Origin of the sequence: Aquitalea sp. FJL05, assembly GCF_003852595.1 — a bacterium.
Lineage (GTDB): Bacteria > Pseudomonadota > Gammaproteobacteria > Burkholderiales > Chromobacteriaceae > Aquitalea > Aquitalea aquatilis.
In genome coordinates this window covers 1-57,671 of record NZ_QAJS01000005.1, presented here as the reverse complement: position 1 = coordinate 57,671, position 57,671 = coordinate 1, and the positions used below count along the sequence as shown (strand labels likewise).

Annotated in this window: 47 protein-coding genes and 2 tRNA genes (1 of these 49 running past the window's edge); 19 read left to right on the top strand and 30 right to left on the bottom strand. The window is 61.2% G+C overall.

Features of this window, described 5'->3' with window-relative positions; all coding sequences use genetic code 11:
- The 6 genes from DBR44_RS03745 to DBR44_RS03720 form a co-directional block, all read right to left on the bottom strand.
- Window positions 1-495 carry the 5' portion of a 50S ribosomal protein L25/general stress protein Ctc gene (locus DBR44_RS03745; RefSeq protein ID WP_124642209.1) on the bottom strand. It extends 66 nt beyond the left edge of the window, so only the first 495 of its 561 coding nucleotides appear in the window; its start codon is at window positions 493-495; the stop codon falls past the left edge of the window.
- A gap of 60 nt (window positions 496-555) precedes the next feature.
- A complete protein-coding gene (locus DBR44_RS03740) occupies window positions 556-1,539 on the bottom strand; it encodes a ribose-phosphate pyrophosphokinase (protein ID WP_124642207.1) in 984 nt (327 codons plus the stop codon).
- 88 nt (window positions 1,540-1,627) lie between these two features.
- Window positions 1,628-1,702, bottom strand: a tRNA-Gln gene (locus DBR44_RS03735).
- Window positions 1,703-1,710: 8 nt separating this feature from the next.
- Window positions 1,711-2,562, bottom strand: coding sequence for a 4-(cytidine 5'-diphospho)-2-C-methyl-D-erythritol kinase (gene ispE / locus DBR44_RS03730; RefSeq protein WP_124642205.1), 852 nt, complete (start codon window positions 2,560-2,562; stop codon window positions 1,711-1,713).
- Window positions 2,563-2,605: 43 nt separating this feature from the next.
- Window positions 2,606-3,157 carry a lipoprotein insertase outer membrane protein LolB gene (lolB, locus tag DBR44_RS03725; RefSeq protein ID WP_124642203.1) on the bottom strand — a complete coding sequence of 184 codons (552 nt, stop codon included), beginning with the start codon at window positions 3,155-3,157 and terminating at the stop codon, window positions 2,606-2,608.
- Complete coding sequence (locus DBR44_RS03720; RefSeq protein WP_233578348.1) at window positions 3,154-4,908, bottom strand: lipopolysaccharide assembly protein LapB; 1,755 nt, start codon at window positions 4,906-4,908, stop codon at window positions 3,154-3,156. Before DBR44_RS03720 ends, lolB begins: the two co-directional genes overlap by 4 nt.
- Window positions 4,909-4,995: 87 nt before the next feature.
- Between DBR44_RS03720 and mutM the strand changes: the two genes are divergently transcribed.
- Both mutM and DBR44_RS03710 read left to right on the top strand, forming a co-directional pair.
- On the top strand, window positions 4,996-5,811 hold the full coding sequence (gene mutM, locus DBR44_RS03715) for a bifunctional DNA-formamidopyrimidine glycosylase/DNA-(apurinic or apyrimidinic site) lyase (protein WP_124642200.1): 816 nt from the start codon (window positions 4,996-4,998) through the stop codon (window positions 5,809-5,811).
- Window positions 5,812-5,853: 42 nt separating this feature from the next.
- Window positions 5,854-6,684 (top strand): 1-acyl-sn-glycerol-3-phosphate acyltransferase, encoded by an 831-nt coding sequence (locus DBR44_RS03710; RefSeq protein ID WP_124642198.1) that lies wholly within the window; start codon window positions 5,854-5,856, stop codon window positions 6,682-6,684.
- Here DBR44_RS03710 and DBR44_RS03705 read toward each other — a convergent pair.
- Window positions 6,611-7,432: a symmetrical bis(5'-nucleosyl)-tetraphosphatase gene (locus tag DBR44_RS03705; protein ID WP_124642196.1), complete on the bottom strand. Its 822-nt coding sequence runs from the start codon at window positions 7,430-7,432 to the stop codon at window positions 6,611-6,613. The genes DBR44_RS03710 and DBR44_RS03705 overlap by 74 nt on opposite strands.
- 157 nt (window positions 7,433-7,589) lie before the next feature.
- Between DBR44_RS03705 and DBR44_RS03700 the strand changes: the two genes are divergently transcribed.
- Window positions 7,590-9,605, top strand: coding sequence for a UvrD-helicase domain-containing protein (locus tag DBR44_RS03700; protein ID WP_124642195.1), 2,016 nt, complete (start codon window positions 7,590-7,592; stop codon window positions 9,603-9,605).
- A 68-nt stretch (window positions 9,606-9,673) separates the two neighbouring features.
- Here the strand turns inward: DBR44_RS03700 and DBR44_RS03695 are convergent, their stop codons facing one another.
- On the bottom strand, window positions 9,674-10,390 hold the full coding sequence (locus DBR44_RS03695; protein WP_233578346.1) for a cytochrome c5 family protein: 717 nt from the start codon (window positions 10,388-10,390) through the stop codon (window positions 9,674-9,676).
- 157 nt (window positions 10,391-10,547) lie between these two features.
- Between DBR44_RS03695 and DBR44_RS03690 the strand changes: the two genes are divergently transcribed.
- Window positions 10,548-10,624, top strand: a tRNA-Arg gene (locus DBR44_RS03690).
- A gap of 646 nt (window positions 10,625-11,270) precedes the next feature.
- Here DBR44_RS03690 and bfr (DBR44_RS03685) read toward each other — a convergent pair.
- The 10 genes from bfr (DBR44_RS03685) to recC form a co-directional block, all read right to left on the bottom strand.
- Window positions 11,271-11,744, bottom strand: coding sequence for a bacterioferritin (bfr, locus tag DBR44_RS03685; protein ID WP_124642191.1), 474 nt, complete (start codon window positions 11,742-11,744; stop codon window positions 11,271-11,273).
- Between the two features lie 9 nt (window positions 11,745-11,753).
- Window positions 11,754-12,224 carry a bacterioferritin gene (bfr, locus tag DBR44_RS03680; RefSeq protein WP_124642188.1) on the bottom strand — a complete coding sequence of 157 codons (471 nt, stop codon included), beginning with the start codon at window positions 12,222-12,224 and terminating at the stop codon, window positions 11,754-11,756.
- Window positions 12,225-12,428: 204 nt separating this feature from the next.
- Window positions 12,429-16,067: a transporter substrate-binding domain-containing protein gene (locus DBR44_RS03675; protein ID WP_158613553.1), complete on the bottom strand. Its 3,639-nt coding sequence runs from the start codon at window positions 16,065-16,067 to the stop codon at window positions 12,429-12,431.
- A 349-nt stretch (window positions 16,068-16,416) separates the two neighbouring features.
- A complete protein-coding gene (locus DBR44_RS03670) occupies window positions 16,417-16,608 on the bottom strand; it encodes a hypothetical protein (RefSeq protein ID WP_124642184.1) in 192 nt (63 codons plus the stop codon).
- Window positions 16,609-16,719: 111 nt separating this feature from the next.
- Entirely contained in the window at window positions 16,720-17,601 is an 882-nt protein-coding gene (locus DBR44_RS03665) for a DUF4743 domain-containing protein (RefSeq protein WP_124642183.1), read from the bottom strand.
- 125 nt (window positions 17,602-17,726) lie between these two features.
- Complete coding sequence (recD, locus tag DBR44_RS03660) at window positions 17,727-19,451, bottom strand: exodeoxyribonuclease V subunit alpha (protein WP_124642181.1); 1,725 nt, start codon at window positions 19,449-19,451, stop codon at window positions 17,727-17,729.
- A complete protein-coding gene (locus tag DBR44_RS03655; RefSeq protein ID WP_158613552.1) occupies window positions 19,448-20,179 on the bottom strand; it encodes an ABC transporter substrate-binding protein in 732 nt (243 codons plus the stop codon). Before DBR44_RS03655 ends, recD begins: the two co-directional genes overlap by 4 nt.
- Window positions 20,172-21,656 (bottom strand): polyphosphate:AMP phosphotransferase, encoded by a 1,485-nt coding sequence (gene pap / locus DBR44_RS03650; protein WP_124642177.1) that lies wholly within the window; start codon window positions 21,654-21,656, stop codon window positions 20,172-20,174. Before pap ends, DBR44_RS03655 begins: the two co-directional genes overlap by 8 nt.
- Window positions 21,657-21,879: 223 nt before the next feature.
- The gene (gene recB, locus DBR44_RS03645) at window positions 21,880-25,449 is read right to left on the bottom strand and encodes an exodeoxyribonuclease V subunit beta (protein ID WP_124642174.1); all 3,570 of its coding nucleotides are present in this window, start codon (window positions 25,447-25,449) and stop codon (window positions 21,880-21,882) included.
- Window positions 25,446-28,640, bottom strand: coding sequence for an exodeoxyribonuclease V subunit gamma (recC, locus tag DBR44_RS03640; protein WP_124642172.1), 3,195 nt, complete (start codon window positions 28,638-28,640; stop codon window positions 25,446-25,448). The genes recB and recC overlap by 4 nt, the downstream gene beginning before the upstream one ends.
- A gap of 93 nt (window positions 28,641-28,733) precedes the next feature.
- On the opposite strand from recC, the gene DBR44_RS03635 reads away from it, so the two are divergent.
- From DBR44_RS03635 to DBR44_RS03620, 4 genes are all read left to right on the top strand, one after another.
- On the top strand, window positions 28,734-29,117 hold the full coding sequence (locus DBR44_RS03635) for a SirB2 family protein (protein WP_124642170.1): 384 nt from the start codon (window positions 28,734-28,736) through the stop codon (window positions 29,115-29,117).
- A gap of 262 nt (window positions 29,118-29,379) precedes the next feature.
- Window positions 29,380-30,396 carry a peptidase U32 family protein gene (locus DBR44_RS03630; protein ID WP_124642168.1) on the top strand — a complete coding sequence of 339 codons (1,017 nt, stop codon included), beginning with the start codon at window positions 29,380-29,382 and terminating at the stop codon, window positions 30,394-30,396.
- Between the two features lie 55 nt (window positions 30,397-30,451).
- A complete protein-coding gene (locus DBR44_RS03625) occupies window positions 30,452-31,378 on the top strand; it encodes a U32 family peptidase (RefSeq protein ID WP_124642166.1) in 927 nt (308 codons plus the stop codon).
- The gene (locus DBR44_RS03620) at window positions 31,365-31,799 is read left to right on the top strand and encodes an SCP2 domain-containing protein (RefSeq protein WP_124642164.1); all 435 of its coding nucleotides are present in this window, start codon (window positions 31,365-31,367) and stop codon (window positions 31,797-31,799) included. The genes DBR44_RS03625 and DBR44_RS03620 overlap by 14 nt, the downstream gene beginning before the upstream one ends.
- Window positions 31,800-31,866: 67 nt before the next feature.
- Here DBR44_RS03620 and DBR44_RS03615 read toward each other — a convergent pair whose 3' ends face one another.
- Window positions 31,867-32,832 carry a LysR family transcriptional regulator gene (locus DBR44_RS03615; protein WP_124642162.1) on the bottom strand — a complete coding sequence of 322 codons (966 nt, stop codon included), beginning with the start codon at window positions 32,830-32,832 and terminating at the stop codon, window positions 31,867-31,869.
- A gap of 902 nt (window positions 32,833-33,734) precedes the next feature.
- Between DBR44_RS03615 and DBR44_RS03610 the strand changes: the two genes are divergently transcribed.
- The 7 genes from DBR44_RS03610 to DBR44_RS03580 all read left to right on the top strand — a co-directional run bounded on the left by DBR44_RS03610 (window position 33,735) and on the right by DBR44_RS03580 (window position 40,653).
- Entirely contained in the window at window positions 33,735-34,526 is a 792-nt protein-coding gene (locus DBR44_RS03610; protein ID WP_124642160.1) for a LuxR family transcriptional regulator, read from the top strand.
- A 339-nt stretch (window positions 34,527-34,865) separates the two neighbouring features.
- Window positions 34,866-36,221 (top strand): aldehyde dehydrogenase family protein, encoded by a 1,356-nt coding sequence (locus DBR44_RS03605; RefSeq protein WP_124642158.1) that lies wholly within the window; start codon window positions 34,866-34,868, stop codon window positions 36,219-36,221.
- Between the two features lie 75 nt (window positions 36,222-36,296).
- Window positions 36,297-36,512, top strand: coding sequence for a DUF485 domain-containing protein (locus DBR44_RS03600; protein WP_124642156.1), 216 nt, complete (start codon window positions 36,297-36,299; stop codon window positions 36,510-36,512).
- Entirely contained in the window at window positions 36,509-38,101 is a 1,593-nt protein-coding gene (locus tag DBR44_RS03595; protein WP_124642154.1) for a cation/acetate symporter ActP, read from the top strand. The genes DBR44_RS03600 and DBR44_RS03595 overlap by 4 nt, the downstream gene beginning before the upstream one ends.
- Window positions 38,098-38,721, top strand: coding sequence for a glutathione S-transferase family protein (locus DBR44_RS03590; RefSeq protein ID WP_124642152.1), 624 nt, complete (start codon window positions 38,098-38,100; stop codon window positions 38,719-38,721). The genes DBR44_RS03595 and DBR44_RS03590 overlap by 4 nt, the downstream gene beginning before the upstream one ends.
- Before the next feature lie 20 nt (window positions 38,722-38,741).
- Window positions 38,742-39,254 carry a cupin domain-containing protein gene (locus DBR44_RS03585; RefSeq protein ID WP_124642150.1) on the top strand — a complete coding sequence of 171 codons (513 nt, stop codon included), beginning with the start codon at window positions 38,742-38,744 and terminating at the stop codon, window positions 39,252-39,254.
- A complete protein-coding gene (locus DBR44_RS03580) occupies window positions 39,247-40,653 on the top strand; it encodes an FAD-binding oxidoreductase (protein WP_233578343.1) in 1,407 nt (468 codons plus the stop codon). The genes DBR44_RS03585 and DBR44_RS03580 overlap by 8 nt, the downstream gene beginning before the upstream one ends.
- Window positions 40,654-40,758: 105 nt before the next feature.
- On the opposite strand, the gene DBR44_RS03575 is transcribed toward DBR44_RS03580, so the two are convergent.
- The 5 genes from DBR44_RS03575 to DBR44_RS03555 form a co-directional block, all read right to left on the bottom strand.
- Window positions 40,759-42,405 (bottom strand): tetratricopeptide repeat protein, encoded by a 1,647-nt coding sequence (locus DBR44_RS03575; RefSeq protein WP_124642148.1) that lies wholly within the window; start codon window positions 42,403-42,405, stop codon window positions 40,759-40,761.
- Between the two features lie 74 nt (window positions 42,406-42,479).
- Window positions 42,480-44,354, bottom strand: coding sequence for a methyl-accepting chemotaxis protein (locus DBR44_RS03570; protein WP_124642146.1), 1,875 nt, complete (start codon window positions 44,352-44,354; stop codon window positions 42,480-42,482).
- 562 nt (window positions 44,355-44,916) lie between these two features.
- On the bottom strand, window positions 44,917-46,539 hold the full coding sequence (locus DBR44_RS03565; RefSeq protein ID WP_124642144.1) for a 3-(methylthio)propionyl-CoA ligase: 1,623 nt from the start codon (window positions 46,537-46,539) through the stop codon (window positions 44,917-44,919).
- A 319-nt stretch (window positions 46,540-46,858) separates the two neighbouring features.
- A complete protein-coding gene (locus DBR44_RS03560; RefSeq protein ID WP_124642142.1) occupies window positions 46,859-47,386 on the bottom strand; it encodes a response regulator transcription factor in 528 nt (175 codons plus the stop codon).
- Window position 47,387: 1 nt separating this feature from the next.
- Window positions 47,388-48,692, bottom strand: coding sequence for a HAMP domain-containing sensor histidine kinase (locus DBR44_RS03555; protein ID WP_233578342.1), 1,305 nt, complete (start codon window positions 48,690-48,692; stop codon window positions 47,388-47,390).
- A 151-nt stretch (window positions 48,693-48,843) separates the two neighbouring features.
- Between DBR44_RS03555 and DBR44_RS03550 the strand changes: the two genes are divergently transcribed.
- Entirely contained in the window at window positions 48,844-49,227 is a 384-nt protein-coding gene (locus DBR44_RS03550) for a hypothetical protein (protein WP_124642140.1), read from the top strand.
- Between the two features lie 167 nt (window positions 49,228-49,394).
- On the opposite strand, the gene DBR44_RS03545 is transcribed toward DBR44_RS03550, so the two are convergent.
- From DBR44_RS03545 to DBR44_RS03530, 4 genes are all read right to left on the bottom strand, one after another.
- A complete protein-coding gene (locus tag DBR44_RS03545) occupies window positions 49,395-50,759 on the bottom strand; it encodes an ATP-binding protein (protein WP_124642138.1) in 1,365 nt (454 codons plus the stop codon).
- Complete coding sequence (locus DBR44_RS03540; protein ID WP_124642136.1) at window positions 50,756-51,418, bottom strand: response regulator; 663 nt, start codon at window positions 51,416-51,418, stop codon at window positions 50,756-50,758. Before DBR44_RS03540 ends, DBR44_RS03545 begins: the two co-directional genes overlap by 4 nt.
- Window positions 51,419-51,420: 2 nt before the next feature.
- The gene (locus tag DBR44_RS03535) at window positions 51,421-51,996 is read right to left on the bottom strand and encodes a cytochrome b/b6 domain-containing protein (RefSeq protein WP_124642134.1); all 576 of its coding nucleotides are present in this window, start codon (window positions 51,994-51,996) and stop codon (window positions 51,421-51,423) included.
- 89 nt (window positions 51,997-52,085) lie between these two features.
- On the bottom strand, window positions 52,086-52,355 hold the full coding sequence (locus tag DBR44_RS03530; protein ID WP_124642133.1) for a PepSY domain-containing protein: 270 nt from the start codon (window positions 52,353-52,355) through the stop codon (window positions 52,086-52,088).
- Window positions 52,356-52,530: 175 nt separating this feature from the next.
- Between DBR44_RS03530 and DBR44_RS03525 the strand changes: the two genes are divergently transcribed.
- A complete protein-coding gene (locus DBR44_RS03525) occupies window positions 52,531-53,478 on the top strand; it encodes a UDP-2,3-diacylglucosamine diphosphatase (protein ID WP_124642131.1) in 948 nt (315 codons plus the stop codon).
- Window positions 53,466-54,503, top strand: a complete 1,038-nt coding sequence (locus DBR44_RS03520) for a glycosyltransferase family 1 protein (RefSeq protein WP_124642129.1) — start codon at window positions 53,466-53,468, stop codon at window positions 54,501-54,503. Before DBR44_RS03525 ends, DBR44_RS03520 begins: the two co-directional genes overlap by 13 nt.
- Before the next feature lie 461 nt (window positions 54,504-54,964).
- Here DBR44_RS03520 and DBR44_RS19460 read toward each other — a convergent pair whose 3' ends face one another.
- A complete protein-coding gene (locus DBR44_RS19460; RefSeq protein WP_158613551.1) occupies window positions 54,965-55,117 on the bottom strand; it encodes a hypothetical protein in 153 nt (50 codons plus the stop codon).
- Window positions 55,118-55,167: 50 nt separating this feature from the next.
- Window positions 55,168-56,178: an isocitrate/isopropylmalate dehydrogenase family protein gene (locus DBR44_RS03515; protein ID WP_124642127.1), complete on the bottom strand. Its 1,011-nt coding sequence runs from the start codon at window positions 56,176-56,178 to the stop codon at window positions 55,168-55,170.
- Between the two features lie 464 nt (window positions 56,179-56,642).
- On the opposite strand from DBR44_RS03515, the gene DBR44_RS03510 reads away from it, so the two are divergent.
- The gene (locus DBR44_RS03510; RefSeq protein WP_124642125.1) at window positions 56,643-57,425 is read left to right on the top strand and encodes a ferredoxin--NADP reductase; all 783 of its coding nucleotides are present in this window, start codon (window positions 56,643-56,645) and stop codon (window positions 57,423-57,425) included.
- Window positions 57,426-57,671 lie beyond the last annotated feature (246 nt).

Below are 57,671 nucleotides of genomic sequence, written 5' to 3'. Positions count from 1 at the left end.
CGGCAGTTTCAGGTCGGACAGGTGTACAGCTTCGCCTACCTTGATGGCAGACAGGTCAACGTCAATGAACTTCGGCAGGTCGCCCGGCAGTGCGCGAACTTCCACTTCATTGATGATGTGGCTGATCTTGGCGCCTTGCAGCTTAACGGCGTCCGACTGGTCGGCGTTAATGAAGTGCAGTTGAATCTTTACGTGTACTTTTTGGCTCAGGTCAACACGTTGGAAATCAATGTGCATCACTTGCTGTTTGTACGGGTGGTTCTGGAAGTCACGCAGGATGACAGCTTGCTTCTGGCCGTCGATAACCAGATCCAGAATCGCAGAGTGGAAAGCTTCTTCCTTCAGTGCGTAGAATACGGTGTTGTGGTCCAGAACGATGGACTCAGCAGCACCATTGCCGTATACCACGGCCGGCAGTTTGCCAGCGTGACGCAGGCGGCGGCTCGCACCAGTACCCATCTCTTCGCGCTTGGCGGCGATCAATTCATAAGCCATGTAAAGCTCCAGTATTTCAAGTTAAAGGCACCAGCCCCGCCGCGACCAGCGGGCCTGATGTTACGGCAGGCAGGCGCCCGACGAAACCAGTTCCTCATTGAAGAGGTAGGACACCGATTCCTCGTTGTTGATGCGGCGCAGCGTCTCGGCCAGCAGGCCGGCGATGCTGGCAACCCGGATGTTCGGGCAGGCCAGGGCCTGTGCAGTCAACGGAATGGTGTCAGTGACAACGACCATGTCGATGTCGGAATTCTTGATGCGATCCACGGCCTGGCCGGAGAAAATCGCATGGGTCGCATAAGCCAGTACACGCTGGGCACCGCGCTCTTTCAGAGCGGAAGCGGCCTTGCACAGGGTATTGGCGGTGTCGATCATGTCATCCACGATCAGACAGGTACGGCCGGATACATCACCGATGATGTTCATCACCTCGGCCACATTGGCCTTGGGACGACGCTTGTCGATGATGGCGAGGTCAGTATTCAGTGCCTTGGCCATGGCACGGGCACGTACCACACCACCCACGTCCGGGCTGACCACGATCAGATCGTCAATGCGCTGGGCACGGATGTCTTTCAGCAGCACCGGGGTAGCGTAGACGTTGTCCACCGGGATGTCGAAGAAACCCTGGATCTGGTCCGCGTGCAGATCGACGGTGAGTACACGGTCGATACCGGCGCTGGTCAGCATGTTGGCGACCAGCTTGGCGGAGATCGGTACGCGCGCCGAGCGCGGACGACGGTCCTGACGGGCGTAGCCAAAATAAGGAATGGCTGCGGTAATCCGGCCGGCAGAAGCACGCTTCAGCGCGTCAGCCATGGTCAGGATTTCCATCAGATTGTCATTGGTGGGGGCACAGGTGGACTGCAGGATGAACACGTCGCGACCACGGACATTCTCCAGCAGTTCAACGGCGACTTCGCCATCGCTGAACTTGCCGACATCGGCGCGGCCGAGGGAGATATCCAGATGCTTGACCACGTTTTGAGCGAGTTCCGGGTTAGCGGTCCCGGTAAATACCATCAAACTGTCGTATGACGCCATGATTCCATTTGCCTTAGCAGGATAAAGAAAAAGCGTGTAAGGGATTCTTACACGCTTTTTTCATGCTCTCTCTATTGAGAGAAAGTCTTGGCTGGGGAGGTAGGGATCGAACCTACGAATGCCGGAATCAAAATCCGGTGCCTTACCACTTGGCGACTCCCCAATAAACTTTCATTCAATGTCCAGCAAGGGGTGGCTATTCAGCCCTTTTGCAACAAATCCCTTATATTTTACGGACATTGCCTGATAAACTTTATCGGCTTCTTCCTCTGACTGGCACTCCAGAAACACACATGCTCCTGAACCAGTCATCAGCGGCGAACCATATTTTTTCAACTCGCTCAGTACTTCATTCACCGCCGGGTACATCTCTGAAACAACTTGCTGCAGCGCGTTTCGTCGTTGCTGCGTTGTTTCGAGGATTCGCATTATGCTGATGGTGCCTTCCTCTGTCAACACCCTTCCGGCAAAATTCTGAAAGATTTTTGCTGTCGGCACATGAACACCGGGGTGAATGACCACGTACCATGCGGGTTTCAGATTGATTTCATTCAGTTTTTCGCCAATCCCGGTCGCCAGCGCATTTTTGCCAAAAATGAACACAGGAACGTCCGCGCCCAGCGACAAACCCAGCTCCATTAATTTTTCACGTGAAAAATTTGTTTGCCACAGCCGGTTCAACGCCAATAAAACCGTAGCGGCATCGGAACTGCCACCGCCCAAACCGCCGCCCATGGGGATGCGCTTGGTCAAACGGATGGCAGCGCCAAGGCTGCAGCCGCTTGCTTGCTGCAACAAACGGGCCGCTCGTACCGTCAGGTCCTGCGCCGGTGCCACGCCATCAATCGGGTTGAGCAAGACAATCTGGCCATCGTCGCGCACGGCTAGTTCCACCGTGTCGCTGTAGTCGATGAAGCGGAATACCGTTTCCAGCAAATGATAACCATCAGCGCGTTTGCCGACGATGTGCAGCAGCAGGTTGAGTTTGGCCGGCGCGGGATAACTGTGAAATTGTGGGGACATGCGGGAATTCATCCGGAAATAAAACGGAAAAGACGATTAACAGCTAGCGCCAGTTTTGCGGCAACAAACGCAAGGTAAGTTTGTCGCGCTGCATTTCTACCCGTTTGGGATAGAGGCCGGGGGCATCGGCATCACTGACGAAGCGTATGGTCCAGCCCTGCTGGTCGAGGCTGCCATCGCGGGCAAACTGATAGGGCGCATCCGGTGCCGGCAGACCGCGTATCCACCACACCAGATTGCCCAGCGGCAGGGTCCAGCCCAGCACATCGTGGGTCAGGTCCTCGACATTGGCGGCCTGCCAGCTTTTGCCATCGGCCAGCAAGGTGACACCGGTGCCATCACGCCGCAATTGCGCCACCGTGCTGCCCAGCGGGCTGTTTACCGATAACTGGTCGGCTTCCGGCTGGTGCGCCCAGTCAAACTGGCCGACCGAACCCTTGCCATCCATATTGATGGAAATGCGGCCGCTTACCGTAAAGGGGCGGTCCTGCGTGGCGGCACTGGCCGTGCCAGCCGGGCGGAATACCGTTTCCGTGGCACAGCCCGCCAACAGCAGGCTGCCGGCCAGCAGGGCCAGAGCGAGCCGACTCTTCATGGCAGGCGGAAACGCTTGAGCGCATCCTGCAGCGCCTCATTGCCCGGATCGCGCACCAGGGCACGGTTCCACACTTTCAGGGCTTCCTGCTTGCGCCCCAGCTTCCACATCACCTCGCCCATATGGGCGGCGACTTCGCTGTCCTGCATCGCCGCGTAGGAGCGTTCCAGGTATTTCAGTGCGGCTTCGCTGCGGCCCAGCTTGAACAGTACCCAGCCCATGCTGTCCAGGATCATTGGATTGTCCGGGTCGGCCTTGAGTGCTTTCTCGATATAGCCGAGTGCCTCTTGATGGCGGCTGCTGCGATTGGCCAGGGTATAGCCCAGGGCATTGAGTGCCTGTGGATCGTCCGGCTTTTCCTTGAGCAGGGCCTTGAGGTCGCGCTCGGCATCGCCCAGATTGCCCAACTGGTCGGCAACCAGTGCCCGGTCGTATAGCAGCTCGGGTGAGCGCGGCCAGCTTTCCAGCGCCTGAGTCAGAATGCGGTAGGACAGATCGTAACGCTTGGCATTGCGTGCCATTTCGGCCTGCTGCATGGCCACCTGCACTTTTTCCTGCTCGCCCTCGCCCAGCGGTGCCAGCCGCTGCAGCGCCTGGTCCAGCTTGCCATCGGCAGCATCCAGTGCGGCCAGCCGGCCTTGTGCGGGCAGGTATTGCTGCCCCTTGCCCACGCTTTCATACCAGCGATATGCAGCGCTCTTGTCCTGGCGGTCTTCGGCAACCTGACCCAGGGTGAAGCGGATAAAATCGGTTTCCGGGTGTTTCTGCTGCAGGGCGGCAGTCAAGCGCTGGTCGGCAGCATCAAGGTCGCGCAATTGATAAGCCAGCAGACCGGTGGCGTAGAGCAGCTCCGGATTGTCAGGGTTTTGCTTGAGCAGGGCTTCGAAAGCGCTGCGTGCTTCGGCAAAGCGCTTGGCCCCCACCAGCAGGCGCGGATACGCCGTGCGCAGCTCCAGCCCGGCATCGGGGCGGCGCTGCAGCTCGTGCTGCAGGAAGTCGATGGCCTGGTCCAGCCTGATGCGGCGCAGCCGGTCGGTCTGCCAGGCTACGGGCAGGTCCCATTTGGGGGCGATCTGCGCCAGCCGGTCGAACTCGCGCTGGATGGTGGCATCATCATTGATCTCGGCCGCCACGGCGATGACGGCGAAACGGGCTTCCGGCAGGTCGGGATAGCGACTGGCCAGACGATTGACCATCGCTGATGCCGCCTGCTTGTCAGACTGGCGGGCCGTCAGCCGCGCCAGTTGCACGAAGATGTCCGGTGCCCGCTGCGGCTCACGCTTGAGCAGATCTTCGACCAGCGGCTCGCTTTCCGCCAGCTTGCCGGAACGCAACATGGTGATGAACAGCTGCTCGCGCGGGACTTGCGAACTGGGGTCCAGTTCCATCCACAAGGCTAGCGAATCGGATGCTTCTTTCAATTGACCGGCGAACAGGGAGAACTCGGCAGCGCGCTGAGCCAGCCGTGGGTCTTTGGTCTGGCGGGCCAGATCGAGATAGGTCACCGCAGACGAGCCGGCCGCGCCGCGCTGGGCGGCAATTTCGCTGGCCAGTACGCCATAGACGATTTGCGGGGTCAGTTCCTGCTTGGGCAGCTTGGCATTGTCATCGGCGCTGGCTGCCGGTTCGTCGTCAGCCGCTTCTGCATTGCTTTGGGCCGGCGCACTGGAGTGCAAGGGGGATTTCAAGGTGGTGCAGGCTGACAACAGCAGCACCAGCAACAAGGAAATAGGTCGATTCAGCGGTTTCATTCGCATGGAGTCTGTGCCGGTTGAACGCGTAGAATAGCACGCTCGGTTATTTGATCTAGTCAATCTTGTCCTGAAAGCAAAAGCAGCATGCCTGAATTGCCTGAAGTCGAAACGACCCGCCGTGGTGTGGCACCCTATCTTGACGGTGCCACGCTGCAAGGTGCCATCGTACGTGACGGTCGCCTGCGCTGGCCGGTGCCGCCACAACTGGATGCCATTCTTTCCGGTTTGACAGTACGCGCAGTCACGCGTCGTGCCAAGTACCTGATCATCCATTTCGATAGTGGTTCCCTGCTGATCCATCTGGGCATGTCCGGCAGCCTGCGCTATGTTCCGGCCACCACCCCGGTACAGAAGCATGATCATATCGACCTGAAGCTGGGCAGCCATGTGCTGCGCTACCGCGACCCGCGCCGCTTCGGCGCCATGCTGTGGCATGTGGGACCGCTGGAGTTTCATCCCCTGTTACAGGCACTGGGACCGGAGCCGCTGACAGACGACTTCAACGGTGATGTGCTGCACGCCGCCATCAGCAAGCGCAGCGCGGCCATCAAGCTGGTCATCATGGATAATCACGTGGTGGTTGGCGTGGGCAATATCTACGCCAACGAATCGCTGTTTCATGCCGGCATCCATCCCACCCGGGCCGCATGCGAGCTGAGCCGGGCCGACTGCCAGGCCCTGGCAACGGAAATCAAGCGGGTACTGGCGCTGGCGATCGAGGCCGGCGGCAGCACGCTGCGCGACTTCGTCAACACCGAGGGCAAGTCTGGCTACTTTCAGCAGGACTACTATGTTTACGACCGGCAGGAGCAAGCTTGTCGCATCTGCAGCAGCCCGATTCGGCAGATACGGCAAGGTCAAAGGAGTTCCTACTATTGCCCGCTGTGTCAGCCATGCTAGAGTGGCTGGTCATTCAACCCCGCACATGAAGCGCCGCGCACCTTGAAGTCTACCGCCACTACGTCTTACCTCACCCGTGCCAGCCGTTTGCTGCGCCTGGTCTGTCACATTGCCTTGGGCATTTTCATCGTTGCCACCCGCTATCCGCGCCTGGCCCAGGCAGAGCGCGCCGTCGTCACGCGCCGCTGGTCGGGTCATCTGCTGAAAATACTCGGTATCAGTGTGCGCGTTGAAGGTGTGAATCCGGGCTTTTACCCACCCAATACCCTGCTGGTGGCCAACCATGTGTCCTGGCTGGATATCTTCGTGCTGAGCAGTTGCACCGTGTCGCGCTTTGTCGCCAAGCGTGAAATCCGCTCCTGGCCATTGATAGGCTGGGTGGTGAATGCTGGCGGTACGCTGTTTATCGACCGCAGCAATCGCCGCGATGCCAGCCGCGTCAACCAGTTGCTGGCCGATGCGCTGGGCAAGGGTAGTTGCATGGCGGTGTTTCCGGAGGCCACCACCTCGGAAGGCACCGGCATCCTGCCGTTCAAGGCCTCGCTGTTCGAAGCCGCCCTGCCCTCGCGCAGTACCGTGCAGCCGGTGTCGATGCGCTACCAGCTGCCAGATGGCAGCCTGACCACCGCCCCGGCTTACGCCGGTGATACCACCTTCTGGCAAAGCATCAAGCGGATACTGGCGCAGCCGGCCATGGAAGTTGCGCTGACTTACGGCCAGCCGCTGAAGGCGGGCGAAGGCGAGCTGACCACCCGCTTCGCCCTGTCGGAGCACGCTTTCCGTGAAGTCAGCCTGGGCCTCAGGCTGCCACTTCCCGATATGCCGGACACGGCAGCGAAAAAGTCTGTCGATCCTCAAGCCGAAGTGCAGTAAGGCTACCGCCCCACAAGCAGCCACTGTCGATGGACAGGATGTCTTCGGTCACATGCAGGCCCAGTGCCGACCAGTGGCCGCAAATGATGGGCGTGTGGCTGCTGCGCCGGCCCTTGGCCTCGAACCAAGGAATCAGGTTGGCCGGCGCACCGTCCCGCTCGCCCTTGTAGGCCAGGTCGATTTCCCCTTCCCGGGTGATGAAACGCATGCGCGTCATGGCATTGACGATGACGCGCAGCCGCTCGGCGCCTTTCAGGTCGTCAGCCCAGCGGGTGGGCTTGTTGCCATACAGCCGTGACAGGAAGTCGCGGTAGTAAGGGCCGGACAAGCCGTCCTCCACTTCTTCAGCCAAGCGCAATGCCTTGTCTATGCTCCACTCTGGCAACAGGCCGGCATGCACCATGGCATAGCCTTGCTCGGCAATCATCAGTGGCTGACAGCGCAGCCAGTCCAGCAATACCTTGCCGTCAGCCGCATTCAGGATGTCATCCACCGTATCACTGCGGTGCAGCTTGCCAAAGCCTTCGGACACCGCCAGCAGATGCAGGTCGTGATTACCCAGCACGATCTGCACCCGGTCTTGCTGCTGGAATACCCAGCGCAGCACCTGCAAGGATTCCGGACCACGGTTGACCAGATCACCGGTCAGCCACAGCGTATCCTTGCCGGGGTTGAATTCGATTTGTCGCAGCAGTTGCTGAAAGGGGCCGAAACAGCCCTGGATATCGCCAATTGCGTATGTCGCCATCTTCACCTCTGACAATGCGGCAGCTCGTGCCGGCCCGACCGCGGATAGTCTCATGATACCCCATGCTACAATGCACGGCCTTGGTTACCACGATGCTACGCCGCCCGGAAGCCGCTCTGGCTTTCTCGCGTCCAGCCTCACCGCCGGAACTCCGTCCATGTCCGCACCTCAGCTCAATCCGCCGCAGCGCGAAGCCATTCATCACCTTGACGGCCCCTTGCTGGTGCTGGCGGGGGCCGGTTCGGGCAAGACGCGCGTGATTACCTACAAGATCACCCACCTGATCCGTCACGGCAACATTCCTGCCCGCCATATCGCCGCCATCACCTTTACCAACAAGGCGGCACGCGAAATGCTGGAACGGGTGGGCAAGCTGCTCTCCACACAGGAAATCCGTGGCATTACCGTGTCCACCTTCCATTCGCTGGGCATGCAGATCCTGCGCCAGGAAGCGCCGCATCTCGGCTACAAACCGCAGTTTTCCATTCTGGATGCCTTCGATTCCGGCAAGATCATCGCCGACATCCTGAAAACCACGCACAAGGACGAAGTGCGCAAGGTGCAAAGCCAGATTTCACTATGGAAGAACGACCTGAAAGGCCCGGACCAGATGCTGGTAGAAGCACAGGGCGAATGGGAAAGCATCTGCGCCCGCACTTATCTGGCCTATCAGGACACGCTGACTGCCTACCAGGCGGTGGATTTTGACGACCTCATCCGCCTGCCGGTGCAGCTGTTCAAGACCCACCCTGATGTCCTGCTCAAATGGCAGGGCAAGCTGCGCTATCTGCTGATCGACGAATATCAGGACACCAACACCTGCCAGTACCTGATGGTGAAGCTGCTGGCCGGGGTGCGCGGCCAATTCACTGCCGTGGGTGACGACGACCAGTCCATCTACGCCTGGCGCGGAGCCAATATGGAAAACCTGCGTCTGCTGCAGCAGGATTTCCCGCAGCTGAAAATCATCAAGCTGGAACAGAATTACCGCTCCACAGCCCGGATTCTACGTGCCGCCAATTCAGTCATTTCCAACAATCCCAAGCTGTTTGAAAAACAGCTGTGGAGCGAATTGGGCCTGGGCGAGCCGATTCATGTGGTGCAATGCAAGGACGAAGAGCACGAAGCAGAAATCGTGGTACAGCGCCTGCTGGCCCACAAATTCGAATACCGCACCGAATTCAAGGACTACGCCATCCTGTACCGGGGTAACTATCAGGCGCGCATTTTTGAACAGGCCTTGCGTAACCAGCGCATCCCCTACCAGATGGCGGGTGGTCAGAGCTTTTTCGACAAGCCGGAAATCAAGGATGTGTTGTCCTATCTGCGCCTGATCACCAATCCGGACGACGACCCGGCCTTTATCCGCGCGGTGACCACCCCCAAGCGCGGCGTAGGCACCGGCACCCTGGAGAAGCTGGGCGGCTGGGCTGGTCAGTGCAGCAAGAGCCTGTTTGCCAGCGCCTTCGAACCCGGCTTTCGCGTACAGGTACAAACCGCGCAGCTGGAACCGCTCAGCCAGTTCTGCGACTTCATCAACCGCCTGCAATACCGCGCCACCCGCGAGCCCGCCGGCGAGCTGGCCATGGAGCTGGTCAAGGCCATCAACTACGAAGCCTGGCTGTACGACAGCGAAGACAGCCCGCGCATTGCCGAAACCAAGTGGAAGAACGTGCTGGAACTGGTTGCCTGGCTGGCACGCAAGGGGGAGGCCGACGGCAAGAACCTGATCGAACTGTCGCAGACCATTGCCCTCATCACCATGCTGGAAGGCCGCGACGAAGGCGAGGTCGACGCCATCAAGATGTCTACCCTGCATGCCTCCAAGGGCCTGGAATACCCCTATGTTTTCCTGGTAGGAACCGAAGAAGGCATTCTGCCGCACAGCGAATCAGTGGATAACGGCATGGTGGAAGAGGAAAGGCGGCTGATGTACGTGGGCATTACCCGTGCCCAGCGCATGCTCACCCTCACCTATTGCGTAAAGCGCCGCCGTGCCGGCGAGTGGCAATTTGTCGAGCCATCGCGCTTTATTGCCGAGATCGATGGCGGCGATCTGCGCCACTTTGGCCGGCCAGGCGCCGAACCCATCGTCAGCAAAAGCGAAGGCAAGTCCAAGCTGGCCAGCCTCTCCGCCATGCTGGCCGAAAAAACCAAGCCAGCCGATAGCTGATTCCCCGGAGAAAGGCATAAAAAAAACGCGCTGCAAGCAGCGCGTTTTTCATTGGCAGAGATTTCTGCTTACTTGGCGTTATTCACCATGTATTCGACAGCAGCGCGGAATTCCGCATCGCTGCCACCAAAACCACCCTTGGGCGGCATGGCGTTCAGGCCCTTGGTGGCAATCTTCACCACTTCGTCCATACCTACTTTGGTACGCTCAGCCCAGGCAGCCTTGTCGCCAAACTTCGGCGCACCGGCCACGCCAGCAGCGTGACAGTTGGTGCAGACGGTTTCATAGATTTTCTTGCCCACCACAGCCGGATCAGCCGGTGCACCCGCGCCACCAACCGGCGGTTCGGTGAACTTGGCACCCCCCGCATTGCCCATATAGGCCACGGCACGCTTCACTTCGTCGTCGGTCAGGTCAGCAGCGCCACCCTTGGCCGGCATGGCATTGAAGCCTTGCAGTGCATGTTGCGTCAGCGTATCCCAGCCCTTGGCGATGCGCGCACCCCAGGCACCAGCATCACCAAACTTGGGCGAACCAGCCAGGCCCTGGCCGTGACAGGAAATGCAAATCGCCTTGAATACCTGCTCGCCATTACGCATGCCCGGAGGGGCGTCGCTGGCTTTCGATTCGCCAACCGGCTTCAGGCGAGCGGCAACAGCCTCCTTGGTCATGACCTCGGCATCAACGTTGTAACCACCAGTCGCCAGCTTGGCCAGCAACCAGATCGCCACTACCAAACCCACAACGACGCCAATCAGGACCTTGATGATCTGACCGGGAGCCATTCCGTTCTCATTACTCATTCGAGCCTCGCCTGAAAAAAATGACAATTAAGATGGGAGGGATTATACGGTAAGCCGTGAAGCAAGGCAAAAACCATACACTGGACTCGGACATGCCCTTTGCGCTATGATCCGCCCTGCTTTATAGCAATATCACAGCGCACCCGTAGCTCAGTTGGATAGAGTGTCAGTTTCCGAAGCTGAAGGTCACAGGTTCGATCCCTGTCGGGTGCGCCAACAAATTCAATCACTTAGAGTGATCAAACTCTAAGTCATCGCACTAAAAATACCTCAGGGAGACTTCCTGGGGGACGCCCAGCATTTCCCGACCAGCCGTCCATACCTCATCCCCCCAAAGTGCCCCTGCTCCTTCATTGACATCGGCACGCCCAAATTCTTCCCATTTTCTTTCGAAGAATGTGTTGTGGCGATAACAACCTGATGCGACATCTGCACCGCTCTCAACGCACAGCTCACTTTCCGCAAAAGCGTGAATATCAGGTGCTGACAACGATTTCAGAGTAGATACTTTCTGAAAATCTCCCACTCACTCTTTCTCGGGACGACTTCGGGACGGCTTTTCAACACACTGTGCTGCGACCTTGGGCAGTCATGTCCCTACTGATTTAAATCAGTCTCTGTTTTTTTCAGCTAGCCTGACTTGAATCGCCCCCTGCGCCCTAGACACCTCATGGGCCTCGCACAGCGTACTCCCAAGCCGCTTAGCAGACAGAACGATTAGATTAAGAGGTTAAGGTAAAAATCATGTCCATATGCATTGGACAGCGCGGGATCGTAGAGCTGCATCAGCAACTTCAGTACCGCAGGATAATAAAGGGCGATTGGCTCCTGACACCTCAAGAGCCAAATCGGGTCAATCAGATTACTCGCCGATCTGGCTTTGCAGATAGTTGGCCAGGCTGACATCGCGGATCAGGCTGAGCTGGGTTTCCAGCCAGTCTATGGTTTCTTCGCAGTGTTCCAGCAGCTCTTGCAGCAGTTCACGGCTGACATAATCCTGCCTCTCTTCACAATGGGCGATGCCGGCTAGCAGTTGCGGGCGCTGTACGTCGGTTTCATAGCGCAGGTCGCTACGCAGACATTCCTCGACGGTTTCACCGATGTGCAGTTTGCCCAGATCCTGCAGATTGGGCAGGCCTTCCAGAAACAGGATGCGCTCGATCAGCTCGTCAGCCTCTTTCATCACCCGAATCGATTGCTTGTACTGGTAGTCGTTGAGGCGTTGCAGCCCCCAGTTGCGGAACATGCGTGCGTGCAGGAAATACTGGTTGATGGCGGTCAGTTCGTTGCGCAGCAGCTGGTTGAGCAGTTTGATAACGGTTTTGTCGGCTTTCATGATGCGTCCTTATGCCATCTGGCTTTGCAGGTAGTTGGCCAGGCCGGTCAGCTCGATCAGGCGCAGCTGCTTTTCCAGGAAGTAGGCGTGGTCCATTTCCGTGTCGTCCAGCTGCACCACCAGCATTTCGCGACTGACATAGTCAGCTTCCTGTTCGCACAGGGCAATCGCCTTTTTCAGCTCACGCGTGACCTTGTATTCCACGGCCAGATCGGACTTGAGCATTTCCGGCACCGTGCTGCCGATTTGCAGTGCTTCGCGCTTGCTGAGGTCGGGCTTGCCTTCCAGAAACAGGATGCGCTGGATGATGGCCTGGGCGTGTTCGCGCTCATGGGCCGATTCGTGCAGGGCCTTTTCTGCCAGCTTTTGCAAGCCCATGTCGGCATACATTTCGCCATGCAGCAGGTATTGGTCGACAGCGGTGAGTTCTCCCGCCAGCAGTGTGTTGAGCAGATCGATGATGTTTTGTTTGCCTTGCATGGGGAAGGTCCTTCCAGCAGTTGAACGGGCAGGCCACTCGGGCCATGAGCAGTGCCGGCAGCAGCGTAGCCATCAGCATGGATGCCGGCAGCGGGAGAAACGGCGTGTGCTTGCAGTTTAAATGACAATATTTATCAATACTACCAATAACAGCCGGGGACGCTGCCACCGGCTGTGGTCATGGAGTGACTGATGCCAGGCAACTCAGGCCAGCTGCCCCCGCTCTTGGCTCAACACGGCCAGCAAATCGGGGATGGCAGCATACAGTGCCTGCACTTCTTCTTGCTGCTCGCCAATCTCCTCATGCTGGCGGCAATACTCTTCCAGGGCCTGGCAGCAAGCGATAACCTGGCTGGCATTGATGATGCGGGCGGCACCCTTGATCTGGTGGGCAATGCGCCCGACGCCAGCGGCATTGCCCAGCAAGACCAGGGAACACAGCGAGTCCATGTCGTCTTGCAGGCCCTGTTGCAGATGCCCCAGCAATTGCTGCAATTGTTCGGCCTCCATGAAGGAGAGTTCGTCCAGGCTGTAGCCCGCGTCCTGCCCGGCATCGGCCTCACTGATGCGGCCATGCATGTGCTGCTGCAGACAGCTGCGCAGGCCGGCCAGGCTGATGGGTTTGAACAGGCAGTCATCCATGCCGGCGGCACGGCAGCGTTCGCGTTCGTCCGGCAGCGCATTGGCGGTAAAGCCCAGCAGCAGCACGGGGGAGAGTTGCTCTTGCTCCTCTTGCTGGCGAATGGCCTGGGCCAGCTGGTAGCCATTCATTTCCGGCATATTGCAGTCGGTAAAGACCACGTTGAATCGTCCCTGCTGCCACATGATCAGGCCTTCGCGCCCGTGGGCGGCGACATCGGTCTGATGGCCGAGATAACGCAGCTGCTGTGAGAGCAGCAGCCGGTTTGCCACATTGTCGTCCACCACCAGAATACGCAGCCTGAGCTTGTCAGCTTGCCCGGCCTGCAGGCTGGCGGCCGGTGTCGCATCCACTTCGACGTAGGCTTGTTCGGACAAGGGCAAGCGCAATTCGATATCCAGCCGGGTGCCATCATACGGGCGGCTGCTGAGGGTGAGCGAGCCTTGCATCATTTCGCACAGAGTGCGGCTGATGACCAGCCCCAGCCCGGTGCCGCTCTGGACATTACGCTGCGAAGCAACAGCCTGCCCGAACGGCAGGAACAGCCGCTGCTGGTCTTCGGCGGAGATGCCGATGCCGGTATCGGTGACCCGTATCTGGACCAGCAATTGCTGATCCGGCAGCACGCTCTGGCGTACGCGCACGGTGACACTGCCCTGCTGGGTGAATTTGATGGCATTGCTGAGCAGATTGGACAGGATCTGCTTGAAACGCAGCGGATCGAGCATGACCTGCCATTGTACCGGCGTGGCCGGATCGACATCCAGAAACAGCCCCAGCTGCTTCTCTCTGGCCAGTCCGTCGAAAATGCGCATCACCGAACGCGTTTGCTCCAGCAGATTACAGGGTTCTGGATTCAGGCTGAGATGGCCGGATTCGATACGCACGATGTCGAGAATATCGCCGATCAGGCCCAGCAGACCTTGTGCCGAATCATAGGCCACTTGCAGCGAAGGCTGATCTACCACGCCATGGTCGGCCTGGCGCAAGGCCAGCTCCAGCATGCCGATGACTGCGCTCATCGGCGTACGGATTTCATGGCTCATGGTGGCCAGGAAGGTGGTTTTGGCCTGGCTGGCCTTGTCTGCCTGCTCCTTGGCGGCTTGTAGCTCCTCGATCAGCCGGCGGCGTTCGCTGATGTCTATCCAGCCGCAGATGACACCGCGGATCACGCCCTCGGTATCGCGGAAGGGCTGGATCCAGTGAAAGGCCGAAATATGCTGGCGGTTGAGCATGACTTCACGGTCGCGCTGGATGGGCACGCCGTATTCGATGGCCAGCTGGTAATCCTGCGCCAGGGTGGAGCGGGAGGTGTCGTCGATGTCGATAATCCCGCCGATATTGTCGCGATGGCTCATGGCCTCTTCGCGGGTCAGGGTCAGCGCCTGCAGATAATGCTCGTTGCAACTGAGCAACTGGCCTTTGCGATCCAGCACATAGACCGGATAGGGAGTGACATCGATCAGCGTGGTCATGAAGTTGAGCTGGTCGCTCAGTGCCTTCTCTGCGGTCTGGCGCTTGGCGATCTGCTTGCGCAAGCGGCTGTTCCACATCAGCGAAACCAGCAGCAGCAGGCTGGCGACGGCAATCACCAGATAGATCAGGCCCAGGCTGTAGTCATACCAGCTCTGGTTGCTGGCCCCCACATTGGTGCGCCAGCGTTCATTGAACAGGTTGTCGAGGCTCTCCGGCCCGATGCTGAACAGCGCCTTGTTGAGGATGGACAGCAGGATGCGATGATCGGTCGGCACCGCCAGCGACAGCACATTACCGGGAAGACCGGTAATGTTCGCCTCGCGCAACTTGCCGTTGAACAACAACGGCAGGTAGTAGCGGCTGTTCATGGTGGCGACCAGCGCCATGTCGGCCTTGCCGTTTTCCACCATGTCGAATGCGGAAACCGGATTGTTGACCTCTTTGAAAATGGCTCCAGGGAAGATCTTTTCCCATTGCATGGCCTTGACCAGCCCGCGATTGACCACCACCACCTTGTTGCGCATGTCGGCCACGGCCTGCGGCGGGTCGGTGTTGGTCCGTACCACCAGATTGTAGGAAAGCGGGGTCAGCGGCTCGGAAAACAGCAGATTGTCGGCGCTGCCGACATTGCGGATAGGCAGCGTGGTCAGATCAGCCTCACCACGACGCATGATCTCGAGAATGTTTTCCAGCGAATGCGCTTTGCGGATTTCCAGCCTGACACCCAGACGCTGGGCGATCAGCTCCAGCAGCTCGGCGCTGGCGCCCCGCCACACCCCCTGATCATCGAAAAAGGAAATGGGGGCAAAGCTATGGCCGGCGGCCACCCTGAGCACCGGATGCTGCTTCAGCCACTGCTTTTCTTCTGGGGTGAAATCGATGGGAAAGACATGCGGTTGCAACAGCAGCGTCCCACCACTCCAACGCTGAATCAACTGCTGATGCTGCGGTTCGTGGATCAGACCCAGCGCCTTGTCCAGCGCCTGGCGCAATAAGGTCTGGCGGGCCTGCATGGCAAAGGCCAGGCTGTTGTGCTTGCTGAAACGCTGGATGACTTTCAGATCGTCAACAAGGTTCTGATTGGCAACATAATTGATGGCGGTGGCATCGCCGAAGAACAGATCGATCTGATGCGCCGCCAGCGCCGACAAGCCCTCCGCCACCGAGGTATAGTCGCTCACTTCGGCTTCCGGATAGCGCTCGCGCAGCAAGCTGGGGGAATGATAAAGGTGCTGCATGCCAATGCGCAGCTTATGCGGATTGGGCTCGCCATAGCCAACCAGGATGGGCAGGTCTTCCAGATACGGCTGGCTCAGGCTCACCCCTGCGGTTTCCAGGCCGGGCAGAACGCTGCTGCTGAGCAGGTCGATATCACCGCGCTGCAGTGCCTGCAGCGCCAGCTGCGGGCTGGGATAACGGTAGACCTCGGGCTGCAGGCCCAGCCTGCTGCTGACAAAGCCGAAGACATCGGCGTTCAGCCCCTGAAAGCTGCCGCCGGCATTACTGATATCAAGAGGAGGAAAATCATCGGCAACCCCCAAGCGCAAGCGCTTCTTGTGCTGCAGCCATTCGGCCTCGCTTGCAGCTAGCTCCAGCGTCTGCACGCTGTACACATTTTGCGCACGCAGTTGCAAAGCCACCGCCCCACCGGCTGGCGGCGCGGCCGCACTGGCGATAGGACTGGCCATCAGGCACAGCCAGACGAACAACAGCCAAAATGAGCGCATGACTTTCCCACTGCCAAGGATTGAAGACGACCGTCCAATCTGCTGCTTGCTAGTCATGTCAGCCACTATGTGGTGGGCATGCGACAAGCAGGATGGAACAAGTCATGTCACCAGCTAGAGCTTCCCGCGAAGATACGTGGAAATTCGCATTTTTCTAGCAAGCATCGTCTTAACAGTATTGGTGAAGATTCCGAAATATGGAAAGTCGCCCTTTCAGGCAGTTGAATTTTGAAAATTATTTTCATCAACTGGCTGGCGGCTAATATGGAAAACAGCAGAAACTCCGGAAAACAGAGGGTTATGACGGGGACAAGCAGGGCAGGCCTGCAAAAAACTTGCAGTGGCTGCTTTATTGCAGCTCTTCCACTTTTTCCATTTTACGGCTGCGCAAATCCACCACCCGATGTATCTCTACGCGGATTTCTCGCTTGTACAGCAGATACATCAGCTTGGCAGCCTTGCGCGCCTGGTCGTGCGTCGAGTGCCATGGACCACTGTCATCGACACCAAAATCGCGCGAAATCAGGCGCAGGCGGTACATTTCCCTCTCTCCTCATGATGCTGGACACTATATCTATAGATTTTCGCACCATCATGCCAGAAACTGCCCCGCCTCAAAAAGAGATTGTCTGAAAATGCCGCCGGGCCTCAATCAAACGCCGGCATGAATGGCAAAGTCCAAGGGGTGGCACACGCCAGCCATGGCGGCAGCAATGTCAGCACTGTGCTGCTGCCAGTAGCCCAGGCGCAGCAAGCAGTCGGTCGCCACCAGTGCGGCATCGATCATGAACCGTTCGGCCACCAGCAGCTCTTCCACCTCTCGCAGCGACAGACAGACATGCTCGGCTACTTCACCATCCTGATTACAGGGCAGCTCGCTGGGCTTCAGCCATAAATCGTAGACATGCAGCCATTCGCGATGCAGGCCGCGCTGGACGGGACGCTCGGCCAGCAGCAGGCCAGTTTGTGGCAACAGCTCCAGCCGGTCTGCCGGAATGCCGGCCTCTTCCCAGCCTTCGCGTTCCAGCGCCAGCTCGATGGATTCGCCGGCAGCAATGCCGCCACCCATCAGATTGTCCATGCGATTGGGGTCGACCGCCTTGTCCGGGCTGCGCCGTCCCACCCACATGCGTACCTCGCCCCCAGGCGTGCGGGTCAGACCATTCAGATGCACGGCACGGCTGGTCAGCCCCAGCGGGCGGAAGGCTGCACGCTCCAGTTCGAACAGCGGCGAGCCATCGGCGAGAAAGGCAGTGAAGTTTTCATTGCGCCAGCCATTGAGCCAGCCGGCCTCATGCCAGCGACGCGCTGCCGCCTGCAACTGGGTGCTGATGGCGGCGTAATCGCCCTCCACCATGCAGACCAAGCCTGCCGGCTGGCGGCGGAACAAGGATGCCTCGCTCAGTAGCAGGCGCTCCAACCAAAGCTGGTTGACGCAGCCCAGCAGGTGCGGGCCGATGAAGAGCGGGGTGAATGCACTGCGATCGAAACGGGTGATCTTGGCCAGATACCCCAGAACTCCATCCACTTGCATGATGACTCCGAACAGATTGCCTATTGCGGGAAGGCGCCATCATAGGATGCAACAAGGATTTTGCCCAATTTTTTCAGCGTCTTGCGTGCGAAAAACAAATATTCCATGTGGAAGTGTTGCAGAATTCACACGCGCGCTTGGCGCAGCAAATCGGCCAGCCCGGAGTAGCGCGCCGGAGCCAGCCGCACCGCCTGCTGCCACACTTCGTCGCTACCTGCCACGGCGAAGCGCTGGCGGGCACGGGTGATGGCGGTGTAGATCAGGGCGCGGTTGAGCACTGGCCCTGGTGTGCTAGGCAATTGCAGCCAGACTTCGTCGAATTCCGAGCCCTGGCTTTTGTGTACGGTCATGGCAAACACGGTTTCGTGCTGCGGCAGACGGCCCGGGGCAAATTCGCGCCAGCTACCGTCTGTGGCAGGGAAAGCCACCCGCAGACCTTGCGGCCGCTCCACGGTGAAGCCGATATCGCCATTGAACAAGCCGACACCGTAATCGTTGGCACTGATCATCACCGGACGGCCGGCATACCAGTCGCGCCCGGCCTGTTTGCAGCCGCTTTGTTCCAGCAAGGCCTCCATGCGCTGGTTGGCCTGTTCGACCTGGCGCCGCTCGGCCGCCAGCAACATGAACTGCGAAAATGCAGCCTGAACCTGCTCCAGCGGCTGCTGCTGCTGGATGGCGTCCAGATAGGGCTGACGGCGCACCGACAAATCCGCATCGTCCAGCTGTGCTGCCTGCCGGATATCGTCGTGCTGCCCGGCCTGCAATAGCTGCAAGGCGGCAGTGGCATCGCCCAGGTTGACCAGCCGCGCCAGCTCACCGATGCCGGAATCGGCCCGGAAACGATGGCTGTGGGTCAACAGCACCACGCTGTCGGCCAGCGCACCGGCCCTGCCCTCGTCCGCCGGCAAGGAGCCTGCACCGGCCAGTGCCAGCCAGTCGCGGGTAGCCGGCCAATACGCCACCTGTCCGCACAAATCACCCAGTACCGCACCGGCATCCACCGATGCCAGCTGATCGCGGTCGCCCAGCAGAATCAGCCGGGCCTGTGCCGGCAGGGCCTCCACCAGACGTGCCATCAGCGCCAGATCAATCATCGAGGCTTCATCCACCACCAGCACATCCAGCGGCAGCGGCTGGCCGGCATGATAGCGTGGCTGGGCCGCTCCCGGCCGCAAACCCAGCAGCCGGTGCAGGGTTTGTGCCTGTTGCGGCAGCTGGGCGCGCACGCTGTCGGATACCGGCAGGCTGTCGCGGGCATTGCGTACCGATTCGCTCAGGCGGGCAGCGGCCTTGCCGGTTGGTGCTGCCATGGCCATGACCTGTGGTCGCTCCGCCAACATGGCCAGCATGGCCAGCAAACGCACCACCGTGGTGGTTTTGCCGGTGCCCGGCCCACCAGACACCACCAGCAGGCGCTGGCGGGCGGCCAAGGCAGCGGCGAGCTTTTGCCGGTCGGGCTGCCCGGCCTGCACCGCAGGAAACAACTGGTGCAACACCGGCTCCAGCGCGGCAGCGGGCAGTGGCCGGTGATCGGCCGCCAGTTGCGCAAGTTTGCGCGCCAGGCTCTGTTCGTCAAACCAGTGACGGGCGAAATACAGCCGCCCGGCATCATCCAGAATCAGCGGGGCATAGCTGCCCGGTTTGCCCAGCACCGGCGACGCCTGCAGCAGGCGGCGCTCCGCCCGGTGGGCAATGGGCAGGCAGACATGGCCGGCCTGATTGGCGGCAGCCAGTTCGCAGACCAGCGCCAGCGTGCTGTCATCCAGCGCCGGGTCCAGCCGCAACAGCAATTGGGATAGCTGCTGCGGCAACAGGGGGGCAGTGACTGCCTGGGAGGAAGGGCTCATCCGCGGGATTTCTGGAAAATGGCCTTGAGTTTGCCATTGGCCTGCAACTGGCTGATGGCGCGATTGAGGGCCGGCAGCCATTGGCGAAATTGCGGATGCAGCCGCAGCATCACCGGCTGTGAGCTGATCTGGCTGCCCGGTTCGCAGCGCAGCTCCTCCGGCAACAGCGTCAGGCGTTCGATCTGGCGGCGCTCCAGTACCACGGCTTGCAGACGGCCCAGCCGCAGCTTGCTCAGCACCTCGTTTTCGCTCTGCGACATCTCATAGTGCACGCCGTGACGGACAAACTCGGACTCGAAGGCGCTCAGCGGCTGTCCTTGCAGCAGGCCGATGGTCTGCCCGCGCAACTCCTCCAGCCCGCGACCGGCCCGGGCATTGCCAGACCGGCTGCACAGCTGGTAATCCAGCGTACCGATGGGCAGGGTATAAAAGCCGCCCACCGGCGACAGGCTGCGCCAGGCCGGATTGACGCCGACCTCCACGTCGAGCCGGGCCACTTCGAACAGCTGCTGGATACGCAGGGCCGGATAGTACTCGATATCGAAACGCACCCCGCTGAGCTTGCCGATCTGCTCCAGCGCCTCGCGATAGATGCCGGCCATCGGGCTGTCCGGGGTGAAGTTATAAGGGCCGGCATTGTCCACCACCACGCCTGCACGCAGGGTGAGATCGGCTGCCTGCGCCGGCAACAGCCACAGACAGCAGCACAACAACAGAAAACTACGCACCCAACCTTGCCTCCAGCGCCGCGCAAATGGTGCTGAGCACCTTGATGCGCGCATAGTATTTGTTATTGGCCTCCACCAGCGTCCACGGCACCTTGCTGGTGCTGGTGCGGTCGACCATATCGCTGACTGCCAGCTTGTAGGCATTCCACTTTTCGCGATTACGCCAGTCTTCCTCGGTAATCTTGAAGCGCTTGAAGCCGGTTTCCTCACGCAGCTTGAAACGCGCCATCTGTTCTTCATTGCTGATGGCCAGCCAGAACTTGAGCACGATGGCACCGTTTTCGGTGAGCTGGTGCTCGAAGTCGTTGATTTCATAGTAAGCGCGCATCCAGTCGCGCTCCTGGGCAAAGCCTTCCACCCGCTCCACCAGCACGCGGCCATACCAGGTGCGGTCGAAGATGGTCATGCCGCCCTTGCCCGGCACCTGGCGCCAGAAACGCCACAGCCAGGGTTTGACGCGCTCTTCCTCGGTAGGTGCGGCCACCGGCACCACGCGGTAGCTGCGTGCATCCAGCGCCTGGGTGATGCGGCGGATGGTGCCGCCCTTGCCGGCGGCGTCGTTGCCTTCAAAAGCCAGTACCAGCGAATGGTTCTTGAAGCGCTCGTCACGGGTCAGGCTGTTCAGCCGGCCCTGCAACTCGGCCAGCCGTTTCTTGTATTCAGCCTTGTCCATTTGCTGGTCCAGCTGCAAGGTATCCAGGATGACCTTGTCGTCGATGGGGGCCAGCAACGGCGGTGCTTCCGAAGCATCGACCACCGCACCAGCCTGGCTGATGCGGTTGCGGATAGCCTTGAGAATGGTCTGGCCAACCGTCAGGCTGCGGAAATTGGCATCTTCGCCATCCACCACAATCCACGGCGCGTAGGCGGTATTGGTCAGGCGGATCATGTGCTCGCCGTATTTGCGGATGGTGTCGTAGCGCTCCATATTGGCCTTGTCATCCGCCGTCACGCGCCAGCGGGTGGCCGGATCCTTTTCCAGCTCTTTCAGCCGCTTGCGCTGCTTGTCCTTGGTCAGATGGAACCAGAACTTGAGAATCAGCGCGCCATCCTGGCTGATCATGCGTTCCAGCCGCATGATGTCGAAGATTTCGCGGTCGTAAGCGTCATGGTCGATCACGTCGTACACACGGTCGAACAGCGCGTCGGAATAATAGGAGCCAAAGAAAATGCCGATGCGGCCTTTGGCCGGCAGCTTTTGCCAGTAGCGCCACATCCAGGGCCGGGCGCGAGCTTCGTCATTGGCCGAGGCAAAAGCCACGGTGTCGATCAGCCGCGGGTCCAGCCACTCGTTGATCAGGTTCATGGTTTCGCCACGGCCGGCACCGTCAAAACCGTGAATCAGGATCAGTACCGGGAAATCGGCCTTTTCCTTCAGGTCGTACTGCACGTCCAGCAAGGCTTCACGCAGCAGCGGTACTTGCTCGCGATAGCTCTCTTTGCTGATGCTGTGGCCGATTTCTGCCGATTCAAACATTCCCGTCTCCCGTGATGAACGACCTGTTATTGCTGCTGGCCATGCGGCCTGCTGGCGCTTTTTTACGCAGTACAGCCTTATTAATGGAAGGAATTCACAAAAACCGCCTACGAGAGGGCCGCGCCTGCCTGCGCTGACCATACAGTGTGCCGCACACATCCCGCCGCACAGGCGCAGTGCACCAGTCTACTCCATGCCATTGGCAAGGCAATGATAGTTGCTGTCAACACAACAAGCCATCCAGCTCGGCAAGTAAAGCCTGTGCTGGCTGATCATTCCAGATGCCCATGCCGGCCATCCCCATGCCACGCAGGTAGAGGTAGCGCACGCCACCAAAGCAGGTGAAAAAATCACGCCCGCGTGCACTGAAATAGCGTCGCAGCGCCACGCAGTAAATCAGGTATTGCAGATAGTAGTGCTCGCGCGCCACCGACTGCAGCAAGCACTCGGGAGCATAGTCCATGGCCTGCTCACCCAAGTGGTTGGATTTGTAGTCCACCAGATACACCAGGCCGTTGGCCTCGAACACCAGATCGACAAAGCCCTTGAGATAACCGCGCACCGTGCGGAAATCCAGCCCGGCAGCAGCTGTGCGCAGTGGCTGGGCCAGGCCGTTGGCCGGATCGCTCAGTACGCGGCGCAAGGCGGCCACATCCAGCTGGCGCACTGGCAGGGTGAATTCCATTTCCACCAGCTTACGCCCGGCCGGCACGCCGGCCAGCCTCACACCGGGGGCCAGCTCGGCATCCAGCGTCTGGCGCAGTAGCTGCATGGCCCCCGGCTGCCAGCTATCGGCAAAACCGTGGCGACGCAGCTGCTGTGCCACCACCGGCTGCAACTGGGCATCGCTCATGCCGAAATCGATGTTTTCAAACATGGCATGCAGGCAGGTACCGGCACGCGCGCCACGAGGAAAGGCAAACGGGCTGTCGATTGCCAGCAGCTCGCCGCCCTCTGCCGGCAATACCGGCAGGCCGCCGTCGTGGTCTGGCCGTTCGTTGGCCTTGCTGCTGCGGCCATGGGTAAGCGAGGTAAAGCTGGCTACCCGCCATGGGCTGTAAACCGGCCGCTGGAACAGGCGCGCACTATAGTCCTGCCGCGCGTCCTGCGCCAGAGGCAAGGGATTCAGCCCGCACTCCAGCTGGCGCAGATGCAAGGCCGCCGGCAAACGGCTGGCCAGCCCGGCCAGTTGCTGCTCCAGCATGGCCGGGCTGAATTCCAGCTCGCGCAGGCTGGCCAGATCCGGGCAGTCCACAGCATGCAGCAGCCAGGACAGCGCCGCCGTCTGCATGTCCTTGACCCAACCCCAGGCCAGATACTGGCGGTGCTGGGCGCGGGTCAGTGCCACGTACAGCAGGCGCAGCTTTTCGGCCAGCATTTCGCTGCCAGCCTGCTGGCGCACGGCGGCATCGGCCAGCACGTCCGGGCTGAGCATGGCCTGCCCGGCTTCGCGGTAGCGCCAGAAGCTGGTATTGCGCCGCTCCAGTGCGCCATCCCACAGATAGGGACAGAACACGATGGGGTATTGCAGCCCCTTGGAGGTATGGATGGTGACGATCTTCACCAGCGCGGCATCGCTTTCCAGCCGCAGCATGGCTTCCTCACCGCCAGACGGGCTGGCCACCCTGCCCTCCAGCCAGGCCAATAAGGGGGCCATGCCGTGACGGCTGTCGCTTTCGCTTTCGCTTTGCAATAGCTCGGCCAGATGCGACAGATTGGTCAGCCGCCGCTCGCCATCGGGCAGGGGCAACAGGCGCAGCGGCAGTTGCTCGCGTGCCAGGAAATGCCGCCAGGCGCTCATGAAGCCCTGCTCCAGCCAGCGCTGGTGGTCGGCGGCATTGGCCAGCAGCCGCGCTTCCCACTGTGTCTCATCTTCCACTTCGGCCAGCAGGCGGGCGGCATCCAGCCCGTACAGCTCGGTCACTAGCGCAGCACGCAGCCGGCTTTCGCTGGCCGGTTCGGCCCAGGCGCGCAACAGGGCCAGCAGCTCGGCTGCCTCATGGCTGGCAAACACGCTTTCCTGGGTGAGCGCCACGCTGGCCACGCCACGCTCGGCCAGGGCCTGGCGCATCTGTTCGCCCTGACGGTGGGTGGACACCAGCACGGCAATGTCGCCACCACGCAGGGGCCGGCGCTGGCCGCCCTTATTGATGGCAGCCTGGTCCTGCCCGGCCAGCGTCAGCAAGCGGGCGATTTCATGGGCGCAGCCCTGTGCGCTGGCGCGGGCGGCGCTGTCCTTGTTCTGCGGCTTGTCGCCCTCGGGCGGCTGCCACAGCACGGTAAAGGCCGCGTCCTCGTCCGCCACTTCCAGCACGGCACCGGAGCTGGGCGCGGCGTGCACCGGCTGATAGCTGATGGCATCCAGCAAAAACGGCCGGGCGCGGCCAAACAGCTGGTTGACCACCTCGACCAGCGGCACATCCGAGCGACGGTTGGTATCCAGCGAGTATTGCTGGGCGGCGGGCGCATCCTGCCGCGCATCCAGATAGGCAAAGATATCGGCACCGCGAAAGCTGTAAATCGCCTGTTTGGGGTCGCCCACCAGAAATAGCGGCCGGCCCTGCAGGGCAAAACAACTGCGGAAGATGTCGTACTGGATGGGGTCGGTATCCTGGAATTCGTCGATCAGCGCCACGCGGAAACTGCGCGCCACGGCGGCGGCCAGTTGCGCACCGCCATCGGCAGCGGCGAGGGCTGCGCCCAGTTCGGTGAGCAAATCGTCAAAACTGCGCACCCGCTCCTGGCTGCGGCGGCGAGCCAGTTCCTCGTTCACCCAGGCAATCAGTTCCAGCTTGAGCCCCGCCAGCGATAGCTGCAGCTGGGCCAGATAGCCATCCCAGGCGGCCAGCCAGTCGCCAATACGCTGGAACAGCAGATGCTCGGGCGCGACAAAGCCCTTTTTCATGGCCTTGACCAGCGCCTCCGGCCTGAGCTTGTCCAGCCGTTTCAGCGCATCGCGGCCCAGGATGGGCAGGCTGTCCGGCTCGGCCAGCCATTGCTGCAGCTCGGCCATGCTGCTTTCCAGCTGTGCCCGGCTGTGGCTGGTGGCCTTGAAACCTTCGGTGGCCAGCAACAGATCAAAACCGCTCTGCAGCGTGACCGCATCCGCCGCCAGTTGCTGCCAGCACCGCTCCAACTGTTGCAAAGCCTGCTGCAGATCGCGCTGCGCCGGCATCACCATCTGCAGATAGGGCTTGGCCAGCCAGGGGCGGATTTCCGCCAGCCAGCCATCCGGGGTTTCCCCCGCTTCGGCCAACACCTGTGACAGCAAGGGGCTGGTGACCACCCGCCGCCGCCAGAAATCATCCACCACCTCCACCAGCAGGCGGTCGTCGTCGCTGACCAGCTCGGCGGCAAAGGTCTGACCGCTTTCGAAAGCGGCATCGGTCAGCACACGCTGGCAGAAACCATGAATGGTATAGATGGCCGCACCGTCAAAACCGGTAATGGCGGCCAGCAGGCGCTGTTCGGCCAGATCCCGCACTGCACCGGGGGCAAAACGCTGCGCCAGAGCCTGCAGGAAATCATTGCCCTCCTGCTTGCCCTGCAATACCTCGAGAAAATCGGTGAGCTGCTGGCGCAGGCGCTCGCGCAATTCAGCGGTGGCGGCCTTGGTGTAGGTCACCACCAGCAGGCTGTCGATGCCGGGCGGGGCTTCGCCGTTGACCTCTTCCAGCAACAGCCGCAGATACAGTGCAGCAATGGTCCAGGTCTTGCCGGTGCCGGCCGAGGCCTCGATCAGGTTGACCCCGGCCAGCGGGCATTCGAGTGCATTCAGTACCTGCAGGCTCATGCCTGGCCCCCCAGCCGCGCCAGTAGCGGCAATAACAGTGTTTCGGCCAATTGGGCAAACAGCGGGTCGGCCAGCGGGTCGAGGTGGCGGAACACCAGCTGGTTGACCGGCTCCTCGCATTGCGCAGCGGCAAAATCGCCGACAAAGCTGGGGTCCCATTTGTCCAGCGCCTTGGCCAGCGCCAGTTGCGGTGCGCTGTCCAGCTTGTACAGCTGCTCGGCATAGGCCCAGCTGGTGCGGCCAAAAAACGGCAAGGGCTGTTGCTGGCCCTGCTGCCAGCGCACCACCCAGGCCGAGAGCAGGGCCAGTGCGTCCGGCTCATCCTCCAGCCGCAGGTGGCCGCTGTCGTCATACAGCACTGACTGGCAGGCAATGCCGGCAGGACGCATGGCGCATAGCAAGAGGTGGGTCAGCCACCATTCCAGCCGCTCGGCGGCATTCATCTTGCCGATCACCAGCCGGATCTGCCCTTCGGCCCGTAGCCCGCCCAGTTCACCAGCCAGGGTCAGGCCATGCAGCTGGATATTCACCGGCTGCGGCGGCAGCGTGGCTTCGCTCAGTACTGCGGGCAGGCGGTATGCCAGCCGGGCGGCACTGGCACTTTCACTGCCAAGCCAGGCCTGGCCAAGCGCGGCAGGCGGCAGCAGGCCGGCCCCCGCCAGCCGCTGCTTGACCGGTGCCACCGGCTTGCCAGCCAGCATGCGCTCCACCAGCTGGCTGCGCAGGGTGCGGCTGGCGTCGCGATCCACGCTGAATGGCTCGCGCACTGGCAGCGCATCCTGCTGGCCTTGCAGACGAATGGCCAGACGCTCGGCCAACCAGGCCCGCGGCGGGTTTTTCCAGAAGCGGATGAAGTCATTGACATGCAGCACGCTGCTGCCCGGCAAGGGCGGCAGCTCGCTAGCAAAAGGCCGGGGCTGACTGGGCGGGGCCGCCAGCGCCTGGGCAAAGCTGGGCTCGAAACTGGCCAGCCGTGGTTCAACCCCGTCGTAGCAGCGCGGCGAAAACGGCTGCAGCGGGTGACGTAACAGCAGCTGCGCCGTGGCCGCATCACCACACATGGCTTTGAAGCAGTCCTGCAATTCGGCAAGCAGTGGCGAAGGCGGCAGCGATTCGTTATTGCGTGCCGACAAGCCGACATAAGACAGATACAGGCGCTGGCGTGCCGACAGAATGGCTTCCAGAAACAGGTAGCGGTCGTCAAAGCGGCGCGAACGGTCACCCCGGCGCGGATGGCGTGCCACCAGATCAAAGCTGACCGGGCGCTCATCGCGCGGATAGGCACCGTCGTTCATGCCGATCAGGCACAGCACGCGAAAGGGAATGGAGCGCATCGGCACCATGGCGCAGAAGGTGATGCCGCCGGACAGAAAACCCAGCGGCGAGGCCACGGTGAGCTTGCGCTGCAGCCAGTCGCGCAGCACGGCCAGGCTGAAGGGCTGGGCAAAGTCGGCCATCGCCGCATCGTCCACCAATTCTTGCAGGGCATCGCGCAATACTTCCAGCGCCAGTTCGCCGTCTTCGTCCACCGCGAACAGGCGGTCGGTGGCCAGCAACAGCCGTTCGGCCCAGTCGGCCGCAGCGACAGGCGTGGCCCAATCGCGGGCCAGTTCGTCCAACACGGCATAACAGCTGGCAAAGCGCGCCAGGGCTTCGCTCAGTTGGCCACTGGCACCGGCCTGCGGCAACAGCCCGCCGAACAGGCCGCTGTCATCACCAGCCATGGCTGGTGGCAGGATGCTGCCTAACAGCAGGCGGTCCAGCCCCCAGCGCCAGGTAAACAGCGGATCGGCCGGCAGGCCCAGCGCCGCCTTGTGCGCGGCATCGCGCCCCCAGCGGATACCACTGGCCCGCACCCAGTCCTGGATGAAGGGCAGGTCTTCCGCAGTCAGGCCAAAGCGCTGCAATAGCGCCGGGCTGTCGAGCAAGGCCAGTACCTGGTCAGCGGCAAAACGCGAATCCAGCAAGTGCAGCAGATTGCCGATGGCCGCCAGCAGCGGTTCTTCGCGCTCCACGCGGCGGTCGGCAATGGCATACGGCAGGTTGGGCGCATCGTCGCGCTGGCCGAATACCGCATCAATATAAGGAGCGTAGCTGTTGATGTCCGGCGTCAGCACCGCGATGTCGGCCGCGCTGAGCGTGGGGTCGTCCGCCAGCATGGCCAGCAGCCGGTCTTTCAGCACCTCCAGTTCGCGCATGGCACCGTGGGTGGCATGCAGCTCGATGGAGGCATCGTCGGGGCTCAGCCACTGGCCATCATGGCCGGGCATGTCCAGTTGCAGGATATCGCGCTGCAGGCGGGCCAGCAGGCTGTCGCCCGTCGCCTCGGCAAACAGCGGGCGGGCATCCAGCTCGGCATCGGCGGCAATCAGTTCGAAAAAGTCCCGTCCCTGCTTGCCCAGCGAGGCCAGCAGCGGGTGGCCTTCAGTGGCGAACAGGTCGCCCTTTTCCCGCAGCTTGAGCTTGCGGCGGGTATCGACGATATCACCCCAGTAGGCCTCACAGGGGTTGAGGGTGAACAGGCAGACATCAGTCAGCTCGGACAGGCGCTTGATCAGCGCCAGATACATCGGTGCCAGGCTGGCAATGCCAAACAGGGTAATGCGCTCCGGCAGATGCTCCGGTCGCAGCTCGGCAAAGAATTCGTCCAGCATGCGCACGCGGTGGCGGCCGGGATCCTGCGCGGCCAGCTGCTGCCAGAGTGCAGCCTGCCAGGCTTCGTCCTCGCCCAGATCCAGCCGCTCGCCACGTTCCCAGGCGCGAATCCAGTCCGGTCGAAACACCAGGTATTGGTCAAAGATGTCGGCCACCTTGCCGGCCAGCTCAAAAGCAGCCGTCTCGCCACCAGCGGCATAGCGCTGCAAGGGCGCAAATACCTCGCCTTCCAGCACGGGCAACAGCTGCAGCAAGCGCCAGCTGAGCACTTCGGGAGTAAACGAGGATTTGCGCGGCAGCTCCGGCATGACTTTCTGCATCAGCCGCCAGGCAAAGGCTGCCGGCAGCACGAAATCGATATTGGCGGCAATGCCACACTGCTGCGCCAGATCCAGCGTCATCCAGCGCCCCATGCCTCGGCTCTGTACGATCACCGTTTCGGCGGCAAAGGGGTTGGACAGCGGCTGCGCCTGCAACATGGCGGCATACAGCTGACCCAATTGCTCCAGACGATTGGACTGATAGAGAAAAAGCATGGCGGGAACACGGCTAAAAGCAAGGATGTCAGTGTACCATCAGCCTTTGGCCGCCATCACGCGATGCCCAAGGCATAACATTCAGGAATCCGCATGTATCCCTATCTGATCATCAAGCATGCCCACATGGGCCTGGCTTACCTCACCATTTTGCTGTTTGCCGTGCGCGGCGGGCTGATGCTGGCGGATCGACAGCGCATTCTGGCGCTCAAACCCTTGCGCATCCTGCCGCATGTCATCGACACCTTGCTGCTGGCGCTGGGGGTGACACTGGTGGTGATGGGTGGCTGGCCGGTGCTGCAAAGCCCGTGGCTGCTGGCCAAAATCGGCGGCCTGCTGGCCTATGTGCTGCTGGGCACCATCGCCCTCAAGCGTGGCCGCACCAAGCAGATACGCAGCATGGCCCTGCTGGCCGCCCTGCTGGTGGTGGGTTATATCGTGCTGGTAGCCAAAACCAAGCTGGTACTGCCGCTGTAAGAGCAGCGAACAAAAACCCTGTTGCGGCCTTGCGCCTGCTTGCCGTGCTGCTTGTATTGTCTGCGCTGGCGCACCTTGCCTTAGGGGCGCTACGCTATTTTGTTCGCCGCTGCTGGCAGCTGGCCAATATTGGGGGATGGCCTGCGCCATCCAGGCCACTCCCTTTCCCCCACACCACTCCCCACCCCTTGACCCAGAACAAGTCCCGCGCCACAGCGCTCTGCTACTGTCTGGCGGTTTCAATCGCTGACACCAAGCCATCATGCCTGCCACACGACCTCTGCCGGAGCTGGTTTGCCCGGCGGGCAGTCTGCCCGCCCTCAAGGCCGCCGTGGACAACGGTGCCGACACCGTCTACCTCGGCCTGAAAAACGACACCAATGCCCGCAACTTTGCCGGGCTGAACTTTGACGACCGCACCGCGCGCGAGGGCATACGCTATGCCCATCAGCATGAGCGCAAGGTCTTGCTGGCCATCAACACCTATGCCCAGGGCGGCGATATCAGCCGCTGGCATCGTGCCATCGACGAAGGTGCTGATCTGGGCGTGGACGCCATCATCCTGGCCGATATCGGCCTGATGGAATATGCCCGCCGCCGCTACCCCCAGCTGCGCCTGCACATGTCGGTGCAAAGCTCGGCCACCAATTACGAAGCCATCAATCTGGCGCAAGAGCTGTTCGATATCCGCCGCGCCGTGCTGCCGCGGGTGCTGACGCTGGATCAGGTGAAACAGGTCATCGACCACACCCAGGTGGAAATCGAAGTATTCGGCTTCGGCAGCCTGTGCGTGATGGTGGAAGGCCGCTGCCTGCTGTCCAGCTATGCCACCGGCGAATCGCCCAATAGCCACGGCGTCTGCTCACCGGCCAAATTCGTGCGCTGGGAACACGGCAGCCAGGCGCTGGGGGCCCGGCTGAACGGCATCCTGATCGACGAATACCAGCAGGGCGAACCGGCAGGCTACCCCACGCTGTGCAAGGGGCGCTTCGAAGTGGAAGGCGATACCTATTACGCGCTGGAAGAACCCACCAGCCTGAACGTGATGGCCATGCTGCCGCAAATCATCGATATCGGCGTGGCCGCCATCAAGGTGGAAGGCCGCCAGCGCAGCCCGGCCTATGTGGCACAAGTCACCCGCACCCTGCGCGAAGCACTGGATGCGGCCGGACGCGAGCCGCAACGCTTCTCGGTGAAACCGGGCTGGACCCAGGCACTGTCCAAGCTGGCGGAAGGCCAGCAGCAGACCCTGGGTGCCTATAACCGGCCATGGAAATGAATGACAGCGTGCCGGCAGGCTCGCACGCCATGCCGGCCCAACAAGCAGGGCTGATATGAATACATTGCAACTGACGCTGGGGCCGGTACTGTTTTACTGGTCGCGCGACGATATCCTGCGGTTTTACAGCGAAGCCGCCGACTGGCCGCTGGAAACCATCTATCTGGGCGAAGCCGTCTGCTCGCGCCGCCAGCAACTGCGCGGCCAAGACTGGATCGCCCTGGGCAAGGAACTGGCCGAAAGCGGCCGCCAGGTGGTGTTGTCCAGCCTGGCACTGATCGAGAGCGAATCCGACCTGCGCCGCCTGCGCAAGCTGGTGGAAAACGGCGACTTGCAGCTGGAAGCCAACGACCTGGGCGCGGCCCGGCTGGCGCAGCAGCAAGGCCAGCCCTTTGTGGCGGGTCATCACCTGAATATCTACAATGCCGACACCCTGGCCCTGCTGCAGTCGCTGGGCGCGCGGCGCTGGATTCCGCCAGTGGAAATGGACCGTGACACGCTGGCCGCCGTATTGCAGCAGGTTTCCAGCAAAGGCTTGAATATCGAAACCGAGCTGTTCGCCTGGGGCCGCCTGCCACTGGCGCTATCTGCCCGCTGCTTTACCGCACGTCACTACAATCTGTCCAAGGACGATTGCCAGTTCCGCTGCCTGGAACATCCGGACGGGCTGCGGCTGAATACCCGCGAGCAACAGGCCTTCCTCACCATCAACGGCATCCAGACCATGTCGGACGGCTGCCACTCCTTGCTGCCACACCTGGCCGATATTGCCGCCATGGGCGTGAAAGCGGTACGCATCAGCCCGCAGTGGCAGCACACCGAGCGCGTGGTCGCCGGCTACCAGCAAGCCATCCAGGCCCTGAACAGCCCGCTGCGCCCCGACATCGACCTAGCGCCCTACGCCGACAGCCGCCTGGTGGATGGCTACTGGCGTGGCGAAGCCGGCATTGCCGCCATTGGAGAAGCCCATGCGCATTCCTGAACTGACCCTGCCCGCCACCATGGCCAGCCTGCTGGGCCGGCTGCCCGCCACCCCGCCCTGCTGGGCGCTGGTGACCACGCTGAATCAATTGAAAAAACGCGACATCCTGCCGGCCGACATGAGTTTGCTAGCCGGACACAGCTTTGAAGTGCATGTGCAGGATGCCGGCATGCGGCTGGGCTTTTCTGCCGACGAGGAAAAGTTCAAGGTAGCCAGCGTCGGCGATACGCCAGACCTGCGGCTGTCGGCCAATCTGGCGGACTTTGCCCGCATGATGCTGCGCGAGGAAGACCCGGACACCCTGTTTTTTAATCGCAAGCTGATCATCGAAGGCGATACCGAACTGGGCCTGATCGTGAAAAACCTGCTGGACAGCGTGGACTGGAGCAGCACCCCGCTGCAGCGTTTCATGGCCGTATAAACCAGCAGCAAGCCAGCACGCAAAAAGCCCGGCATTGCCGGGCTTTTGACTGTACTGCAAAGCGGAATCAGGAAACCAGCTGTGCTGCCGCCTTGCGCTTGGCCGACAAATCCAGGCCAGGCAAATCAGCCATCACATCCGGATGATCCGCCAGTTTTTCCACCACAAAGTCGACAAACACGCGGGTACGCGGGGCGATATGGTCGCGATGCGGGAAGCAGATGTAGATGGAACGCTCCAGCGATACCACATCAGTCAGCACCGCCTCCAGCTCGCCATTGCGGATCAGGTGCACCACTTCGTGCCCCGGCAGCTGCGCCACCCCCATGCCCAGACGTGCCAGCTCGCATACCGCTTCCATCTCGTTCAGGGTGTAGGTACCGGTTACTTCCAGCGGAATACGCTCGCCCTTGCGGTCGAATTCCCACTTGTACAGGCGGCCCGAGGTCGGAAACTGGAAGTTGATGCAATCGTGATTGCTCAATTCTTCGGTCGTCTCCGGACGGCCGTGCTTGTCCCAGTATTCGGGAGAAGCCACCACGTATTGCGGAATCTGTGCCAGATTACGTGCCACCATGCGGCTGTCCGGCATCATGCCGATGCGCACACCGACATCGTAGCCATCTTCGATCAGGTCGCTGAAATGGTCGTCCAGGCCAAAGAACACCCGGATCTTGGGATAGCGTTCGCAGAATTCGCCCATGATGGGCAAAATGAAGCGGCGACCAAAAGAGTTGGGCATGCTGACGCGCAGATGACCGGCCGGTTCATCCCGGCTGGCTTTCAGCTGATTGATGGCCGAATCGAGATTGTTCACCGGTCCGCGGCATTGCGCATAGAAACGGCGTCCATCCTCCGTCAGGGTCAGTTGGCGGGTAGTCCGGTTGAACAGGCGAACCTCCAGCTCCTGCTCCAGTCGCGCAATGCTTTGACTGATAGCCGCTGGCGATACCCCCAGTTTTCTTGCAGCATCCGAGAAACTGCCATTCTCGGCAGTGGTCATGAAGACCATCAAGGCTTTTAAAGTATCCATAGCTGAAACGTTCCCTGAGCGGCATTGAACTCATGCGACCGGTTAATGCACGGCATTCCCCGCCGCGGCTGCATGATTTGCCAACTTCATTATTAAGTAGTTCTTCTTTAAAAAGCGTACACCAGATCCAGTGAATAATGAAGTTTGACTTACGTTTACGGCCTGAAATGCCAGTAATCTGTTTCAAATTTCACAATTTGGTGGTGTCTTTTGCCACAGGTGAGTAAAAATCAGTCTGATTTCAAAACACCAAGGCCATCTTGCCATTGGCATTTAATATCAATAACGACAAGTCCTTCCTTGCGCCAGGCGAGTCCCATCCCGCTGGCTATCCAATGGGCAGCACACGCCCACCCATCAATATTGTTCAAGACTGCAGCAAAATAAAGTTCAAGATTAAACAAAGCTGATACAGCGCAGTTTTGCAGCTAATGCCCGCCCTTTAGGGCAGGTGTGGACCTTCGCCTGCATTTTTCCGCAATCGCAGCAAAGCTGCCCTGTGCGACATCAAGCCTCCTGGCAATAGCCGACATCATCCTGCTTTTTTCATGACAAACACGTTCACTCAGCCACAGCTTAAACGCTGGTCGGCTATCGCTCTGGTCCTTGTACAGATGTTGACCCGCCGTCCTGCCGGAACATCCCGGAAAAAGCATCCCACGCCCCGGAAAATTCCGCGCGATCTTACTGAACATAGAGAAATTACTTATTCAGCATAGCGATCGCTCTACTTGGGCCTTTAGCTACTGGTTTCGTCTGCTAGCTGCTTAATAAACTCCAGACCAGCCAGCAAGCATCGCTAGTGGGGTCCGGCGCTCAAACTGCCACGCCTTCCTGATGAACGCTGGAACATTGCAAGCGGACCACCGTCTTGGCCACCCGACAATGAAGGTCACGTCATCATGCATAGCAAGCTTCCCTTTGCTCACCCCATACCGGGCAATCTGTCCCCGGCCAGTCAAAAGACCCTGCTGGACTGGATCCATACCGTCGGCCAGATCGAGACCGAAAGCGAACTCAAGCTCTATCTGGACCATCTGCAATCGCAGCTTCCTACCAAGCACATGGTGATTACCCTGGGACGCATCAACCAGCACCAGCAACTGCACCGGGTGGAAAAAGTGGTGAATGTCAGCTTTCCGGAAGACTGGGTAGAGCACTATATGAGCCACAATTACATCAGCTGTGACCCGGTGCTGCGCTCGGTCATGGGCCAAGGCCCCATCCACTGGGCCGACAAGTTTTCCCGCGCCAAGGGACAACAGGAGAAACAGTTCATCCAGGAGATGACCTCCATCGGCATGGGCAACGGCATCAGCTTCAGCGCCCTGTCCGAGCGCCAGAACCTGGTCTGCGTACTGTCGGTTTCCGGCAGTGAAATCGGCAAGGACAGCCAGCTCACCGAAATGCTCAACAGTCTGCTGCTGCATCTGCGCCAGGCCGCTGGCCGGGTGGCCAATCTGGCTCCGGCCGCCCCCGCCGCCATGCCGCTATCGCAACGCGAGTTCGACATTTTCCACTGGATGAGCCATGGCAAGACCAACTGGGAAATTGCCACCATTCTGGGTATTAGTGAACGGACGGTGAAATTCCACGTCGCCAACATCATCCGCAAACTGAATGCCAACAACCGTACCCACGCCATCGTCATCGGCCTGCAACTGGGGCTGACCACTGTGGCCGGCACAATGTAGCTGCTGGCAAGGCCACAGGGCCGGCACTACAGCCAGTAACGACTCTGCCAGCTTGCCGCTAAAATCGGCGCTCCAATGGCAACCGCGCCGCATTGATACGACGCGGTGCTGCCGGCGGAGTTTCAATCTGCAAGTCTCTTCTTGATTGACCCATGCACTCACCTGAAACATTCGGCCCCGGTTTAGCGGGGCCTTTTTTTGGCTGTCCTGCATGGTCAGCCACCGCATATAGTGTGGCCATTCCGGGGTGATCTCCCGCATCTTCCGGTCAAGACCCTGTCGCAAGGCGGGGCGATTTGTTACAGTCGCTGCTCCTGCTGATTCCTTTGCCGACCGGCCATGAATGCCTTTACCAGTTGCAACCCAGCCACCGCCGAGGTGGTGTTTACCCGTCCTGGCTGGAGCCAGGCCCAGCTTGACGATGCACTACAGCGGCTGAAACGCGCCCAGTCCGCCTGGGCGGCCCTGAGCGTGTCACAACGCGCCGAGCGCATGCTGCAATTGGCAGTGCAACTGGAAACCCATCGCGAACAACTGGCTGCGCTGGTGACGCTGGAGGTGGGCAAGCGCACCGCGGAGTGCCTGGCCGAAATCGACAAGTCGGCGCAGCTGATACGCTATTACGCCGAGCTGGCCCCGTCCCTGCTGGCGCCGCAATCGATTCCCACCCAGGCCAGCCAGAGTGGTGTAGCGTTCGAGGCACTGGGCTGTGTGCTGGCGGTGATGCCGTGGAACTACCCCATCTGGCAGTTGCTGCGGTTTGCCGTTCCGGCACTGATGGCGGGCAATACCTGCCTGGTCAAACCCGCGCCCTCGGTACCGCAATGCACCCAGTTGCTGCTGGAACTGGTGCACGCCGCCGGGCTGGATTGCCTGGACATCGCCTGGATCGATCACGAACTGGTAGAAGAAGCCATCCGCCGCAGCGACGCCGTGGCCTTTACCGGCTCCACCCATACCGGACGCATCATCGCCAGCCTGGCTGGCAAACACCTGAAAAAGACCGTGCTGGAACTGGGCGGCAGCAATCCCTTTATCGTGCTGGCTGATGCCGATGTCGAGGCAGCCGCGCAGGATGCAGTCAACTCGCGTTTTCGCGATGCCGGCCAAAGCTGCAATGCGGCCAAGCGCATGATCGTGGTGCCGGAAATCGCCGAGCAATTTGTTGCCGCCTTTGTCGCCGCCGCCAGTGCATTACGCCCCGGCGACCCGCGCGATCCAGCCACCACACTGTCACCACTGACCCGCGCCGACCTGCGTGAGGCACTGCATGCGCAAGTACTGGATGCCTGTCATCAGGGCGCGCGTCTGTTGCTGGGCGGCCAATTGCCACCTGCTCCCGGTTTCTTCTATCCGGCCACGGTGCTGGATCACGTCACCGCCGGCTGTCGTGTCTATCACGAAGAAGTGTTCGGCCCGGTGGCCAGCATCCTGCGTGCCCGTGACGAGGCCGATGCCATCCGGCTGGCCAATGACACGCCGTTTGGCCTGGGCGCCTCCATCTATACCGCGAACACCACCCATGGCTGGGAACTGGCGCGGCAGCTGGAAGTGGGCAGCGTCTTTCTCAACCGCCACACCAGCTCGGATTTGCGTCTGCCCTTTGGCGGCGTAAAAGCCTCTGGCTATGGGCGCGAGCTGTCAGAATTCGGCCTGTATGAATTCGTCAACGTCAAAACCTATTGGCAGAAATAAGCAGCACGGCGGCCAGTACGGTGATGCGCTACACTGGCCTGCTGTTCCGCACTCTGCCGCCCTGCACTCTTTGTCATGATGTTTCGTCGCTCATCCACCGCCCTTCTCGCCTGGCTGGTCTTGCTGGCCTGCCTGGGTTATTTCGGCCTGATTGCTACCGCCCCAGCCTTGTTACAGGGTAATGTCGCCGGCTGGCCACGCTCCATCCTGCTGGCCTTGCTGCTGTTTCTGCTGTTTTTCGCGGTCACACTGTGGCATATCCGGGCGCAAGACCGAAAGCCAGCCGCATGAGCCCGGCCACGGTATTTTTCCTGTTGTTCATTGCCGCCAGCCTGCTGTTGACCCGCCGGGCGGCACGCCTTACCCGTTCTGCCGATGACTTCTATACCGCAGGCGGACAATTACCGGCTTGGCAAAATGGCTTGGCGCTGGCGGGCGACTTTCTGTCGGCTGCGGCTTTTCTCGGCTCCATCGGCATGTATCTGGGGCAGGGCTACGATTCCCTGGTGTATGCGGTAGGCACGCTGGCTGGCTGGCCGCTATTGATGCTGCTATTGGCCGACAAACTGCGGGCGCTGGGGCGCTACAGTGTGGCCGAGGTATTGGCCAGCCGTTTTGACGCGCGCTCGGTACGCTTGATGAGCATCATCAGCTCGCTCACCATCACGCTGTTTTATCTGATCGTACAACTGGTCGGGGCCGGCAAGCTGTTGCAGCTGCTGTTCGGCCTGCCCTATCTGGCCGCCGTCGGGCTGGTGGTGGGGCTGATGGTGCTGCAAGTGGGGCTGGGTGGCATGCTGGCCACCAGCTGGATACAAATGACCAAGGCCGCGCTGATGCTGCTCTGCGCACTGCTGCTGGCCGGCGGGGTGCTGCAACGCTTCGGCTACAGCGCGCCGGCCCTGTTTGCCCAGGTAGACCAGCTCAGCCACGGCCAGGCGCTATTGCCGGGCAAGTCGCTATCCAACCCGCTGGATGCGCTGTCGCTGGGCCTGGGGCTCAGCCTGGGCCTGCTGGGCTTGCCGCATATCCTGCTACGCTTTTTCACTGTGGCGGATGGCCGTGCCGCCCGCCGCTCGGTGGGCTGGGCCACCGGCATCGTCGGCCTGTTTTTCCTGCTGAACATCATCATCGGCTATGGCGCGCTGGTGCTGGTCGGGCCTGCCGCCCCATTTCACGACGCCGCCGGCAAGCTGCTGGGCGGCGGCAATATGGCGGCGCTGCATCTGGCCTCGCTACTGGGCGGGCCATGGCTGCAGGCACTGATTGCCGGCGTGGCTTTTGCCACCATTCTGGCGGTGCTGGCCGGGCTGGCCATGGCGGGTGCCAGTGCCATCAGCCACGATCTGTATGCCTTGTGGCTGTGCCGTGGTCAGGCCGATCCGCAGCGGGAATGGCAGCTGTCGCGGCTGGCCACCCTGCTGCTGGGCGTGGCCGCCGTGCTGCTGTCCACTCTGTTCCAGAATCTGAATATCGCCTTTCTGGTGGGTCTGGCCTTTGCCATCGCCGCCTCCAGCAATTTCCCGGTACTGCTGCTGACCCTGCACTGGCGCGGCCTGAGTGCGCGCGGGGCACTGGCCGGTGGCTGCTGCGGCATGCTGGCAGCGCTGGGGCTGATCATCACCGGCCCTACCGTATGGGTGGGCATGCTCGGCCATGCCCGGCCGCTGTTTCCCTATGCCAACCCGGCGCTGTTTTCCGTGCCGCTGGCCTTTGCCGCCGCCTGGCTGGCCTCGGTCCTCGACAAGACGCCGGGACGCAGCATTGACGCGGCACTGCCACGCGCCGACACTGCCAAGCAACGCCCATCATCATCCGGGCCAGCCTCGCAACAGACAGACTGGCCGCCAGCACAACACCGCAATAGAAAAACGACATGACCACACTGACTCTGTACGGCAACTGTTTCTCCGGCCATAGCTACAAGGTGCGCCTGGCACTGATGCTGGCCGATGTATCCCATGATTACGTTCATGTCGACCTGGCGCTGCCGCGCGCTGAACGCGCCGAGGATTTCCGCGCCGTCAGCCGCTTTGGCGAAGTACCGGTCCTGGTGGCCGATGGCACGGCGCTGTGCCAGTCCAATGCCATCCTGCAATGGCTGGCCGACAATTACGGCCGGCTGGATGGTGCGCCAGGCGAACGCCAGCTGGTGCGCGAATGGCTGTGCTGGGAAAGCAATCGCATTGGTTTCTCACTGCCAAACCTGCGCCTGGCACGCAAATTTTTCCCGCAGCCGGCCGAGGTTACCGCCTGGCTGGAAGCCCGCGTGCGCGATGATCTGGCCGTGCTGGACAGCACCCTGAGCGCGCACAATTATCTGATCGGAGCCACACCGACCATCGCCGACTTTTCCGCCAGTGCCTATCTGTGGTGGCTGGCCGATGCCGGGCTGGATATCGCCGGCTGGCCGCATGTGGCCGCCTGGCTGCAGCGCATCAGTCAATTGCCCGGCTGGCAGCATCCGGACGAACTGATGGCGGCGGACATTCCGGACTGAAGCAAACACGGGGAAGCGCGATGGAACGGCCATCCTGCATCAAACACTGGCGCGAACTGCAAGAGCCGGACAACGCCAGTTATCCGGACAGCAGCGAGTTGCTGTCCATCGGCTCGCCGCTGGGACGTTTTTTTGGCCTGCAGCGCATCGGCATTCATCACGAACTGCTGCCGCCTGGCCGACGCACCTCCTGGCCCCATGCGGAAAAGACCGAAGACGAATTCGTCTACGTGCTGGAAGGCGAACCGGATGTCTGGCTGGATGGTGTGCTGCACCGCCTGCGGCCCGGCGACACGGTGGGTTTTCCCGCCGGCAGCGGCATTGCCCACAGCTTCCTCAACAATACCGCTCATGATGTGCGGCTGCTGTGCGTAGGTGACCGCGACCGCGACGACAACCAGCTGCACTACCCGCTGCATCCGGCCCGCAATCGCGCGCTTGGCCCCCGCCACTGGGATCATTGCCCCGGCCAGTTGCAAGGCGCACACGACGGCCTGCCGGATGCCTTGCACACGCAACAGGACCATGACTGACATGCCCCAGTTTCTCGCCGCTGTCGCCGCCATCATCGGGGCAGAACACCTGCTGACCCAGGCGCAGGATACCGCCCCCTACGCGCTGGACTACCGCCGCCGCTATCAGGGCCTGCCGCTGGCGGTAGCCCTGCCCGCCAGCACGGCCGAAGTGGCCGCGCTGCTGCAGCTGTGCCAGGCGTATCAGGTCGCCGTGGTACCGCAAGGCGGCAACACCTCCACTTGTGGCGCGGCCACGCCGGATGCCTCCGGCCGCCAGCTGGTGATCGGCCTCGGCCGGCTTAATCGTCTGCGCGCCATCGATACCGCCAACGACAGCATCACGGTGGAAGCCGGCATGACGCTGGCCCAGGTACAGCAACTGGCTGCGACAGCCGGCCGGCTGTTTCCGCTCTCGCTGGCCAGCGAGGGCAGTTGCCAGATCGGCGGCAATCTTTCCACCAATGCTGGCGGGCTGGCCGTGCTGCGCTACGGCACCATGCGCGAACTGACGCTGGGACTGGAAGTGGTGTTGCCGGACGGCCAGGTACTACATCAGCTATCCGCCCTGCGCAAGGACACCAGCGGGCTGGATGTGAAGCAGCTGTTCATCGGCGCGGAAGGCCAGCTGGGGCTGATTACCGCCGCCACGCTCAAGCTGTTCCCGCTCCCCACAGCGCACGCCACTGCGCTGCTGGGAGTAAGCAGCAGTCAGGCGGCCATCGACCTGCTGTCGGCCTTGCGCCAGGCCTTTGGCGACCGGCTGACCACCTTTGAAATCATGTCGGAAACCTGTCAGCAGCTGCTGGACAAATACCACCCCGGCCAGTTGCCCTTCATCCAGCCGTGGGCGGTGCTGGTGGAGCTGTCCGACAGCGGCGACAGCCACGCGCTGCAACAGAAACTGGTGGAATGGCTGGCGACCCAGAATATTGCCGACGGCGTGCTGGCGCACAGCGAGGCCGAACGCCAGCGCCTGTGGCGGCTGCGTGAAGACATGTCGGAAACGCAAAAACGCGACGGTGCCAGCATCAAGCACGATATCGGCGTACCCAGTTCGGCGATTCCAGACTTTCTGCAGCAATGTGACAGCGCACTGCGCCAGGCCTTTCCCGGCGTGCGCATCATTGCCTTCGGTCATGCCGGCGATGGCAATCTGCATTACAACATCAGCTACACCCGGCCGGACAATGCCCATCTGTTCGCGGATGAAGACAGTGTCAACGCCATCGTCTACGACCAGGTTTATCGCCATCAGGGCACGCTGGCGGCAGAGCATGGCGTGGGCCAGCTCAAGGGGCAGTGGCTGCAGCGCTACAAGGACCCGGTTGCCCTGCAGCTGATGCGCAGCATCAAGCAGGTGCTGGACCCGCACGGGCTGATGAACCCCGGCAAGTGGTTGTCCACGCTCGGCGATTAAGAGCCGCTAACAAAACCCTAGTGCAGCATTGCGCCTGCTGGCCGCACGCTTTCTGTCTGGGTCGGCATGCCTTGCCCCAGGGACGCTACGCCCTTGTCAGCCACGCTAAGCCAACGCCGCCAGATCGGCAGCCAGCCGGGCCAGCAGGCCCGGCCAGTCGCCCGCCTGCTGCTGGCGGTACAAGCGCAGCGCCGGATACCACGGCGTGCTCTCCCCTTCCCAGCCCCAGCGCCAGTCGGTATGGCTGGCCGACAGCAACAGCCAGCACGGCAGGCCCAGGCAACCGGCCAGATGCGCCAGCGCAGTGTCCACCGTCACCAGCCCGTCCAGTTGCGCCAGTACACCCGCCGTATCTGCCAGATCAGCCAGCCCGTCCTCGCCGGCAAGTAGCTGTGGCCATTGGTCCAGCCATGTCTGCTCGATGGCGTTCACCGGCAGTTGCAGGCTGAGCCACTCGATATGCGGCAGTTGCAATAGCGGTGTCAGCAGGCGGATAGCTGGCAGCGAACGGTGATGATCAAAGGGATGACGGGCATGGCCACGCCATACCAGGCCCAGCCGCAGCTTGCGCTGTCTGGCTGGCAGCCTGGGTGATGGCGGCAGGGTAAAGCCTGCTGGCGGCGTGGCGGCCGGATCCGGCTGCAACAACCCGGGCAGGCTCATGGAAAAAACGTGGCAGTCGTGCGCGGGCAAGGCCATGTCCAGACTGGTGAGCGGCAGGAATAGCGCCGGACAGCCCAGCGCCATGCTGTGCAACAGGCGGATCAGCTCTGGCCGGCACACCACGGTCAGACGCTGCGCTTGTAACAAGGGCAGATAGCGGCAAAACTGCAGCGCATCGCCCAGCCCCTGCTCCAGCCACACCAGCACATGCTTCCCGGCCAGCGGCTCGCCCTGCCAGCGCGGCGAGGCAAGTGTTGGCAGGCCAAGTTCGACCGGCGGGCGCAGCAGGCGCGCTTCCTGTGCCTGCCAGCCCTCATGCCAGCGCCGCTGCGCCAGCAGCAGATAGCCCAGGTTCTGCACATGCCGTGGCTGTTGCGGCTGGCTGGCCACCGCCTGACGCCAGGCGGCTTCGGCCCGGCCTGCCTGACGCAGCTCGCTACAGACCAGCGCCCAGATCGCCGCCTGACTGGCATCCGCCTGCTCAAGTGGCACATTGTGCTGCAGCAAGCGCATGGCTGCGCTGGCCATGCCCTGCTGCAGACAGGCCGCCGCCAATGCCGCCGCCTCGGCGCTCGTCAACTGCGGCAAACGCAATGCCCGCTGCAACAAGCGCGCAGCCACCCGCCAGCGCCGTTGCCGCTGGCACAGCAGCAACAGATCGTGCAGCGCCACCACATGATCGGGCTGCACACGCAACAAACGGCGCCAGCAGGCTTCCTCCTGCGCGACGCGGCCATCTTGCTGATAGCGCTGCGCCAGCCGGTACAGGCTGTCCTGGTGTTGCGGGTCAGCGGCCAGTTCGGCCTGGAAATACTGCTCGGCCAGGGCGGCTTCGCCACGGTCGTCGTGCAGGCAGCCCAGGTTGTAATGGACATCGGCCGCGGCAGCATCCAGCCGCAGCGCCTGCTGCCAGCATTGCAGGGCCAGCTCGCCCTGTCCCAGCCTGGCCGTACAGACGCCCAGCAGATTCCACATCGGCGCATTGTCCGGCTCCGCCTGTAAACAATGCTGCGCCGCCTGCAAGGCAGCGGGCAGATTCTGCTCGGCCAGCAAGGTAGCCGCCTGCATGGCCAGTGCCGACAAGCCCATCACTGTGTCCTCTCAAGTAAAAAATCCCATGAAAAAGCCGCCCATGGGCGGCCTTGGTCCAGCATCTTATCGTCTTACAGGTGGAACTTGGCAAACTCGCCATTCATCTGCCCAGCCCGGCCTGCCAGGCTCTGCAAGGTGGTGCTGGCCTGTTGCAGCATTTCGTCATTTTCCAGCACCCGGCTGTTGATCTGCTCCGAGCTTTGCGCAATCAGCGTGCTGGCATTGTGCTGCTCCTGGGTGGAGTGGGAAATCTCCGACATCTTGCTGACCACTTCCAGCATGGAGTGACGGATGGACTGAATGGTGGCCACCGCCTGCTGGGTCAGCACCACGCCATCGTTCACCACGGTCACCGTCTGCTGCACATCGCCCACGGCCTTGCCGGTTTCGCTGCGAATGGCACTGACCATGCCGGCGATCTGCACCGTGGCCTGGGCCGTGCGCTCGGCCAGTTTGCGCACCTCGTCGGCCACCACGGCAAAGCCGCGCCCCTGCTCACCGGCACGTGCTGCCTCGATGGCAGCGTTGAGGGCCAGCAGATTGGTCTGGTCGGCAATGTCGCGTATCACCTCGGTGATGCCGGAGATCTGCTGCGAGCGCTGCTCCAGCGCGGCCAGCATGGTTTCCAGCGATCTGACCGACTGCACCGTACTTTCCATGCCATCGGCCAGACACAGCAGGCCTTGCGCGCCAGACTCCAGCCCGGTGCCGGTGGCGGTGGCCAGCTGATCGGCCTCACGCGCATTGTCGGCGATATGGGCAATGCTGACGGTGATCTGCTCCAGCGTCGCCGCATTGGACGAAGACATATCCGAAATGCGACGCGCGCTGTCTGCCACATCCAGCACCTGGCCAGACACCTGGCCGACGCCGTCCACCACGCCGCCAGCGTTGTCGCGCAGACCACGGAACAGCGTTGCCAGCTGCGTGACGAACTGATTGAAAGCGCGCGCGGTGGCGGCGATTTCATCCTGCCCTTCGTCTTTCAGGCGCAGGGTGAGATCGCCATCACCATGCGCAATGTCTTCCATGGCGGCTTTCAGTGCCACCAGCCCGCCCAGCATGCGCCGCAGCAAGAATCCGGCCAGTGGAATCAGCAGGGCAAACACCAGCGCGCTCAAGCCAGCCACGGTCAGCAGCAGGGTATTGAGCGGCGCCAGGATGTCATCCTTGTGCGTGGCCAACCCGATCAGCCAGTCACTGTCCGGAATGCGCTGCACGGAGAGCAGCATGTCCTGCTCGCCCATGCGCATCTGTTGCAGGCTGGCCGAACCGGCCAGCTCGGCCAGCTTGTCTGCCGTCAGCTCCGGTGCCAGCTGGCTGATGGGCTTGAGCGTGAGCGCCGCCTGCGGATGCGCCAGCAGCTTGCCCTTGCTGTCCACGATGAAGGCATAGCCATTGCCACGAATCTGCAGCGACAACACCGATTTGACCAGGCTATCGACAAAGACATCGCCACCCACCACGCCGACCTGGCTGCCGCCATGGCTGATGGGAGCGGCCACGGTAATGGTGAGTTTCTTGCTGGCTTCATCGACATAGGGCTCGGTCACAATCGGCTTGCCGGCGGCCATGGCCTGCTTATACCAGTCGCGCTCGGCCACCTTGTAGTCGGCCGGTGCGCTCCAGTCGTCGGAAAACAGCGAGTGGCCATCGGCAAAACCGGCGTAGTTCACATTGAAACCGGCCTTGGCTCCGACCTTGAGAAAACGCAGGGCATCAGCCTCACTCGCCACGCTGGCCTGGGCAGCGATTTCCTGCTTTTTCTCATCCAGCCAGGTTTTCACCACACTGCTCTGCCCCTTGAGCGCAGAGTCAAACTCGTGATTCAGTCCGCTGAGAATTTCGCCGCGCATCTGGATGAATACAATCAACACCAGCACCAGGCCAAACAGCGCCATCAGCAAGGCGTTGAAGGCAATCAGCTTGCTTCGCAAAGATTTCATGTCTCCCCCTTATTTCCTTCAGGGTTGAATTGTTTGAACTTGCCTTGGTGAATCATCGCTACCACCTGACATTTCCCGGCGGGCAAGCACCTATGCTGCATATTAAATTATTAAAATCTAATGTAGATCTTGATCCAGCACAGCAAAGGCTTGTTGACGGCAATCGCAAGCACAAAACCCAGGTCTGTGCGCCATATGCTGTGGTGAAAACAGCAAGGCCAAGCATGAGGATAGCGCGCCGCAGCTGACGTTACAGGGCAGGAGGCAAGCAGGCAAAAAAAATCCCCTGAGGGTTCTCAGGGGCCAACACGAGGAAGAAACATCTGGCTGGGGTTACCAGCTGATGCTTCGAGGGGCTAACACCACAAAAGGCCTTGCGGCCTTCAGTGCGATGCACAATTTAGCGCAAATGCTCTATTCTGTCCATTCAATTCAGCGGCTTAGACCCGCTAACAAAACCCCCGCTCCAGCGTTGCGCCTCCTTGCCGTACTAGCTGTACTGTCTGCGTCGGCGCGCCTTGGCCCGGGTTCTCTACGCGCTTTTGTTAGCAGCTCTTAGCACTCAAGCCCACTGGTAATCCTTGAACATTTCACGCAGTTTCATCTTCTGCAGTTTGCCGGTGGCGGTGTGCGGCAGCTCGTCCAGAAACACCACCTCGTCCGGGGTCCACCACTTGGCGATCTTGCCTTCGTAAAAGCCGATCAGCTCTTCGCGCGTGGCGCTGGCACCGGGCTTGAGCACCACCACCATCAGTGGGCGCTCGTCCCACTTGGGGTGCAGCACACCGATGGCGGCCGCCTCGGCCACCGCCGGGTGACCCACCAGAATGTTTTCCAGCTCGATGGAGCTGATCCACTCACCGCCGGACTTGATCACGTCCTTGGTGCGGTCGGTAATCTTCATGTAGCCATCGCGGTCGATGGTGACCACGTCGCCGGTATTGAACCAGCCATCCTCGGTATGCGAATCGTCCTGCTCGCGCTTGAAGTAGCGCGACAGCACCCAGGAACCCTTGACCTGCAGATTGCCAAAGGCCACGCCATCGTTGGGCAGCGGCTTGCCTTCGTCGTCGACAATGCGGATGGCCACACCGTAAATCGGCCGCCCCTGCTTGGTTTGCAAGCCGCGCAGCGTCGACGTGTCACAGCCGTTGTGCTTGAACTTGGGCGTGCTGGTGGTGCCGCAGGGCGACAGCTCGGTCATGCCCCACAGCTGGCGCAGCTCGGCACCGTGCTCGGCCAGTTGATCGACCATGCTTTCCGGCGCAGCCGAGCCGCCGACGATGACGCGCTTGAGGCTGTGAATCTTCAGATGGTTCTTCTGACAGTGCTGCAGCAGCATCATCCAGATGGTGGGCACACCGGCGGCCATGGTGACGCCTTCGCTCTCGATCAGCTCGTACAGATTGACGCCGTCCATCTTGGGGCCGGGCAACACCAGCTTGGCGCCGTTCATGGTGCAGCTGTAGGGCAGGCCCCAGCCATTGACATGGAACATCGGCACCACCGGCATGATGGCCCCTTGCGCCGAGATATCCAGGCTGTCCGGCAGCGAGCTGGCAAAGGCATGCAGCACGGTGGAGCGGTGCGAATACAGCACGCCCTTGGGGTTGCCAGTCGTGCCCGAGGTGTAGCACAGGCTGGAGGCGGTGTTTTCGTCGAAATCCGGCCACTGGTATTGGTCGCTGTGGCTGTTGACCAGGTCTTCGTAGCACAGCAGGTTGTCCAGCGTGGACTCGCGCGGCATGTGGGCGCGGTCGGTCAATAGCACGAAGTGCTGCACGGTAGTCAGTTCGGCGGCAACCTGCTCCACCACAGGCAGGAAGCTGAGGTCAAACATCAGTACCTTGTCTTCGCCGTGATTGATGATGTAGCTGATCTGCTCGGCAAACAGGCGCGGGTTGACGGTATGGCAGATGGCACCGGAACCGGAGGTGGCAAAGTAGATTTCGTAGTGGCGGTAGCCGTTCCAGGCCAGGGTGCCCACGGTATCGCCATGCTGCACGCCCAGGCCAGCCAGGGCATTGGCCAACTGCCGGCTGCGGCGTGCTGCTTCGCGGTAGGTATAGCGGTGAATCGGGCCTTCCACGGTGCGCGACACGATCTCGCTATCGCCATGGTAGGTTTCGGCATGCTGCAGCAGGGCGGAGATCAGCAGCGGCTGCTCCATCATTTGTCCACGCATCTTGTTTCCCCTTTATTGTCGTGGTTTGGAATCTATCAAAAGACCATAGGCATTTTGGGGCATTTGCTCCAATCACATTTTCTGATGCAAACAGGAAAGACCTGCTGATGAAAACAGAGGTTTACAGGGGAAAAGACAAGAAGTTTCCTAGCGCTTGCTTGGCAAGAAAGATGACAAAGCCCTGCTGCAGCAGGGCTGACAAGGGCAAACCGGCACCACGCTGCGCACAAGCGGCCACCGCACTGCAAAGCCGGACGACAAGCAGCTTGCCAGTTGGCCACCCACGACACTGTGCTGGCAATACAACAGCTGATGCGTTTTAGCTTTTTACCGGACGCTTGGCCAGCATGCGTTGCAGGGTGCGGCGGTGCATGCCCATGGAGCGGGCCGTGGCCGAGATATTGCCATCGTGCTCGTTCAGCACCCGTTGCAGGTGCTCCCAGGTAACACGTCGCAAGGACATCGGCTGCGGTGACAGCGGCAGCTCCGGATTGGCCATTACCTGCTGGAAAGCCGCCAGGATGTCATCCACCCCCGCCGGTTTGGCGAGATACTGCACCGCGCCCAGCTTGGTCGCCTCCACGGCGGTAGCGATGCTGGCATAGCCGGTGAGCACCACCACGGCAGCCTGTGGATAAAGCTGGCGCAGGTCGGGCAGCAGGCGCAAGCCGCTTTCGCCTTCCAGGTTCAGGTCCAGCAGGATGCGCAGCGGTGGCTCATCGCGCGTTTGCAGCGCGGCTTGGCCATCGGCGGCACACTCGACGCGAAAGCCGCGCCGCGTCAGCGAACGCGCCAGCACCGAGGAAAAAGCCTGGTCATCATCGACCAGCAGGAAATCCAGCGCCATTTCACTCCTCCTGTTGCAAGGGCAGCCGCACGCAGGCGTGAACGCCGCCCTCGGCACGGTTATCCAGGGTCAGGACGCCACCCAGCCGCGCCAGTGTGGCATGGCTGAGCATCACCCCCAGCCCCATCCCGGCCGGCTTGTCCGAGTCCAGCGGTGCCAGGCCGGCGCGTTGCAATTGCTGGGCGCTGAGGCAGCCGTCGCGATTGATGATGTCCAGTTGCAACTGCCCCGCCAGCAAGGACGCTGTTACCGTCAGCTCGCCGCCACCAGCCTCGGCTGCATTGTTGATCAGATTGAAAAAGGCTGGCCAGAATGCGGCATCCAGCCGCACCAGCGGGTCAGCCCCTGCCGGAGCCTGCCATTCCAGCCGCACATCCGGCCGCAAACTGCGCCAGCCCGATAGCTGCTGTGCCAGCGTGGCAAACAGGGCAATGGCTTCACCCTGTGGCTGAATGCCCTGCTTGAGCCGCGCCAGCGCCTGGGCACAACTGCCCAGCTGGGCTTGCATCAGTTGCAAGTCCTCGCGCAGCGGCTGATCGGCCGCATGCTGCAACAGCATATCTTCCACCAGCAGGGTCAGGGTATTGATGGGGGTGGACAGCGAATGCGCCGCGCCGGCCGCCTGCATGCCCACCGCCAGCAGTTGTTCGTCGCGCAGCTGGGTTTCCCGCGCCGCTGCCAGTGCGGCCTCGCGCGCCGCCAGTTGACGGGCCAGCCAGGACACAAAGCTGGTGATCAGCAGCGCCGACAGGGCAAAGGTCAGCCACATGCCGACCAGGTGCAGGGAAAAGGCATACGCGGCATCGTTGCCCTGCAAGGGCCAGGGCAGGTGCCAGCCAAACAGCGCCGCATAGGCCAGCATGCTGAGCAAGGACAGCCCCCAGGCAAACAGGCCGGGCGACAGCAAGGCGGCAAACAACACCGGCGGCAGATATAGCGAGGCCAGCGGATTGGCTGCACCGCCGCTGAAAGCCATGCACTCGGTCAAGGCCAGCAGGTCGGCCAGCAAACCCAGCCGCAATAAGGGCAAGGCCGCACGGCCCTGCTGCAGCCGCTGACTCAGCACACCATTGAACAAGGCCAGCGTGGCCAGCGCCTGCAGCAGCAATAGCCAGGGCAGCGCCAGTCCGCTCAGTCGGCACAGCAATAGCAACAGGCCTCCAGCAGCCAGCATCAGCCAGCGCAGACGGGTAATCAGGCGCACCGCATCCGGCAGATCGGCTACCAGGCGGGAAGAAGAGGAAAACAGTTGGGCCAGCATGGCCGACACTTTAGCATCCCGCAGCACCAGTAGTGGCTGCGACATAATGCCGCACATCCCCGGCAGGCATGGATCGCGCTGCAGCCCAGCCCCCGACTGCAGCGGCTTGTGACAACGGCACTTACCCGGCTCGTCGCCGCACGGCCAGTCTGCTAGTCTTGCAAGACTTTTTGTCGAACTGAGCCGGATGAAACATTTGAAACTCGCAGGCTGCGGCCTGATCCTGTTTATCGCGTTGGGGCCGCTGGTGGGCTTGCTGGCCAGCGGTGTGCTGCCCTTGCTGGCCTATATGATCGGTGCCTTGCCGGCCGCGCTGGCCGGCACGCTGCTGGTGCTGCTGCGCCTGTCGCTGGATAGCGGCATCAGCCGCTGGCAACAAAGCTGGCCGCGCTGGCGACTGCTGGCACTGGCCGCCCTGCCCGGCGCACTGACCGGCGGCGTCATCACCCTGTATTACAGCCGCTGGCTGCAGCCGGCTTTATACGACCCCTTGTTCAACTATTATGTCGGTGCCGTGGCGGGAGGGGTGTGCAACGCCTTGTTCTGGCTGTTGCGCAGCCCGCCCGAGCCAGGCCGCTGATCCGACGAGCCCGGCTACGAGCCGCAGCAAAAAAGAAAGCCCGCCTGGTCGGGGCGGGCAATAACACCTTGGAGTGTGTCCCGGCAGGCTTGGACCTGCCGGCGTGTCTGGCACCAACAATACGCTGTTGCAAATGCCAGGCCAATGCGACAGATTGCCGCAGCATCTCAAACGGCCTTGCGCACGCTCACCTGCAAGCCACCGCTGTCGCGGTTTGCCAGCGTCAGGCTCAGACCATGCAAGCTGGCAATACGCTCGACAATGGACAAGCCCAGCCCACTGCCCGGTACATCCTGCCCGGGTGGACGGAAAAAGCGCTCATGTACCCGGTCCAGCCATTCCGGCGCAATACCCGGCCCGTTATCCTGCACCACAATGCCAGTCGTCCCCGCCTGCAACGCGATGCACGCGCCAGCCGGGCAATAGCGCACCGCATTGTCCAGCACATTACGCAGCATCAGCGTGAGCAAGGTGGCATCACCCGTCAGCGGCAAGACCTGTGCCGGGCTATCCTGCCATTGCAGCTGCAGTTGCATGTTCTTGCCGGCGGCCGCAGCGGCCACATCGGCCATGGCATCGCCACACACCGTGGCCCAATCCACTGGCTGCGCCGCGGGCAAGCCCTGCAGCGGATCAAGCCGGGACAAGGCCAGCAATTGCTCCACCAGCCGGGTGGCGCGGCCAATGCCCTGCTGCAACTGTCGCAGCGCATGCTGGCGGCCTGCTTCGTCCGGCATCAGTGCCATGACCTCGGCCTGCACCTGCAAGGCGGCCAGCGGCGTGCGCAACTCATGCGCAGCATCGGCCGTGAAACGCCGTTCGTGCTCCACCGTGTCGGCAATGCGGGCAAACAGCGCATTCAAGGCACGCACCATGGGCAGTACCTCGCCCGGCACATCTTCAGCCAGCGGGCTACTGTCCAGCGCACTGCGGCGGCCAAGATCGGCGGCCACCTGCTGCAAGGGCCGCAAACCCTTGCGCACCGCCCATAGAATCAGCAACAGCAAAACCGGCAAACCCAGCAACCACGGCAGCAACTGGCCCTGTATCACCTTGAGTACTACTTCGTGCCGCAGCTTCTGCCGCTGACCGACGGCAACCAGGCGCGAACCGTCCGGTGCCGGCAGATAGAACAAGCGCCATTCATCCTTGTCATCGTGGCCGCTAACCGTATAAAACCCCCGCCGTCCGGCCTCGAAACTGAAATGGCGGCCCTTGCCGTCACTCAGCAGCAAATCCCCGGCTTCGTTCCATACCGCCACGCCGATGTCGTCGTCTTCCATCTCGCCACGGTCGCCGCCGCGAATCAGCTTCTTGGTCTTGGGCAATACCGGCAGTGGATCGTCGCCATGCTCGCCCATGTTGACGCTGAGCAATTGCCGGGCAAACAGGGTGAGTTGGGTGTCGTACAGTTCGTCCACCTCATGGTGGGCGACATAGGCGGCCACACCCGTGGACACCAGCCAGATCAGCGGCACGGTAATCAGCAGCAGCACCGCCAGGCGGCGCTGCAAAGTGGGCTGGCGCTTCATTGCAGCTCGCCCAGCGCATAGCCAATGCCGCGCTGGGTGCGGATAAAGCCAGCTCCCAGTTTTTTGCGCAGGTGATGGACATACACCTCCACCGCATTGCTTTCCAGCTCCTGCCCCCAGCCGTAAAGCTTTTCTTCGATCAACTCACGCGACAACACCCGGCCCTTGCTGGACAGCAGCAGCTCCAGCAAGGCCAGTTCGCGCGCGGTCAGCTCCAGCGGCTTGTCATCCAGCCAGGCGGTGCGGGCCACCGGATCAAAGCTGACCGCACCATGGCTCAGGCGATTGGCGGACTGGCCATGACGGCGGCGGATCAGCGCCCGCAAGCGCGCCGCCACTTCGCTCAATGCAAACGGCTTGACCAGATAGTCATCCGCACCGGCATCCAGCCCCTGCAGACGCTCATCCAGCGTATCGCGCGCGGTCAGTACCAGTACCGGCACATCCTGCCCGGCCTGACGCCAGGCGGCGAGGATATCCATGCCATCCATGCCCGGCAGGCCCAGATCCAGCACCACGGCATCAAACGGCGCGGCCGACAACGCGGCCAGCCCTTCCCGGCCCTGGCGAAACCAGTCGACCACAAAGCCCAACTGGCCCAGGCCCATCTTCAGGCCATCACCAATCAGCGGATCATCCTCCACCACCAATATGCGCATGTTTATTTCCTTGCTTCAAACTCCGGCACGGCCTGCTCGTCGCCCTGCTGCGGCATGGGCTTGACGCCGGTGACCATGGCCCTGATCAGATTGATGCCGCCCAACCGACTCATCACCAAGGCCGCCAGCACATGCAGGCCGACACTGCCGATGAGGATATTGGCCAGCGCGCCGTGTAGTTCCTGCATGCCGTCATCGCCCCAGAAGGCATCGGTGCCCAGCAGATAACCGCTCACACCCAATCCCAGCACCAGCGCCATCAGCCACAGCATCATCAGCGCGCCCAACGGGTTGTGCCCGGCATGGGCATCCAGCCGGCCCTGACGCATGTCCTGCCAGTGTGCCCGCAAGCGGCGCGGCGTAGGAAAGAAATCGGCAAAACGGGCATGCCTGCTACCAACAAAGCCCCACACCACCCGCGACAGCACCAGCACAGCGGCCAGATAGCCAGCCCAGCGATGCGGACCTTCGCCATCTTCCAGCACAAAATAATTGCCCAGCACACAGGCCGCCAGCGTCCAGTGAAACACTCGGACAAAACGGTCCCACACCTTGATTACCTGTGTATTGTCAGCCATCAATCCATTTCCTTTCAGCAAAAGAATAGGCCGGCGCCCGATGGCAGCCGGCCCTCCCGCCCCGGGAGCGCGCCCGGCATGCAACAGGCTTATTGCTGTACTTCGCTCTTCACCGGCTTGCCAGTCTTGGTGTCGAAGTAGATTTCCACCTTCTTGTCGTCCTTGTTCTTGCCGTAGATCTCATAGCACTGGCCGCTCACCTTGAATTTGTCGATCTTGTAGCCCTGGCCTTCCAGCTGTTTCTTGAAATCTTCCTGCTTGATCCACTCGCTCTTGGGGTGGGTTTCACACTTGGCACCAGCAAAAACGGCAGGGGCGGCAAAGGCAGCGAACAGGGCGGTCAGCAACAGTTTTTTCATTTCTCGAATCTCCAGGATTAAACCGGTTCATTCCGGTGGCAGGGCTATTTAAACGCAGCAGTCTTAAACCCAACTTAAAACCGCGCTACGTCATCCGCGCGTCACCAAAGCCACATCGCGCTGTCATCTGTTGCATGCAGCATGACGCGGTACACCACGGCAGAACGGACCCGACATGCAGCCCGACACCGCCTCCACCAGCAGCCGCCACTACCGCGCCATCTGGATTTCCGATGTACACCTGGGCACCTCCGGCTGCCGCGCCGACCATTTGCTCGACTTCCTCAAGCACAACGAATCCGACCACCTCTATCTGGTGGGCGATATCGTTGACGGCTGGCAACTGAAAAAATCCTGGTACTGGAAGCAAAGCCACAACGATGTGGTGCAAAAAGTACTGCGCAAGGCGCGCAAGGGTTGTCAGGTGGTGTATGTGCCGGGCAATCACGATGAGGCCGCCCGCCACTACGTGGGACTGGACTTCGGCGGCATCGCCATCCGGCGCGAGGCCGAACACACCACAGCGGATGGCAAGCGCCTGCTGATCATCCACGGCGACGAATTCGATGGCGTCATCCAGCACATCAAGTGGCTGGCCTATGTCGGCGACTCGCTCTACACCGTCATCCTGGAGCTGAACCGTGGCTTCAACTGGCTGCGCAAGCAACTGGGCATGCCGTACTGGTCGCTGTCGCAATACCTCAAGCACAAGGTCAAAAACGCGGTCAACTTCATCAGCGACTTCGAAAAAATCCTCGCCGGCGAAGCCCGCCGCCGCGACTACGACGGCGTGATTTGTGGCCACATCCACAAGGCCGAAGTGCGGGATATCGACGGCATCATCTATGGCAACAGCGGCGACTGGGTAGAAAGCCTGTCAGCCCTGGTGGAACACGCCGATGGCCGGCTGGAAGTGGTGTACTGGACCGAACTGCAATCCGCAGCAGAACCCGTCCGCCGCAAAAACAAGCAAACCGGCGCTGCGACACAGCCCGCCACCGGCCAAGCAGAAGCCGCCCAACCAGCGTGGCTACCGCAGCCGGCAGCGCCAACCTTGCTTACGCGGGCAGACACCACTGCCCAGCTGTCCGACCCCACCCAGGAGACACCATGCGCATCCTGATCGTCACCGACGCCTGGAAACCGCAAGTCAACGGCGTAGTCCGCACCCTCACCGAAACCAGCCGTGAGCTGACCCAGTTCGGCCATCAGGTGGACATGATCACGCCACTGGAATTCAACACCCTGCCCTGCCCCACCTATCCCGACATCCGCCTGTCCATCCTGCCCTACCGCCAGGTAGCGCGGCGGATTGCCGAACTGGCACCACACGCCATCCACATTGCTACCGAAGGCCCACTGGGGTTGGCGGCACGCCGCTATTGCCTGCGCCACAAACTGGCCTTCACCACCGCCTATCACACCCGTTTTCCGGAATACATCGCCGCCCGCACCCGCCTGCCGCTGTCCATCAGCTATGCCTGGATGCGCCATTTCCACAATGCCGGCGCCGCCACCATGGTGCCCACCCAGTCCATAGCCGACGACCTGCGCGCCCGTGGTTTTACCAAGGTGGTGTTATGGAGCCGTGGCGTGGATACCAGCCTGTTCACGCCCGGTACACGGGAGCGTCTGGATGAAAGCACTGCCCCGCGCTTTGTCTATATCGGGCGGATCGCCGTGGAAAAGAACATCGAAGCCTTCCTCAAACTCGATCTACCCGGCAGCAAATGGGTGGTGGGCGATGGCCCGCTGATGGCCCGTCTGCAGCGCGAATATCCCGAAGTCCACTTTGCCGGTGTCTTTCCGCAAAACGAGCTGGCCCGCTTCTACCGTGCGGCGGATGTTTTTGTCTTTCCCAGCCTGACCGACACCTTTGGCCTGGTGCTGCTGGAAGCCATGGCCTGCGGCACACCGGTAGCCGCCTATCCAGTGGCCGGGCCACTGGATGTGATAGGCAATAGCGGGGCGGGCATACTCGCCGAGGACCTGCGCCAGGCCTGTCTGGATGCGATGAAGATCGACCGCAGCCATGTACGCCGGATTGCCGAAGGTTTTTCCTGGACCGCCGCCGCACGCCAGTTCGAGCAGCACCTGCATCCCAATCCAGCGGAACGCGTCGCCACCCTGAAGCCGCAGGCAGGTTGATAGCGCCAAAACAGCCGGCGTTGCAAAACAGGTCGCGCCGCCCATGGCTGTGGGGACAAGGCTTCAGCACATTGCCATGGCCGTGGCCGTGGCCGGCACCGCGCTACAAAAAAAACTTGAGTCCGCCAATCACAGGCCTATACTGAAATCATTCAGTAACAGGGAGGGTTTGGGATGAGTCATTGGCCGGATTCCGACAACCTTGTTCAACTTTGTGTTCAGAACCCATCACCTTCTCAGGTTTGATGGCGGCTGCTTCAGCGTAGCCGGGAGCACTACCAGCGTCCATCACGGATGCATCAACGACAGGTCGTCGGTAAGCCAGACACGAAACAACAGACTTTGCTTGAGCTTGATGAGTTAGCCGGGGCTTGAAAGCCCTTATCCGCCACCCTAACAGGCAGCGATCATGATGTTACCGCCCGATCAACCAAGGGCATTTTAGATGTAATATCAGTGCTTTACGACTTATCTGGTGCTGTGCATACAGCCTGTTCTTTGGTAATGACCTGTTCGCGGTTTTGCAGAATATCGTTGGCAAACATGTTCGCCGCGACGCGGGTTGCAGTCTTGTATGTGATGTTTGCGTTATCCCGCAAATCCTTCTGAAACATGCAGTGACACACCTCGGAGGGCGGCCAGTCAAGCCGCCCTCTTTCACATTCTAGTCCTGCTGCTGCCTGATCCGCTCAATCACCACCCGTGCCAGATGCTGGGTACTGACCCCAGGTGACATCACGTCCGGGGTGGCAATGCCATCCAGCAAGGTGGCCCGTACTGCCTGCTCGATGCGCAGTGCCAGCTTCGGACGCTGCCACCATACCCGCAGCAGCATGGCCGCGCTGAGAATGGCAGCCAAAGGATTGGCAATACCCTGGCCAGCAATATCCGGGGCCGAACCATGTACTGGCTCGGCAATTGCCGCGGCCACACCCAGATTCAGCGAAGGTGCCAGGCCCAGACCGCCACCAAATGCTGCCGCCAGATCCGACAAAATATCGCCATACAGATTGGGTGCCAGCAGCATGTCGAAGCTTTCCGGTGCCTGCGCCAGGCGCAAAGCTGCCGTATCCACCAGCATTTCATCTACCGTAATGTCGGGAAAGTCACGAGCAACCTCACGCGCGCAGTCGCGGAACAGGCCATCGGTGCGCGGCAGGATATTGGCCTTGTGAATGATGGTGATGCGCTGACGGCCAGCATTGCGCGCCAGTTCGAATGCGCTGCGCGCCACCCGCAATGAGGCCTTGCGCGTAATGCGCTTGATGGCCACTGCGACTTCACCGTCAGACTGCTCATCACCCACATACAGGTCTTCGGTATTTTCGCGCACGATGATCAGATCAATACCACCACGGCTGCTAGCCAGGGGCAAACTGAGCGTGGGACGAATATTGGCATGACAGCCCAGTTCACGGCGCAATTGCACAATGGGCGAGCGATAGCCCTCCACCAGCTGCATCGGTGAGCTGACAGCCCCAAAAAACACCGCCCCGCATTCGCGGGCAGCAGCCAGCGTACGCTCTGGCAGCGCCTGGCCATTGCGACAGAACTCTTCCCAGCCGGCATCCGCAAACACCAGTTGCAAGCCGGGCAGTACCGCCTGCAACACGCCCACGGCCACCGGTACCACTTCATGACCGATCCCGTCGCCAGCTATCACGCACAGTTTCATCTTCACCCTCTCATCATCGCAGCCAGGAGTGGCAATTCTACTCGCTGCACGGCCGATACCGCACAATTAATGACATTCGGATTGGCGATGACAGCCAGGGCGCACACTGTCCGACAAGCATGGCGCTATGCCTGCCCTTTATGCACTAGCGCAGCACGCAATACAATTTGCTGATCTAAATCAATCACCCATTAAGAACAATCAGGAATAAACACAGCGGAAAGAAATCGTTAGGGCTACCTCATTCTTTAAGGTAACATCCTGTTCCAGTTGACTTTCCCGCCAGGCCCCATGCCCTGCAAGCCATAGGTAGCGGCCAGGCCTGGTATCGCAGCGATTTGATCATTATGCACAATGACATAGTGAGAACGGCTAGCAATGTTTAGTCAAGCGGACCCGAAAAGGGTAAAATCGCGGCAACCACTCATTCCTTGATTTCTTTTGGATAGCGAGCAGCAATTTATATGTCCTCCCCCAATCTGACCGCTGAAAAGGTCCTGTCGGTTCACCACTGGAACGACACCCTGTTCACCTTCACCTGCACCCGCGATGCCGGTCTGCGCTTCATCAACGGCCAATTCGTCATGATCGGCCTGGAAGTGAACGGCAAGCCGCTGATGCGCGCCTACTCCATTGTCAGCTCCAATTACGAAGAGCATCTGGAGTTTTACAGCATCAAGGTACAAGACGGCCCGCTGACTTCGCGCCTGCAGCACTTGCAGGTCGGCGATACCGTGATGATCAGCAAAAAGCCCACCGGCACCCTGGTACAAGACAATCTGCTACCGGGCAAAAACCTGTACCTGCTGTCTACCGGTACTGGCCTGGCACCGTTCATGTCCATCATCAAGGACCCGGAAGTTTACGAACGCTACGACAAGGTCATCCTGACCCACGGCGTACGCTGGGTAAGCGAACTGGGTTATCACGACTACATCACCAATGAACTGCCGGAAAACGAGTTCTTTGGCGATATCGTGAAAGAAAAGCTGATCTACTATCCGACCGTGACCCGCGAGCCTTTCCGCAACCAGGGCCGCCTGACCGATCTGATCACCAATGGCAAGATGTGCGCCGATATCGGCCTGCCGCAGCTGAGTCCGGAAAACGACCGCGTACTGATCTGCGGTAGCCCGTCCATGCTGCACGACCTGTGCGAAATCCTGAATGGCCTCGGCTTCAAGGAATCTCCGCGCATGGGCGAGCCGGGCGACTACGCCATCGAACGCGCCTTCGTCGAAAAGTAAGAGCAGCCCAGCTGCAAATACCAAACGCCATCCAGCAGGATGGCGTTTTTGTTTGTCCTGACCAGCACTCAACTAGCGCTGACGGAGTGAGGAACGCAAAAAAGGGAGGCAGAAGCCTCCCTTTTCTTATGCGAGCCAGACGCTGACGTCTTGATTAGTTTGCTGCGGAAGCCGGAGCGGCTTTCTTGGCAGCGTGCTTTTTAGCGTGATGCTTTTTAGCAGCGTGCTTCTTGGCCGGAGCGGAAG

Coding starts and splice junctions, on each gene's coding strand:
- DBR44_RS03740 (WP_124642207.1), bottom strand. CDS start 1,539: ATGGCGTCATACGACAGTTTGATGGTATTTACCGGGACCGCTAACCCG.
- ispE (WP_124642205.1), bottom strand. CDS start 2,562: ATGTCCCCACAATTTCACAGTTATCCCGCGCCGGCCAAACTCAACCTG.
- lolB (WP_124642203.1), bottom strand. CDS start 3,157: ATGAAGAGTCGGCTCGCTCTGGCCCTGCTGGCCGGCAGCCTGCTGTTG.
- DBR44_RS03720 (WP_233578348.1), bottom strand. CDS start 4,908: ATGAAACCGCTGAATCGACCTATTTCCTTGTTGCTGGTGCTGCTGTTG.
- mutM (WP_124642200.1), top strand. CDS start 4,996: ATGCCTGAATTGCCTGAAGTCGAAACGACCCGCCGTGGTGTGGCACCC.
- DBR44_RS03705 (WP_124642196.1), bottom strand. CDS start 7,432: ATGGCGACATACGCAATTGGCGATATCCAGGGCTGTTTCGGCCCCTTT.
- DBR44_RS03700 (WP_124642195.1), top strand. CDS start 7,590: ATGTCCGCACCTCAGCTCAATCCGCCGCAGCGCGAAGCCATTCATCAC.
- DBR44_RS03695 (WP_233578346.1), bottom strand. CDS start 10,390: ATGGCTCCCGGTCAGATCATCAAGGTCCTGATTGGCGTCGTTGTGGGT.
- bfr (WP_124642191.1), bottom strand. CDS start 11,744: ATGAAAGCCGACAAAACCGTTATCAAACTGCTCAACCAGCTGCTGCGC.
- bfr (WP_124642188.1), bottom strand. CDS start 12,224: ATGCAAGGCAAACAAAACATCATCGATCTGCTCAACACACTGCTGGCG.
- DBR44_RS03675 (WP_158613553.1), bottom strand. CDS start 16,067: ATGCGCTCATTTTGGCTGTTGTTCGTCTGGCTGTGCCTGATGGCCAGT.
- DBR44_RS03670 (WP_124642184.1), bottom strand. CDS start 16,608: ATGTACCGCCTGCGCCTGATTTCGCGCGATTTTGGTGTCGATGACAGT.
- DBR44_RS03665 (WP_124642183.1), bottom strand. CDS start 17,601: ATGCAAGTGGATGGAGTTCTGGGGTATCTGGCCAAGATCACCCGTTTC.
- recD (WP_124642181.1), bottom strand. CDS start 19,451: ATGAGCCCTTCCTCCCAGGCAGTCACTGCCCCCCTGTTGCCGCAGCAG.
- pap (WP_124642177.1), bottom strand. CDS start 21,656: ATGTTTGAATCGGCAGAAATCGGCCACAGCATCAGCAAAGAGAGCTAT.
- recB (WP_124642174.1), bottom strand. CDS start 25,449: ATGAGCCTGCAGGTACTGAATGCACTCGAATGCCCGCTGGCCGGGGTC.
- recC (WP_124642172.1), bottom strand. CDS start 28,640: ATGCTTTTTCTCTATCAGTCCAATCGTCTGGAGCAATTGGGTCAGCTG.
- DBR44_RS03635 (WP_124642170.1), top strand. CDS start 28,734: ATGTATCCCTATCTGATCATCAAGCATGCCCACATGGGCCTGGCTTAC.
- DBR44_RS03630 (WP_124642168.1), top strand. CDS start 29,380: ATGCCTGCCACACGACCTCTGCCGGAGCTGGTTTGCCCGGCGGGCAGT.
- DBR44_RS03625 (WP_124642166.1), top strand. CDS start 30,452: ATGAATACATTGCAACTGACGCTGGGGCCGGTACTGTTTTACTGGTCG.
- DBR44_RS03620 (WP_124642164.1), top strand. CDS start 31,365: ATGCGCATTCCTGAACTGACCCTGCCCGCCACCATGGCCAGCCTGCTG.
- DBR44_RS03615 (WP_124642162.1), bottom strand. CDS start 32,832: ATGGATACTTTAAAAGCCTTGATGGTCTTCATGACCACTGCCGAGAAT.
- DBR44_RS03610 (WP_124642160.1), top strand. CDS start 33,735: ATGCATAGCAAGCTTCCCTTTGCTCACCCCATACCGGGCAATCTGTCC.
- DBR44_RS03605 (WP_124642158.1), top strand. CDS start 34,866: ATGAATGCCTTTACCAGTTGCAACCCAGCCACCGCCGAGGTGGTGTTT.
- DBR44_RS03600 (WP_124642156.1), top strand. CDS start 36,297: ATGATGTTTCGTCGCTCATCCACCGCCCTTCTCGCCTGGCTGGTCTTG.
- DBR44_RS03595 (WP_124642154.1), top strand. CDS start 36,509: ATGAGCCCGGCCACGGTATTTTTCCTGTTGTTCATTGCCGCCAGCCTG.
- DBR44_RS03590 (WP_124642152.1), top strand. CDS start 38,098: ATGACCACACTGACTCTGTACGGCAACTGTTTCTCCGGCCATAGCTAC.
- DBR44_RS03585 (WP_124642150.1), top strand. CDS start 38,742: ATGGAACGGCCATCCTGCATCAAACACTGGCGCGAACTGCAAGAGCCG.
- DBR44_RS03580 (WP_233578343.1), top strand. CDS start 39,247: ATGACTGACATGCCCCAGTTTCTCGCCGCTGTCGCCGCCATCATCGGG.
- DBR44_RS03575 (WP_124642148.1), bottom strand. CDS start 42,405: ATGGGCTTGTCGGCACTGGCCATGCAGGCGGCTACCTTGCTGGCCGAG.
- DBR44_RS03570 (WP_124642146.1), bottom strand. CDS start 44,354: ATGAAATCTTTGCGAAGCAAGCTGATTGCCTTCAACGCCTTGCTGATG.
- DBR44_RS03565 (WP_124642144.1), bottom strand. CDS start 46,539: ATGCGTGGACAAATGATGGAGCAGCCGCTGCTGATCTCCGCCCTGCTG.
- DBR44_RS03560 (WP_124642142.1), bottom strand. CDS start 47,386: ATGGCGCTGGATTTCCTGCTGGTCGATGATGACCAGGCTTTTTCCTCG.
- DBR44_RS03555 (WP_233578342.1), bottom strand. CDS start 48,692: ATGTCGCAGCCACTACTGGTGCTGCGGGATGCTAAAGTGTCGGCCATG.
- DBR44_RS03545 (WP_124642138.1), bottom strand. CDS start 50,759: ATGAAGCGCCAGCCCACTTTGCAGCGCCGCCTGGCGGTGCTGCTGCTG.
- DBR44_RS03540 (WP_124642136.1), bottom strand. CDS start 51,418: ATGCGCATATTGGTGGTGGAGGATGATCCGCTGATTGGTGATGGCCTG.
- DBR44_RS03535 (WP_124642134.1), bottom strand. CDS start 51,996: ATGGCTGACAATACACAGGTAATCAAGGTGTGGGACCGTTTTGTCCGA.
- DBR44_RS03530 (WP_124642133.1), bottom strand. CDS start 52,355: ATGAAAAAACTGTTGCTGACCGCCCTGTTCGCTGCCTTTGCCGCCCCT.
- DBR44_RS03525 (WP_124642131.1), top strand. CDS start 52,531: ATGCAGCCCGACACCGCCTCCACCAGCAGCCGCCACTACCGCGCCATC.
- DBR44_RS03520 (WP_124642129.1), top strand. CDS start 53,466: ATGCGCATCCTGATCGTCACCGACGCCTGGAAACCGCAAGTCAACGGC.
- DBR44_RS19460 (WP_158613551.1), bottom strand. CDS start 55,117: ATGTTTCAGAAGGATTTGCGGGATAACGCAAACATCACATACAAGACT.
- DBR44_RS03515 (WP_124642127.1), bottom strand. CDS start 56,178: ATGAAACTGTGCGTGATAGCTGGCGACGGGATCGGTCATGAAGTGGTA.
- DBR44_RS03510 (WP_124642125.1), top strand. CDS start 56,643: ATGTCCTCCCCCAATCTGACCGCTGAAAAGGTCCTGTCGGTTCACCAC.